The following is a 57,671-nucleotide window of genomic DNA, read 5'->3' as shown; positions in this document are numbered from 1 at the left end:
GAAGCCGAATATTGTTTTGCCAACGGGATCGACGAAGTGTTCTACGCCGTCGCTATGGCACCCGGCAAACTGCATCAGGCACTGGCCCTGCGCCGCAAGGGCTGTCGCCTGAGCATCCTGACTGACAGCGTCGTTGCTGCGCAGCACATCGTTGCGTTCGGGCAGGAGCACGACGAGCGTTTCGAGGTGTGGATCGAGATCGACTGCGACGGCCATCGCTCCGGTCTGGCGGCCGATGACGAGACACTGGTAGCGGTGGCGCGGTTGCTGATCGAAGGCGGCATGCAATTGCGTGGCGTAATGACCCATGCCGGGTCCAGCTACGATCTGGATACGCCCGAAGCATTAGAGGCGATGGCCGAACAGGAGCGCTCTCTGTGCGTCAGTGCCGCCGGACGCATCCGTAACGCCGGACTACCCTGCCCCGAGGTCAGTATCGGTTCCACGCCCACAGCCCTCTCGGCGCAGAGCCTGGAAGGCGTGACCGAGGTCAGGGCCGGGGTTTACGTGTTTTTCGATCTGGTGATGCACAACATCGGCGTCTGCGCGGCCGACGAACTCGCACTGAGCGTACTGACCACGGTTATCGGTCACCAGCAGGACAAGGGCTGGATCATCGTGGACGCGGGCTGGATGGCCATGAGCCGTGACCGCGGCACACAGCGTCAGCGCCAGGATTTCGGCTACGGCCAGGTCTGCACCGAAAGCGGCGACTGGATCGAAGGCGCGCGCGTGACCGGCGCCAATCAGGAACACGGCATTATTACCCTGGCGGCCGAGGACTGCGGCGACATCACTGAGCGTTTCCCGATCGGCAGCCGGCTGCGCATCCTGCCAAACCACGCGTGCGCCACCGGCGCGCAATTTCCTGACTATCACACGCTGGATGCCGAAGGCAGCGTGCACACCTGGAGTCGCTTGCATGGCTGGTGATCTCGAGCTGATCCATACCCCTCATGCCGCCGCTCCGGGCGGACATTATTCACAGGCCGTGCGGCATCAGGACACGCTGTACGTCTCGGGGCAATTGCCGATACGCGCCGACGGCAGCCACAGCGTCGACGAGCCGATCGAGGTCCAGGCGACCATCGCGCTGGACAACCTGCTGGCGATTATCACGGCTGCCGAATGCAGCATCGAGGACCTGATCAAGGTTACGGTCTACGTGGCAGGCGTCAAACACTGGCCCGCCTTCGACCGGATCTACGCCAGCTATCTGGGCCTGCATCGCCCAGCCCGCGCCGTGGTTCCCGTTCCGGAACTGCACCATGGCTATCTGATCGAGATCGAAGCGCTGGTACGCGTGCCAAAAACAACTCCATGCGCTTAGCGGCCCGCATACAGCAGATTATTCTTCGCAGCCTTCAAGATCGGCGCTTTTTATCCAGATTGCTTTGTTAGCTTATTGATATGAAACGGATTGGCCTTCACGGGCCGTCTGCTGCCGCCGATCTTTTCTCGCTCCAGGGAGCCCGCTGGATGACCATACATTCCCCGAACAGCCATCGCGTCGATCCGCACACGGCGCAGCAGTTTTACATCGATGGCCGCTGGCGCGCTCCCGCGGTTGCGGCGACGCTGCCGGTGATCAATCCGGCCACCGAAGAGGTTGTCGCACACGTCGCCAGCGGTACAGCGGCCGACGTGGATCGCGCCGTGGCAGCGGCACGAGCGGCCTTTGCCGGTTGGTCCGGCACTCCGGCAGACATGCGGGCTCAGGTGATTGGCCGCATCCATGAACTGATCATCGAGCGCAAGGAAGACCTGGCGCAGGCGCTGTCCCTGGAAATGGGCGCCTCCATCAGTTCGGCGCGGGCGATGCAGGTGCCGCTGGCGGCCGAGCACGTTCGGGTTGCGCGGGATTTGCTGGGCACCTATGCGTTCCAGACCGTCGAAGGCAGCACGGCGATTCAGCGTGAGCCCATCGGGGTCTGCGGCCTTATTACGCCGTGGAACTGGCCGCTGTATCAGATCACCGCCAAGGTTGCTCCGGCCATTGCCGCAGGTTGTACCGTGGTACTCAAGCCCAGCGAACTGTCGCCCTTGAGCGCATTGCTGTTCGCGCAACTGGTACACGACGCGGGTCTGCCTGCCGGGGTGTTCAATCTGGTGAATGGCAGCGGCCCGGAAGTCGGCGGCGCGATGGCGGCGCACCCTGACATCGACATGATTTCCATCACCGGCTCCAATCGCGCAGGTGCCCTGGTCGCCCAAGCGGCCGCGCCGACAGTGAAACGTGTCACGCAGGAACTGGGGGGCAAATCCCCCAACGTGCTGTTGCCCGACGCCGATGTTGCCAAGGCCGTGCCGCTGGGCGTCATGGCGGCGTTCCGCAACGTCGGCCAGTCGTGCAGCGCACCGACGCGCATGATCGTGCCGAAAAATCGTCTGGCGGAAGTCGAAGCGCTGGCCATCGAAACCGCCAACGCGATCATTGTCGGCGATCCACAGTCGGACATCACAGTGCTGGGCCCGATTGCCAATGAGGCCCAGTTTCATCGCGTGCAGGCGATGATCGAAGCGGGGCTTGGCGAAGGCGCAAAGCTGATCTGCGGCGGTCCGGGTCGTGTCGAGGGTTTCGAGAAAGGCTTCTATGCCCGCCCTACCGTGTTCTCCAACGTGAACACTTCGATGCGCATCGCTCAGGAAGAAATTTTCGGCCCGGTGCTGTGCCTGATCGCCTACGAGACAGTGGATGAAGCGGTGGCCATCGCCAACGACACGGTCTATGGGCTGGGCGCGCATGTGCAAAGCCAGGACCTGCAGCAGGCTCGAGCCGTGGCCTCCCGGATCCGCGCCGGTCAAGTGCTCCTCAACTACCCGGCCTGGAACCCGATGGCGCCGTTCGGCGGCTACAAACGCTCCGGCAACGGGCGCGAGTACGGGGTGCAAGGGTTTGAGGAGTATCTGGAGACGAAGGCAATTGTCGGGTTTGGCGCGGAGTAAGCCCGCCAGCGGACGTTTCAGCCGGAATCGCCTTCACACTGATCGTGCCCATGCTCTGCGCTCGTCGCTACACAAGTCCTTATGCAGGAATGATCGTGCCCATCGGAGCGATGGGCACGATCAGTGTTTGACAGACTTGTGTATAACAATGAGCGCTCTGCGTGGGTATGCCGCCCGGGACGCACAGATGTTTCAGTGCCCGGCACAATCCTGCGGCCCAAAAAAATGCCAGGCACATGGCCTGGCATTGATACCCGCAACAGCAACCGTCAGAACGGCAGCTTCATGCCTGGCGGCAGTTGCATGCCGGCGGTCATGGAGGCGGTCTTTTCCTGGCTGGCCTGTTCGATCTTGCGCACGGCGTCGTTGACGGCGGCGGCGATCAGGTCTTCCAGCACTTCCTTGTCTTCCTGCATCAGGCTGTCATCCAGATTGATGCGCTTGACGTCATGACGACCGGTCATCACGACGCTCACCAAGCCTGCGCCCGATTGACCGGTGACTTCCGCGTTGGCCAGTTCTTCCTGCATCTTGGCCATTTTTTCCTGCATTTGCTGGGCCTGCTTCATCAGGCCAGCCATGCCACCTTTCATCATGGGATATCTCCTCGAATATGGATGGTTCGTTTGCGCAGCGCGCGAAGCGCCGTGCCGTCAGTTATTGAGTCTGCGCTGCCGGAGCATCCACAGGCTTGATCGTATCTTCTCGAATCATCGCGCCAAACTGCTGCAGCATCTGCTGAATGAACGGATCGGCATGAATCGAGGCCTCGGCCTGGCGCTGGCGCTCGGCACGCAAACGCGATGCGGCCTGGGCAGGGGTTTCCTGCTCGGGCTTGATCAGCTCGATAGACAGATTGATCGTGCGGCCCGTGAACTGGTTCAACGCGTCGTTCAGACGACGTTGCTGGGTCGAGTTGAACAGTGCGCTGTGCGCCGGGTCGAGGTGCAGCAACCAGTGATCACCCTCCTTGCCCATCAGCGTACAGTTGGCGGCGATGCTGCCGGTCATGCCGGAGATTGGCAAGCCGGGAAACATCTCCAGCCATTCCAGCGCAAGGCCCGTGGCGGGCATGGCGGCAGGCGTCGGCTCGGGTTCGACCGGTTCGGCGTCACCGACGCTCTCATGCGCCAGCTCGTCCAGGTAAGCGTAGGACGCAGGGTCGATGTCCACATCCGGCTCGACATAGTCATCGTCCGGTGGCGGCTCGTCGTCGCGGTCCATGGGGGCTGACAGATACGCCACATCCGGAATGGCTTCGAGCATGGCTGGCGTGACAGCCTGCTCGGCAACCGGCTGGGGTTCTTCGGCAGGCTGTTCCTGCACCTGTTGTTCCTCGACCTGCGGCGCGTCCGGTACGGGACTTGCGGGCGCAGGCGTCGGCATGGGCGTCAGATCAGGCTGTTCGCCGAGGGTTTCCAGAACGGGTTCGGCAACCGGCGCTTCGGCGGGCTCGGCGACAGGCTCAGGTATTACATCGGCAACGGGCGTTTTCGGTTCGTTCCAGGGCAGATCGATTTCTTCGGCAGGCGCTGGCGGCGCGGGTTGAGCCTGTTCAGGCTCAGGCTTCACCGGCGCAGCTTTGACCGGAGCCGGTTCAGGCGCGGGCACCGTCGCTTCAAAGGCGGGATCGGGCGCTGCCATCACAGGCGGTTGGGAAGCCACCGATGCAACAGGTGTCGCATCGGCCACTGCCCTTTGGGAATCAGCCGTGGCCTGGCTGATCCCCACCGGCTTTAGCGGCTGCCTCGGCGCGTTCTCGCTATCGGCCGGCCGGAACGCCAGCATGCGCAGCAGCACCATCTCGAAACCGCCACGCGGGTCGGGCGCCAGAGGCAGGTCACGTCGGCCGATCAGGCCCATCTGATAATAGAATTGCACGTCTTCGGCCGGCAGCGCCTGCGCCAGAGCGAGGACGCGATCACGGTCGCCGTGACCGTTGTCGACACCCTCGGGCAGCGCCTGGGCAATCGCCACGCGGTGCAGCACGTTAAGAATTTCCGAGAGCACACCGTTCCAGTCAGGCCCCTGCTCGGCCAGATGGCGCACGGCTTCAAGCACGCCACGTGCATCGCCTTCCAGCAACGCGGTCAGCACATCGAACACCTGACCATGGTCCAGCGTGCCAAGCATGGCGCGCACATCGGTAGCCATGACCTTGCCTTCACCGAAGGCAATCGCCTGATCGGTCAGGCTCATGGCGTCGCGCATCGAACCATCGGCGGCGCGGCCCAGCAACCACAGCGCGTCGTCTTCGAACGGCACGTTCTCGACACCCAGCACGTGGGTCAAATGCTCGACCACACGTTCCGGCGTCATGTTCTTCAGAGAAAACTGCAGGCAGCGCGACAGAATGGTCGCCGGCAGCTTTTGCGGATCGGTCGTCGCCAGGATGAACTTGACGTAGGGCGGCGGTTCTTCAAGCGTCTTGAGCAAGGCGTTGAACGAGTGGCTGGACAGCATGTGCACTTCGTCGATCAGGTAGACCTTGAAGCGTCCGCGACTCGGCGCGTACTGCACGTTGTCGAGCAACTCACGCGTGTCTTCGACCTTGGTACGGCTGGCGGCGTCGATCTCGATCAGGTCGACGAAACGACCCTCATCGATCTCCTTGCACACCGAACAGACGCCGCAAGGCGTTGAGGTAATGCCGGTTTCGCAGTTCAGGCATTTGGCAATGATGCGCGCGATGGTGGTCTTGCCCACACCGCGCGTGCCGGTGAACAGATAGGCGTGGTGCAGGCGCTGGCTGTCGAGCGCGTTGATCAGGGCCTTCAACACATGTGTCTGGCCGACCATTTCGCGGAACGAGCGCGGACGCCATTTACGTGCAAGAACCTGATAACTCATTGAAAACCGTCGCGACTGGTAAGCGGAAGACCGCCAATGCTAGCCGAGCAGGGACAAAATTGCATCCGGTGTCCTGCTTATTGTGGCCTGACGGCCGAATTTGCCCGTTCGTGAACATGTTTTCATCAATAGAGGCTGTTCGCGCTGTAGCAATAGCGTCATATTCCATCGCTACGCTCGCCTGAAATCTTTGGTAACACATAATTCAGACAGGTATTCGCGATGACCGACAGACCCGACGACGAGTCCACCCTCCACCCCAGCCGTCGTCGCTTTCTGGGCGGCATGGCAGCATTGGGCGCAGGCGTTACGCTCAGCAGTTACGTCACCGCCGGTGAAAAGCCACCTGCCGCAGCCGAGAAGCACCTGACCGGCGCAGCACTGGACAAGGCCCTGCACGACAACGTCAAGACAGTCGTGGTGATCTACGCGGAAAACCGCAGTTTCAACAACCTGTTCGGCAACTTTCCAGGCGTTGAAAAGCCGCTGTCTTCCCTCAAGGCCGCTGATTATGAACAACGTGACCGCGATGGCAGTCTGCTGAGCAAACTGCCGCCCGCCTGGGGCGGCGTGCTGCAGGTCGGTCCGCAGAGCGTCGATGGCGTGACCTACCCGGCTGGCGTGCAGTTTCAGGAAAACCTGCCCAACGCGCCCTTCCCGCTCAAGGGTCCGAACAATGAAGACCTGCCGCTGAGCCTGGTCACCCGTGACCTGTGGCATGTGTTCTATCAAAACCAGATGCAGATCAACGAAGGCAAGAACGACCGTTTTGTGGCCTGGGCCGATTCCGGCGGACTGACCATGGGCCAATATGCGCAAACACAATACTCACTGCGACTGTGGGACGTGGCGAAAGAATTCGTGCTGTGCGACAACTTTTTTCAGGGTGCTTTCGGCGGCTCGTTCCTCAACCACCAGTACCTGATTTCAGCGACGGCCCCGATCTATCCCGATGCCGCCAACTCGCCCGCCAAATCGCAGATCGCCACGCTGCAAAGCGACAACCCGGAAGACCCGCGCCTCAAGCCGCTGGACAAGTCCCCCGCCAGCGCCATGGAAGGACCGCCGCAATTTGGCCCCAGCGCGATCACCCCGGATAACTATGCGGTCAACACCCTGGCCCCGCCCTACTGGCCGACCTGGCTGCGCGACCCGCAGAACCCCGACTATTCCAAGCCGGATCTGGCCAACGTGCTGGTGCCGCAGAATCATGAGCACATCGGCGACAAGCTGTCGAAGAAGGACATCGACTGGGCGTGGTACGCAGGCGCCTGGCAGGTCACGCTGGATGAATTCAAGGATTCCACCGGTATCCCGAAGATCCCCAACTTTCAATACCATCACCAGCCGTTCAACTACTTCGTAAAGCAAGGCCCGCAGAACCCTGTCGAGCGTAAACGCCGGTTGCGTGATGGTGGCCTGGGTGACGAAGCGAGCACCAATCGTTTTCTGGCCGATGCCCAAGCAGGCAAGCTGCCTGCCGTTACCTTCTATAAGCCTCAGGGCAACCTGAACATGCACGCAGGCTATGCCGACGTGGCGTCGGGCGACCGACACATAGACCGTGTGGTCAAGGTGCTGCGTAACAGTCCGCAATGGGAAAATATGGTGATCGTGATCACCATGGATGAGAACGGCGGCTGGTGGGACCACGTGGCACCGCCCAAGGGCGACCGTTTCGGCCCCGGTACACGGATCCCGGCGCTGGTCATCTCACCGTTTGCCCGCAAAGGCTCGGTCGACCACACCGTCTACGACACCGCGTCGATCCTGCGCCTGATCACTCGCGTTCACGGCCTGGAAAAGCTCGACGGCCTCAAGCGTCGCGACGACGCAATGGTCGCCCGGGGCCAGCAGCCCATGGGCGATCTCACCAACGCCTTGCAATTCAGCAACCATCACAAAGCCTGAATCGGCTGTCAGGCCTGAGCCTTGTCCATTTCCAGAGCGGTCCGCTTCGACGCTCTGGACTCGGGCAGGGACGCCACGTACACCGTGCGTGACGGGAAGGCAAAACGCACATCCATGTCGGCAAACGCTTCCATGATTTCTAGATTGATCGTCTGCTGCACGTCCATATAGACGTTGTAGCTGGGGTCGAGCACGATGTAGACCGTCTCGAACTCCAGCGACGTCTCGCCAAAGCTGCGGAAATGCGAACGGTCGAAACGCGCGTTCTTCAGGCGGCGAATGATCTCTTCGACCTTCTTCGGTACTTCACGCACCTGGTCAACGGAACAATCGTACGTCAGCCTGAAATCGAAGACGATGCGCCGTTCCTGCAGCCGCTTGTAGTTCTGAATGGTGCTGCCGATCATGTCGGCATTGGCCATGACGATCTGCTCACCGCCCAGACTGCGAATACGCGTGGTCTTCAGGCCAACATGCTCGACAGTGCCTGAAAGCGAACCCACGACAATGAAGTCGCCAATCTCGAACGGTTTATCCACCGCGATGGCCAGCGAGGCGAAGACGTCGCCAAGAATGTTCTGCACCGCCAGCGCCACGGCGATACCGCCCACGCCGAGACTGGCCACAAACGCCGTGATGTTGACCCCGACGTTGGACAGCATCGCCATCAGCACCGTGGCCCACAACAGCACCTTCGCGCCCCAGAGGCTCAAGGTCGCCAGCGCACTGCCTTGAAAGGTGCTGGTGGTGCTGTGACGCGCGAAGTAGCGATACAGCGCCAGCGCAATCGCCCGATTCGCCCACAGCCCGACCTGCAACGCCGCGACCACAAACCACAGGCTACTGACACGTCCGAGCCAGCGCTCCGGCAGGTCGAGCATGCCGACCCCGATCAGCAGTGACGCCAGCAATATCAGCGTATTGCTGGTGCCGGATAACACCTCGACGGCGATGTAACTCAAATGCGCATTGGGCGCGGAGGATCGTGTGCGGATCTTGCGCAACACAAAGCCGATTGCACCGCGAACCAGAATGAAGCTCAGCGTCGAAGCGACGATAGCCAGAATCCAGTTCGCCAGTGATATCCCCAGAAATTGCGAGTCTGTAAAAAAGACGATGATGTCATGTTCCATTCGGTCCCCCGGCTGCATTGCTGCGAGACGCCCGACCGAAAAGCCTTTGACACCCGCAGCGACCTGATATGCCCCTTGCCGTAACACGGTTTCAAGCGACGCGTAGAGGATTAGGTGGCATTGGTGCCAAGGCGTTCAGTGCAATTTTCTGTACATTCATCCAACCATCTACATTGGCGGAAAATTTGCAGAGAAATAGGCAAACTTGAACTAAGGATCTGCTGAAACCTGCCGATACGCCTCGCTCAGGCGTCCTGTAAGGAGCAGCCTAGAGCGCTTACGGCATATAATTGGGCACTCATCGCACTCATGCACTGAAAGCGTGAACATCACCATTAACAGCCCGAATTGTCGAACAAAAAGACAATACTTCAACTAATCGCAAGACACTAGTTACTGCCTTACATATTCAGAGCTGAACCACTCAGCCTTTCACGCACACCCGGAATGGACTCGATCATGCTTTCGGTATCGACAGCACTTTCCAGCTTTTTGCATACGCATCAGGTGGAGAACGCAACCTTTCACTTCAACCAGCCACCTTCCGCCGAACTGCTCGACTCCGTCAGCCGCTGGTTCGACCAGCCCAAGAGCAAATCCCGCAAGCGCATCAGCGGACCGCTACTGGCCGGCGACACCCGGCTGTTTGCCAAGTCTCAACTGCTCGAAAGCCTGAAATCCCGCTTGCGCGTGACGCTCGGGCGACAGACCGCAGATGGCCGTTATGATTGGGCGGTGGAAGAACTGCACAACACCCTGGCCGCCAGTCAGCGCGGGATACCCTCGCCCTCCATCATCGGCTTCGGCTACATCCGCCGCGGTCTGGGCCTTGTACAGGAAACCCTGCTGCTGACCGAACTGCTGGACGGCTATTGCGACGGCCAGGACTGGCTTGAGCAACATCCGCAACGCGTTCAGTGGTTCGTGGAACATGCACTTGAGCTGCTGCAACGCAGCAATGCCAAGGGCATCTACCACATGGACTTCTCCGCGCTGAACATCATGCTCGACGAGAACAACGCCGAACCGATGAAAGTCATCGACATGGAAAACTGCTTTGTCGGGCCGACACCCTACTCTGCCGAAACGCTGGCCTTTCAAACGGGCTTTCTCTATCGACGCGGCTTGTACAAGTTCATTACCGAAGCGGACTACGACAGCCTGGTTTATCGAATGACCCAGTGTGATGACGTCGAGATGAGCCGCTTCGAAGCGCTTTATGACGTCTGCAAACACGAGAACATAGGCCGCAAGGAACGCCGCCGGATATTTCTTGAGGGTGGGCTGTAGGAAGACAGATGCACTGAGCGTTGGCGTCGATTATCCAGGGAAAGGATATCGATGCCTGATGCGACGACATGACTGAACGGAAGATCCAGATCGAGTGCTTGGACAGAGGCTGGGTATGTTGCTGCGTCGAGGACCGACAGAAGTTCGTTAAGGTGGTGCCCCCACCAGCCACACCCCGGCACACAATGTTCCCGCTGTGGCTGCTTCCTTCCGGATCTGACCAGGTTCACGGGTAATCGTTGCGGGGGGACCGATGGGGTCACCATAACGACGCTCACCAGTTGGCGAGCCGCGCCATTGTACCGGTCTGGAGCAAGTTTACAACCACTGGCTTGGATAAAAATTTCGATCAGGCTCAAGTACTTGTGTGCCGGGGCCGGGACGAACTCCGGGCGCTGGAAGAGAGGCAGAATGATCCTGTACCCTGCCCTTCCGATCATCATCAGCCGACAGGTTGCCCATGCAGACTCGATTGGTCAGCTACGAAGAACTTACACCGACTCAATGCCGACAGCTCGAAACGCTCCAGATCGCGCCGGAACAGATCCAGTTCTCGGGCGATATCCACGCTGCGCTCAATACCCTGCTGGTCAATCCCAGCGCTGACATCGCAGGCTTCGTGTTTTTGGTTGATGAAGTGCCCAAGGGCTTTTTCATGCTCAAGCGTGGGGATTGCCTGCCGCATTGGGCATTGGAGGACGCGACCGCGACCTTGCACGCATTGCAGATTGATCGTAGAGAACAGGGCAAAGGGCTGGGCAAGGTGTGCCTGAAGGCGTTGCCAGCAGCGTTGAGCCTGAAGTGGCCGGACATCCAGCAACTGATGCTGTCGGTGGATGCCGACAATGCAGCGGCTATCGGTTTGTATGTCGGGCAAGGCTGGATTGATACCGGCGAAGCCTATCGCGGACGGATAGGCTTTGAGCGACGGCTGGTGTTGAAGCTTTAAAGCTGGCGCACGCTCTCGTGGGAGACGGCTTGCCGGCGATGAACGATGAAGCGGATCAGCTGATACACCGCGCCAATGCCATCGCGGGCAAGCGCGCTCCTAAGGTCCGCGTTTACTGAGCCTGCAACACCTCGTCCGCCTTGCCACCGGCATCCTGAATCACCAGATGGATGAAGTGCAGTTTGGCGATGACTGCAGGGGGCAGCACGAACGGGTAGAAATCAGGCTGACCCATGCTGCGTGACAGTTCGTTAAGCATGCTGGCCAGTTCGATCCAGGCGTTGACGAACGACAGGAATGCCGGGCCGCCAGGGTGTTGTGGGTCGAACAGCGTTTCCAGCGGGAACGGCTTATAATCGAGCTCCATATCGCGGGCGCTCATGCCGAAGCCCAGCGCCGTGTCGACCGCGTCCATCATGTGCAGGTAATGCGCCCAGGTTTCGGCCCAGTCTTCCCACGGGTGCATGGTGGCGTACGCGCTGACGAAGCTTTCCTGCCAATTGTCAGGCGCGCCGTTCTTGTAGTGGTGATCCAGCGCGTCGGCATAGCTGGCTCGCTCGTCACCAAAAAGGTTGCGGTAACTTTCCTGCCAATAGGTGTTGGCGATCAGCCGGTCCCAGTAGTAGTGGCCGACTTCGTGGCGGAAATGGCCGAGCAAGGTGCGATAGGGTTCGTGCATCTGCACGCGCATGGCTTCGCGGTGTGCGTCGTCGGCTTCTTCGATGTTCAGCGTGATCAGGCCGTTGGCATGACCGGTGGTTGGCAGATTGCCTTCCAGATCGACGCCTACAAAGTCGAAGGCCAGACCGGCTTCTTCATCGACTGTCTTGGGAATGACCTGCAGCCCCAGCGAAATCAGCTGTGCGACCAGACGCCGCTTGGCAGTCTCGACCTTACGCCAGCGCTCGCCGTTTTCCGGTACTGAAAGGTCTGGAATGGTACGGTTCAGGCTGCAGGCAACGCAGAACTCACCCATGTTGTGGGCCGGAAACAGCCAGTTGCAGGCCGCTGGCGTGTCGAGGTTGGCACACCGCCGATAAACGCCTGCATCCGGCTCATCGCTCAGACGCCACGTAGTAGGCTCGGCCCCAGGCTCCAGCGCCGCAATACGCCCCTGCTCAGGCAGATAGCCCAGCGCTGCCGAGCACGCCAAGCATTGGGTATTGGGGAAAAACACCGACTGTCCGCACTGGCACTGCCAGACTTTACTGTTGCGTTTGGTCTCACCGACGAAAGGCGCGGTGATACGTGAACTCAATTGCTCGAAAAAGCGATACATGGCGATCTCCCGTGGGCCTTGCATGGACTAGATCATGTAGGGGCTTCAGGGGTTCAAAATATTATTCGGGTCAGTGAATAAAGGCGAAAGACGCAGGTTTTCGCGTCCGCATCGATCACTCCCACGCGCCTGCGCTCATCGCTATACACAAGTCGGGAAGACGCGCAAAACGGGGGCCAAAACGAAAGTGACTGACTGAATGCATACCCCGTGGGAGGCTCCACCACGTCTTCGACGGAGCGCTGTCGCGTAGCAAACTCAGTGGGAGCGGACTTGTCCGCGAATGCAGCGTTTCAGCCACTGCATACGCGTCGGATGTACCGGCCTTTTCGCGGACAAGTCCGCTCCCACAAATCGCGTTTCTTCAGTGGTTCAGGTTGTTTGATAAGAGGCGGCTTGCCGGCGATGGCGTCAGTTCAGTCACTGATAGGTCGCTTCAGAAAAAGGATCGCCGGCAAGCCGCCTCCCACAGTAGCGATGGGCAGGATCATAGAGCCGGCCCCTCAATCCACCGACACACCCAGCTCGGTCAGGCGCGCCAGCAATGCATCCTCATCCAGAACGGTGAGGCCCAGCTCATTGGCCTTGGTCAGCTTCGACCCCGCCCCCGGCCCTGCGACGACGGTGTGGGTCTTCGCCGACACTGACCCGGACACCTTGGCGCCCAGGCTTTCGAGCTTCTCCTTGGCGACGTCCCGGCTCATGCGTTCCAGCGTACCGGTCAGCACCCAGGTCTGCCCGGCCAGCGGCAAGCCTTCCACGGCTTTTTTCTCGCTACGCCAGTGCATGCCGAACTCTTTGAGCTGCGCCTCGATGGCACGTGCACGCTCGGCGTTGGCGGTGTCGTCAAAGAAATCGCGTACGGCCTTGGCCTGCTTTTCGGGCAGCGCCTGGCGCATGTCCAGCCAGTCCGCGCCGATGATCGCGTCCAGCGTGCCGAACTTCTCGGCCAGCTTCAGCGCAGCACCCGGACCTACCGAAGGCACGTGCAGCTTGTCGATCAGTCCATCCAGGGTGGTGCTGGCGGCAAATTCGGCGCCCAGCTCACCCTGATCCTGCAGTTGCAGGCCGCACTCGCCCAGCAGCGCGTCGATCACGTTGCGGTTGTGCTCGTCCTCGAAGAAGCTGTGGATCTCGTAAGCGACTTCCATGCCGATGTCCGGCAGGTAAGTCAGCACCTCCGGCAAGGCCTTTTTGACCCGCTCCAGCGACGCCAGCGAACGACCCAGCACCTTGGCCGTTTCCTCGCCGACATCCGGGATGCCCAGCGCGTAGATGAAGCGCGACAGCGTCGGCTGACGGCTGTCGGCAATTGCCTTGAGCAGTTTTTCGCTGGAGATTTTCGCAAAACCCTCCAGGTCGATGATCTGCTCGTACTCAAGCTTGTACAGATCGGCGGGCGAGCCGATGAGTTTTTCGTCCACCAGTTGCTCGATGGTCTTGTCACCCAGACCTTCGATGTCCATGGCACGACGCGACACGTAATGGATGATGGCCTGCTTGAGCTGCGCGCCGCAGGCCAGACGACCGACGCAGCGGTAAACCGCGCCTTCGCTGACGGTTTCCTTGCCCTTGCTGCGCTTGACCAGCTGGGTGCGTTCGACATGCGAGCCACACACCGGGCAGGTCTTCGGAACTTCGACAGGCTTGGCAGTCTTAGGACGACGCTCCATGACCACCTGCACGACTTGCGGAATCACATCACCGGCCCGGCGAATGATCACCGTGTCGCCGATCATCAGACCCAGGCGCGCCACTTCGTCCATGTTATGCAGGGTCGCATTGGCAACCGTCACACCGGCGACCTTGACCGGCTTGAGGCGCGCAACCGGCGTCACTGCGCCAGTGCGTCCGACCTGGAATTCAACGTCCAGCAGTTCGGTCAGCTCTTCCATGGCCGGGAATTTGTGGGCAATCGCCCAGCGCGGTTCGCGGGCACGGAAACCCAGTTCACGCTGATCGGCGAGCTTGTTGACCTTGAACACCACGCCGTCGATCTCGTAGCTCAGCGACAGACGTCGCTCGCCGATGTCGTGGTAATAGGCCAGACACTCTTCGATGCCGTTGGCGAGCTTGAGCTCGCGACTGACCGGCACGCCCCATTCCTTGAGCTGATTGAGTACGCCGACATGGGTGTCGGCCACTTCGGCGGAAATCTGCCCCAGACCGTAACCGCAGAATTCCAGCGGGCGGTTGGCAGTAATCTTGGAGTCCAGCTGACGCAGGCTGCCCGCTGCGGCGTTGCGCGGATTGGCGAAGGTCTTGCCGCCGATTTCCAGCTGGCTGGCGTTGAGCCGTTCGAAACCGGCCTTGGACATGAACACTTCGCCCCGCACCTCCAGCACTTCAGGCCAGCCAGTGCCATGCAGCTTGAGCGGGATGTTGCGCACGGTGCGCACGTTGACGCTGATGTCTTCGCCGGTCGCCCCATCGCCCCGCGTCGCGCCACGGACCAGCGCGCCGTCTCGGTACAGCAGGCTGACCGCCAGACCGTCGAGCTTGGGTTCGCAGCTGTACTGAACCTTGCGGCTACCTTCGGGCAGGTCCAGGCCTTCGGTCACCCGACGGTCGAACTCGTGCATGTCGTTTTCTTCGAAGGCGTTGCCCAGGCTGAGCATCGGCATTTCATGACGCACCTGGGTGAACGCCGACAGGGCCGCGCTGCCGACACGCTGCGTGGGCGAATCAGGCGTGACCAGATGCGGGTTCTCGGCTTCCAGCGCTTTTAGCTCGTGGAACAGGCGGTCGTACTCGACATCGGGAATGCTGGGCTCATCCAGAACGTGGTAGCGGTAGTTATGCTGATCCAGCTCTGCGCGCAGTTCCAGGATTCGGGTTTCGACGGCCTTCATACGGTGTTCTCTCAAAAAGCAAAAGAGCAGCCTGGGCTGCTCGATCGGGTGGTTCTGTTGTACCGGTCTCCAGCCCTTGCCGAACGCAGCGAATGCGGTTCAACGAGGGCTGGCACAGCAGACTCAGCCGCGACGCTGAGTCAGGGCGCGGCGTTCGAATTCGACGATGCGCTGGCGGTAGTGCTCGATGGTCTGCGCGGTCATTACGCTGCGCTGGTCATCTTTCAGCTCGCCGTCCAGCTCATGAGCGAGCTTGCGTGCTGCCGCGACCATGACGTCGAACGCCTGCTTCGGATGACGAGGACCCGGCAGACCCAGGAAGAAGCTCACGGCACGGGTGCTGAAATGGTCGATGTCGTCCAGATCGAAAACGCCCGGCTTGACCGCATTGGCCATGGAGAACAGCACCTCGCCGTTGCCCGCCATGCTTTCGTGACGATGGAAGATGTCCATCTCGCCGAAACGCAGGCCGCTTTCCAGAATGTTCTGCAACAAGGCCGGACCCTTGAAGCCGCTTTCGCTGCGCGAGATAACGCTGATGACCAGTACTTCCTCGACCGGAGGCAGGTCCTTTTCTTCAGTGATGATGTGTGTCGGCTTGTCGTCCGGGAAGTCGTCGTCACGGCCGGTGAACAGGCTCGGACCGCCCATGTCCAGATTCAGATCGCCCTGTTGCGGCTCGCCCTTGCGTTTCTTGTCGCTGTTGCTGCGCTTGGCCTCGCGAGCGTTCTCACGAACGTTGTCTCGCGGGCTGGCGCTCATCGACGGCAGGTCGTGCTCGTCCAGTTGCGGCTCTTTATGCGTATCCAGCACACGGGGCGGCCCCAGCACTTCGGCCGAGCTCGGTTCCTCGTCGTCCGGAAGGTTGGAAAAGCTCCGGTCCAGCCTGAATTTCAGTTTTCCCTTGCCGCCGCGCATACGGCGCCAGCCATCGAAGAGAATACCGGCAATGACAATTATGCCGATGACGATCAGCCACTCGCGCAGACCGATTTCCATGTAATCCAGTGCCTCTAATGAAGAATTCTGAAAATAAGGGCCTAAACCCCTTTAATACGTGGTGCCAAGTCTATGTTCTGACTGGCATTTTGCCCACGGAAAAATAAAAAGTAGCCGCTAAACTAGCACGACCAAAGGTAACTTTACACCGTCTGTTACACCTCTTTGGTGCGCAAATTGATATCTACCGCACGACCGTCACACTTTCAGGCATCCACAAACCGTTTTCCCCGGAAAATCACAGGTCCCGACCTAGGCATCCACCAGCGCCATGGCCTCTTCCACATCCACCGCAACCAGCCGCGAACAGCCTGGCTCATGCATGGTGACACCCATCAGTTGATCAGCCATTTCCATGGCGATCTTGTTGTGGGTGATATAGATGAATTGTACGGTTTGTGACATTTCCTTCACGAGCCGGGCATATCGACCGACGTTGGCATCGTCCAGTGGTGCATCGACCTCGTCGAGCATGCAGAACGGTGCCGGATTGAGTTTGAAAATGGCAAAAACCAATGCCAGTGCAGTTAGTGCCTTTTCCCCGCCGGACAGCAAATGAATGGTGCTGTTCTTCTTGCCGGGGGGACGCGCCATGATTGTTACCCCTGTATCGAGTAAATCTTCGCCCGTCAGTTCCAAATAAGCGGAGCCGCCACCGAAAACTTTTGGGAAAAGTGCCTGAATTCCGCTATTTATCTGATCGAAGGTCTCTTTGAAGCGATTTCGCGTCTCCTTGTCGATCTTGCGGATCACGTTCTCGAGCGTCTCCAGCGCCTCCACCAGATCGGCGTCCTGGGCATCCAGATAGCGCTTGCGCTCGGACTGCTGCTGGTACTCGTCGATGGCCGCCAGGTTGATCGCGCCGAGGCGCTGAATACGGCCGGCAAGACTTTCCAGTTGCAGCTCGGCGGCCTGTTCGCTGGCTTCCGGGGTCAGCGTGGCGAGGACGCCGTGCAGGTCGTAGCCGTCTTCATGCAACTGGTCCTGCAAGGCCTTGCGACGTACTGTCAGGGCCTGCCATTCCAGGCGCTGCTGTTCGAGCTGACCCCGCAGCAACTGCGATTGCTGTTCAGCCTGGGTGCGGCGCTTCTCGGCGTCACGCAGTTCGCGGTCAGCGTCTTCCAGCGCGTTCTTGGCGATGCGCATCTCGTCATCGACCACCATGCGCCGCTCAAGCAATTCTTCCAGCTTAAGCCGCAGTTCTTCCAGCGGCGCCTCACCCTCTTCCAGGTTGAGGCTCAATTGCTCGCGCTTTTCCGTCAAGCGCTCTGACTGCATCTGCAGACGTTCAAGCGCCTGACGTGTCGAGTCATGTTGCGCCTTGAGTGACCCCAGACGCACCGCCAGTTGATGGCTGCGGTCCTTGTGCAGGCGGGCTTCCTGACGCACACGGTCAAGCCGCTCGCGCAGGCTGTAACGCTGGGCCTGCAGCACTTCGCGCTGTTCGGTATCCAGCGCCATGGCGTCGAGCGCGTCCTGCAGTTCCAGACGTGACTCACCCAGATGCTCATGTTCAAGTGCGCGCTGCTCGCCCAGCTCGGCCAGCTCTTCATCCAGACGGGTACGGCGCAGAGTCAGCTGTTCGACCTTGGCCCTGGCTGCCGACAGCTGCGCCTTGAGCTCGCTCTGCTGACGCGTCTCGTCCTGCACGCGACGGCGCAGTTGCTCTCTTGATTCTTCCTGTTGCGATTGCTGCTCGCGCAGGCTCAACAGTTGTTCTTCCAAAGCAGCCAGCGTCGCTTCGCGTTCGTCACGCTCCAGACCGAGCTGCTGCAATTCCTGACCGCGGGCCAGCACGCCGCTCTGCGCTTCGCTGGCACGTCTTACCCGCAGGAAGTGACGTCCGACCCAGTAGCCGTCGCGACTGATCAGGCTCTGCCCCGCCGCCAGTTGACCACGCCGGGCGAGCGCCTCGTCCAGGTCGTTGACCGGGATCACCTGCCCCAGCCAGGCCGACAGGTCGATATCGCTTTCAACTTTGTCGAGCAGACTGCCTGCGACGCGCTGGGTATCGGCCCCAGCGCTCAGCAGGCGCAGATCGCCCTGCTGGAAGTTCGCCACGTCCAGCCCGTCGAAGTCATCGACCAGTACGGCCTGCAAATCAGCGCCAAGCACCGTTTCGACGGCCATTTCCCAACCGGCGTCTACCTTGAGGCTTTCCGCCAGACGCGGGCGCTGATCCAGGTGCTGATCGCGCAGCCATTCGGCGGTGCCGGTGTCAGGGTCGAGGGCGGCCTGTTGCAGGGCTTCCAGCGAAGCCAGTCGGCCATTGAGGCGCTGCAACTCGCCTTGCGCCTGCTGCTGGTCCTGATTGGCGCGCTGCAAGGCTTCGCGCAATTGTTCAAGACGCTCGACTGCCTGCTCTTCGCCCATGTGCAGTTCTTCGAGGGTCATGTCACGGGTGGCGAGGTCTTCGCTCAGTTCCAGAATCGCCGCGTCTTCAGGGTCGGCAGCCAGCAACTGACGCTCTTCGCCCAGACGCCGCTGGCGCTCGGCCAGCCGCTCCATGCTCTGCTCCAACTGCTGGATGCGCGATTGCTGAACCTGAGCCTGACGCTGCGGCTCGGCGGACTGCTGATTGAACACATCCCACTTTTCCTGCCAGCCGTGCATGGCGGCTTCGGCGTCTTCCAGGGCGATGGCCGATTCTTCGGCGGCCGCGCTGGTCATCTCCTGCTCGGGCTCGAGCATCTCCAGCTCTTCGCTGAGCGTGGCCAGCAGCGTGGTGTCGTGCCCCAGGTGCGATTCGGTTTCCTGGCGGGCGCGCTCGGCTTCGCGCAAGTCGTCCTGCAACTGACGCAAACGCTGCTGGCCGTGCTGAATGCTTTGCTCGACGCGGGCGATGTCGCCGCCCACCGAATAGAAGCGCCCCTGCACCAGATTGAAGCGTTCGGAGAGGTCGTGATGGCCGTCACGCAATCGTTCGATGCTGGCATCGGCACTGCGCTGATCAGCGACCAGTGCTTCAAAGCCGACTTCCTGACCACCGATCACGGCTTCGCGCTGACCCACCTGTTCGTTCAACGCCTGCCAACGCAACGCCGACAACTGCGCCTTGAGTTGGCGTTCTTCGGTCTTGTATTCCTGATACTTCTCGGCCGCCTGGGCCTGACGATGCAAACGCTCGAGCTGGCGCTCCAGCTCTTCGCGCAGGTCGGTCAGGCGCGCCAGGTTCTCGTGGGTACGGCGGATGCGGTTCTCGGTTTCACGGCGGCGTTCCTTGTACTTGGAAATGCCCGCCGCTTCCTCGATAAAGTTGCGCAGATCCTCGGGCTTGGCTTCGATCAGCTTGGAGATCATGCCCTGCTCGATGATCGAGTAGCTGCGTGGCCCCAGGCCAGTCCCAAGGAAGATGTCGGTGATGTCACGACGACGGCATTTGGTGCCGTTGAGGTAATAGCTGTTCTGGCTGTCGCGGGTCACTTTGCGGCGAATGGAAATTTCCGCATAGGCAGCGTATTCGCCCACCAGTGTGCCGTCGGAGTTGTCGAACACCAGCTCGATGCTGGCCTGACTGACCGGCTTGCGACTGGTCGAACCGTTGAAGATGACGTCGGTCATCGACTCGCCGCGCAGGTTCTTGGCCGAACTTTCGCCCATGACCCAGCGCACGGCGTCGATGATGTTGGATTTTCCGCAACCATTGGGGCCGACAACGGCCGCCATGTTGCTGGGGAAGTTCACCGTGGTGGGGTCGACGAAGGATTTGAACCCCGCCAGCTTGATGCACTTCAGACGCATGGGGTCAGCCTGCCGTCAATGCAGCGAGCACCAGCTGACAACTGCGCTGGCCATAGTTGATGAGCACCACACGAATCTGCGCCAGATCGCGCGCAACGACGGCTTCAAGCAATTGCCCGAACAGTTCGAGGTAATCGCTCATCTCCGCCTTGCGCTGCTCGAGGGCCAGGAAATAGCTGCGACTCATGGACGGCTGCAGATTCTCGATGGTTTCCTCCAGATACGGGTTATTGGCGAATGGATACGCCGCGCGCATGACATTGAAACTTTCTTCGACGAATGCCTTCACGTCCTGGCTCTCCAGGCTGGCCCGAAGACGCTCCTGGATGGCCACAAACGGCGCAAGGTCCGCCTCGGTCTTCCAGTGCTCGGCCACGGCATTGGCCTGCAGAATGTACAGCTCACTCATCAGCGTGCACAGACTGGTGACATTGTGGGCATTGAGCACCGTGACCTGCGCACCACGACGCGGCAGGATTGCCACCAGATGGCGGCGCTCCAGAATCAGCAATGCTTCGCGCACGGAACCACGGCTGACGTTCAACGCCTGCGTGACCTTTTGCTCCTGAATCCGCTCTCCAGGCTTGAGTTCACCGCGGATGATCCGTTCTGCAAGGTGATGGGCTATCTGCTCAGCGAGGCTGTCCGGTGCCTTGAACGTCATGAGTATCCTTCAAAAACCAGTTCTTCGTACAAGAGGCGGAGTGTATCGCAACCCAAGGGCATGGCGCAGGGCCACATTCCTCGAATCTGGCACGAAACACGCAAAACCTCGACCATTGCCTGACAGGCAATTCAACAGGTGTGACGTTTTTGATCGGCAGAGGTGCCGAAAACCTGATTTCCTGACCCGAAAGTCAGAAACAAATTGACCCAATAAACAAAGCTGATAGATTCATCGACATGTCCGATGGAAGCCAATTGAGGGCATTACGCCGTGATTCAGTTCCTTTTGAACCAAGAGCTAAAGACCGAGCGAACCCTCGATCCGAACATGACCGTGCTGACCTACCTGCGCGAGCAGGCACACAAGCCCGGCACCAAGGAAGGGTGCGCCAGCGGTGACTGCGGCGCCTGCACCGTTGTGGTGGGAGAGCTGCAAACCGACGTAACGGGCGAGCAACAGCTGCGCTATCGCAGCCTCAATTCATGCCTGACGTTCGTGGCTTCGCTGCACGGCAAGCAGTTGATCAGCGTAGAGGACCTCAAACACCAGGGCCGCCTGCACAGCGTGCAGCAGGCCATGGTCGAGTGCCACGGCTCGCAATGCGGCTTCTGCACACCGGGTTTCGTGATGTCGCTGTTTGCCCTGCAGAAGAACAGCGATCAGGCCGATGCGCATCAGGCCCACGAAGCACTGGCTGGCAACCTGTGTCGTTGCACGGGTTATCGCCCGATTCTGGCCGCTGCCGAACAGGCGTGCGGGCAGCGTGAGCCCGATCAGTTCGACCAGCGTCAGGCGCAGACCATCGAGCGCTTGCGCGCCATCACCCCGCAGCAGACCGGCGAGCTGAACGACGGTGAAAAACGCTGTCTGATCCCGCTGACCGTAGCCGACCTCGCGGACCTGTACGACGCAAACCCTCAGGCTCGCCTGTTGGCGGGCGGCACCGACCTGGCACTGGAAGTTACCCAGTTTCACAAGCCACTGCCGGTGATGATCTACGTGGGGCACATCGAGGCGATGAAGCGCGTCGAGCGTTTCGAAGATCGCCTGGAAATCGGTGCCGCCACGCCGCTGACCGATTGTTATGCCGCGCTGGAAGCCGAGTACCCCGACTTCGGCGAACTGCTGCAACGCTTCGCGTCGTTGCAGATTCGCAATCAGGGCACGCTGGGGGGCAATATCGGCAACGCTTCACCCATCGGCGACGCCCCGCCACTGCTGATCGCCCTTGGCGCGCAGATCGTGCTGCGCAAAGGCGACACCCAGCGCACGCTGGCGCTGGAAGATTACTTCATCGATTACAAGGTCACGGCGCGCCAGGAAAGCGAGTTCATTGAAAAAATCATCGTGCCGACTGCCAATGCCCGTCAGGTGTTCAAGGCCTATAAAGTCTCCAAGCGGCTGGACGACGATATCTCCGCCGTCTGCGCCGCGTTCCGCCTGCAGATCAGCGACGGTGTCATCGAAGAGGCGCGTGTTGCATTCGGCGGCATGGCTGCGATTCCGAAACGTGCATCAGCCTGCGAGCAGGCATTGATGGGTCAGCGCTGGAACAGCGAAACCGTTGAGCACGCCTGCGCTGCGCTGGGTGACGATTTCACGCCGCTGTCGGACTTTCGCGCCAGCAAGGAATACCGTCTGCTGAGCGCCCGCAACCTGCTGCGCAAGTGCTTCATCGAGTTGCAGACGCCTCATACACCAACGCGGGTGACTCACTATGTCTGATCACGCCCCGCAAAAGACTCAGGCCGAAATGGCCGATCTCTTTCAACAGGGAATCACCACCGGCGCAGGGCGCAGCGTCAAACATGACAGCGCCGACAAACATGTGTCCGGCGAGGCCGTTTACATCGACGACCGGCTGGAATTCCCCAATCAGTTGCACGTCTATGCGCGGCTTTCGGATCGTGCGCATGCACGCATCATCAGCATCGACACTGCGCCGTGTCATGCCATTGAAGGCGTGCGGATCGTCATCACTCATGAGGACATCCCCGGCCTGAAAGACATCGGTCCGCTGCTGCCTGGCGATCCGCTGCTGGCCATCGACAAGGTCGAGTTCGTCGGTCAGCCGGTGCTGGCCGTGGCTGCACGTGATCTGGACACCGCCCGCAAGGCCGCGATGGCCGCCGTGATCGAGTACGAAGACCTCGAACCGGTACTGGATGTGGTGCAGGCCCTGCGCCAGAAGCATTTTGTGCTCGACAGCCACACCCACAAGCGCGGCGATTCGGCGACCGCGCTGCAAGGCGCGACCCACCGCCTGCAAGGCAGCCTGCACATCGGTGGGCAGGAGCATTTCTATCTGGAGACACAGATCGCCTCGGTGATGCCCACCGAAGATGGCGGCATGATCGTCTACAGCTCGACCCAGAACCCTACCGAAATCCAGAAACTGGTCGCCGAAGTGCTGGACGTTCCGATGAACCGGATCGTGGTCGACATGCGGCGTATGGGCGGCGGCTTTGGCGGCAAGGAAACTCAGGCGGCCAGCCCTGCGTGCCTGTGCGCCGTGGTGGCGCGCCTCACCGGCCAGCCGACCAAGATGCGCCTGCAACGTGTCGAAGACATGATCATGACCGGCAAGCGCCACCCGTTCTACATCGAGTACGACGTGGGTTTCGATGACAACGGTCGCCTCCAGGGCATCGAGCTGGATCTGGCTGGCAACTGCGGTTATTCGCCTGACTTGTCGGCCTCCATCGTCGACCGCGCCATGTTTCACGCCGACAACGCCTATTACCTGGGCGAAGCGACGATCAACGGCCATCGCTGCAAGACCCACACGGCGTCCAACACTGCCTATCGTGGCTTCGGCGGCCCACAAGGCATGGTCGCCATTGAGGAGGTCATGGATTGCATCGCCCGCTACCTGGGCAAGGACCCGCTGGCGGTGCGCAAGGCCAACTATTACGGCAAGACCGAGCGCAACGTCACCCACTATTACCAGACGGTCGAGCACAACCTGCTGGAAGAAATGACCGCCGATCTTGAGCAGAGCTGCGAGTACGCCGAGCGCCGTGAAGCGATTCGCGCGTTCAACGCCAGCAGCCCGATTCTGAAGAAAGGCCTGGCGCTGACCCCGGTCAAGTTCGGCATTTCGTTTACCGCCAGCTTTCTCAATCAGGCCGGTGCGTTGATCCACATCTACACCGACGGCAGCATTCACCTGAACCACGGCGGCACCGAGATGGGCCAGGGCCTCAACGTCAAGGTCGCGCAGGTGGTGGCCGAGGTGTTTCAGGTGGATATCGAGCGCATCCAGATTACTGCCACCAATACCGACAAGGTGCCCAATACCTCGCCCACTGCTGCGTCCAGCGGCACCGACCTCAACGGCAAGGCCGCGCAGAACGCGGCTGAAATCCTCAGGCAGCGACTGGTCGAGTTTGCCGCGAAACATTTCAAGATCGAGGAAAGCCAGGTCGAGTTTCGCAATGGCCATGTGCGGGCTGGCGAGACGCTGCTGTCGTTCGCAGAGCTGGCTCAATTGGCGTGGATGGGTCAGGTTTCGCTGTCCAGCACCGGCTATTACAAGACACCGAAGATTTTCTATGACCGCAGCCAGGCGCGGGGGCGGCCGTTCTACTACTTCGCCTTTGGCGCGGCTTGCGCGGAAGTGATCGTCGACACGCTGACGGGCGAATACAAGATGCTGCGCACCGACATCCTGCATGACGTCGGCGCCTCGCTGAACCCGGCCATCGACATCGGTCAGGTCGAAGGCGGCTACATTCAGGGAGCGGGCTGGCTGACCACCGAAGAGCTGGTGTGGAACGCCAAGGGCAAACTGCTGACCACAGGACCCGCCTCGTACAAGATTCCCGCCGTGGCCGACATGCCACTGGACCTGCGGGTCAAACTGGTGGAAAACCGCAAGAACCCTGAAGACACGGTATTCCACTCCAAGGCCGTGGGCGAACCGCCGTTCATGCTGGGCATTGCCGCGTGGTGCGCGATCAAGGACGCTGTGGCCAGTCTGGGCGACTACCGCCACCAACCCCGCATCGACGCGCCCGCCACGCCAGAGAAAGTGTTGTGGGGCTGCGAGCAGATGCGCGAGCTGGGGAAAACCGCATGCCTGTGATCCCTACTGATCGTTCCTCACGCTCCGTGGTGCAGCCATGAATAACTGGATAAGCGCCCTCGCCGAACTGCAGACCCGTGGCGAGCCTGGGATTCTGGTGACGATCATCGAGGAGTTGGGTTCGACGCCGCGCAATGCCGGTTCGAAGATGGTGGTCAGTGCCGAGCGGATTCACGACACCATCGGTGGCGGGCATCTGGAATACAAGGCCATGGAGATCGCCCGCGAAATGCTCGCCAGCGGCACACGGCAGACCCGGCTGGAGCGCTTCAACCTGGGCGCGAGCCTGGGCCAATGCTGCGGCGGCGTGAACGTGCTGCTGTTCGAGCCCATGGGCGAGCCGGTCGCGCAGATTGCCGTATTCGGCGCCGGGCATGTGGGCCGCGCGCTGGTGCCGCTGCTGGCCAGCCTGCCCTGCCGCGTACGCTGGATCGATTCCCGCGAGAACGAATTCCCGGAATCGATGCCTGATGGCGTCGTAAAGATCATCAACGACGAACCGGTCGATGAAGTCGCGAATCTGCCTGCAGGCAGTTACTGCATCGTCATGACCCACAACCATCAGCTCGACCTTGAATTGACCGCCGCCATCCTCAAGCGTGGCGATTTCGGCTACTTCGGCCTGATCGGTTCGCGCACCAAGCGGGTCAAGTTCGAATACCGGCTGCGTGAACGCGGTTTCGAACCCGGCCTGCTGCAACGCATGCGCTGCCCGATGGGGCTCGCTGAAGTGAAAGGCAAGCTGCCCATTGAAATCGCCGTGTCCATCGCCGCCGAGGTCATCGCCACCTACAACGCAGACTTCGGCCAGCAAAGCGCCAACACCCAACCTATCGCCAAACTGCTGCCCGCCTCGCGTCGCAGCAGGTCGTCATGAGATGCCCATGAGTTCAGTTACGTCCCGTAAAGCCTATCGCGCCGCCATCATCCACAGCATCGCCGACCCTGCCGAAGTCGGGTCTGACGCGTCCTTCGAGTATTTTGCAGACGGCCTGATGCAGATCGAAAACGGCAGGATCACTGCCATCGGCCACGCCAAGGATTTACTGGCAACGCTGGATGACGGTGTCGAGCTGATCGAATACCCGGACGCCCTCATCACCCCAGGATTCATCGACACCCACATCCACCTGCCGCAGACCGGCATGATCGGTGCGTATGGCGAGCAACTGCTGGACTGGCTCAACACTTACACCTTCCCCTGCGAGCGCCAGTTCGCCGATCCTGAGCATTCGGCGCAGGTCGCGGATATCTTCATCAAAGAACTGCTGCGCAACGGCACCACGACGGCGCTGGTATTCGGCAGCGTGCACAAGGAGTCGGTCGAGGCGTTCTTCAGCGCCGCGCAACAGCTCAACCTGCGCATGATTGCGGGCAAGGTGATGATGGACCGCAACGCGCCGGACTATCTGGTGGACACCCCCGAGTCAGGCTACGCCGACAGCAAGGCGCTGATCGAGCGCTGGCATGGGCAAGGTCGTTTGAGCTACGCCGTTACCCCGCGCTTCGCCCCGACCAGCAGCCCCGAGCAACTGGCGCTGGCGGGCAAACTGCTGCAGGAATACCCCGGCCTGTACATGCAGACCCACATCAGTGAAAACCTGCAGGAAGTCGAATGGGTCAAGGCGCTGTTCCCGGAGCGCAAGCACTACCTGGACGTCTACGACCACTTCAACCTGCTGAGCGAACGCTCGGTGTTTGCCCACGGCGTGCACCTGTGCGACGCGCAGTGCGCGCGACTGGCAGAAACCGGCTCGGCCATCGCCTTCTGCCCTACCTCGAACCTGTTTCTGGGCAGCGGCCTGTTCAACCTGCCGATGACCGAGAAGCACAAGGTCAACGTGGGTCTGGGCACCGATGTCGGGGGCGGCACCAGCTTTTCGATCCTGCAGACGCTGAACGAGGCGTACAAGGTCATGCAGATGCAGGGCGCACGGTTGAGTCCGCTCAAGTCGCTGTACCTCGCCACACTCGGTGGTGCACGGGCGCTGCGCCTGGAGGACAAGGTCGGCAGCTTCAAGGTCGGCAACGAAGCGGATTTCGTGGTGCTGGACTACAACGCCACGCCGCTGCTGTCCTACCGCTTGAAGCAGGCGAAGGACATTGAAGAGATTCTGTTCGTGCTGATGACCCTCGGCGATGACAGGACCGTCAAGGAAACCTGGTCGGCGGGTGAACGGGTGCATGTGCGGGGGTGAATGCAACCTGTGGGAGGCCCCACCACGTCTTCGACGTAGCGCTGTCGCGCAGCAAACTAGGTGGGAGCGGACTTGTCCGCGAATGCAGTATTTCAGCCACCGCATATGCGTCGGATGTACTGGCCTTTTCGCGGACAAGTCCGCTCCCACAAAATCCAGTTTCTTCAGTGGTTTACAGGTTGTTTGATAAGAGGCGGCTTGCCGGCGAAGCGTTTTTTCAGGCCACGCGGCTGTGACTGGCCTGACGCCATCGCCGGCAAGCCGCCTCCCACACTATAGAGTTCATTCAGCGAGGCAGGCTTTGCCCACCGGAGTTTGAACGCCTGTCAGGCCAGCCCCAACCCTTCCACTGCCACCGGCACCACCAGAATCCCCGCCCGCAAACCGTTCTTCACCTTCGGGTTCGGGAAGATGATCCGCGCGCCCTCTTCCTGCACCACCCAGCGTGAATCACTCACGTCTTCCGCAAGCACAAAGCCTTTTTTCAGCGGCGAGAAGTTCTCCACGTCATCGGCCAGATGAAACTTGAAAGCGTCGCTGCGCTTGATCACTTCCCGCGCCACGCTGAACAGTTGCAGGCCGTCGAGCGATTCATCCGGCTCCGGTTCGGTGCCTTCGATCAGTTGCTCCAGGCTTTCGCGCAAGGGACCAAGGTTGACCTGCTGGTTCTGACCGAACGGCCGGGCCTTGCCCAGTTCCAGGGTGAAGGCTTCGACACCCAGCTGATCGTAGGTGTAGGCGCTGAACACGATCGACGGCTTGTTCTGCAACAGCACCGCGCTCATGCCTGCGGCGCGCAATCGGGCCAGTTCGCGGCGTGAATGCTTGCGGCCTTCTTTCCAGGGATACAGCGCAAACTGCTCGATCTTCGAACCACGGATCGCGGTGTGCAGGTCGTAATGCAGGCGGTAGCGGTCCGGCAGCTTGAAGAAGCTGGCCGCCAGCCGCTCGAGCTCACAGGCCCGCAAGGCCTCGGAACCGCCGCTTTGTTCGTGACGGCCGTTGAACAGCCGGTTGACGTCCTGCTCGACGAAGCGTGTGCCGCGGCGCATGGCCTCGGGGTTGCCGAACAGGAACAGAATACGTGCGCGTGGTTTCAGGTCGCCACGCGCAATGCTGCGGATCAGTTGATCCAGCAGCTCGATGGGGGCTGTCTCGTTGCCGTGGATACCGGCTGACAGCAGCAGGTCAGTGCCGTTGTCACGAGCCTCGGGCGGGCGAACTTCCAGCGCCCCCTCGCCCAGCCAGCGCATGCGCACGCCTTCGACGGTCAGTTGAGTCTTTTCCGCCGGCTCACGTCCGGCCAGGGTCAAATCAAGCAGTTTGCCGAGAGCGAGCATGGCGCTTCCTTACGGGTTGTTTCAGTGGTTGCAGTCAGGACCGTGCACATGGCCGTCTTCTTCGGCGCCCATGTCGGCCGGCTCCATTTCCAACTGCAGGCTGACCAGATTGGTGGCCAATGGACGCAGCAGCAGGTTGGCGTATTCGGCGTCGCCTTCTTCGACGTCAACGCCGATCAGCAGCTGGCCACGGCCGTCCTGCTGAATCCACAATTCCTTGCCCTGCCAGATGACGGCAACGCGGGTGCAGGAGGTTTCCAGCTGGGTGCCATCGGTGTCTTCGAGGATTAACTGCAGGGCGTCGCTCATGTTCGGAATGCTCTTGAAAGGGAAAATCATGCGTCGGGCCATGGCTCGGCGCGCAGGTTTCAAACGAGTTGAAAAGGATAAACGGCACCCAGTTTAAGGATTTGCGTCAGTTCATCCAATGCCGTTCGGCATTCGGTCAGCAATCGGGGATCGGCCAGATCGTTTTCGCTCATGCGGTCACGGTAGTGCCTGTCGACCCATTGCTTCAGGGTTTCGTACAGCGGCGCGGTCATGATCACGCCGGGATTGACGGCCGCCAGCTCGGTTTCATTGAGCGCCACCCGCAAGCGCAGGCAGGCCGGACCACCGCCGTTCTGCATGCTCTGCTTTAGGTCGAACACCTTCACTTCGGCCACCGGACTGTCATCCATGATCAGGCGTTGCAGGTAGTTCCAGACGCTGCTGTTGGCCTGACATTCCTGCGGCACGATCAGCAGCATCGAGCCGTCAGGGCGCGACAGCAACTGACTGTTGAACAGGTAAGAGCGCACCGCATCGGACACCGAGACCTCGGCACGTGGCACGCAGATCGCCGTTAACTGGCCGCCAACCCGCGCAAGTTTCTCGCGCAGTTCGTCCAGCATCGAGTCAGTGTGGAGGAATGCGTCCTCGTGGTAGAACAGCACCTCGCCATTACCCACTGCAATCACGTCATTGTGGAACACGCCCTGATCGATCACCGACGGATTCTGCTGGCCGTAGACCACACCTTCATCGCTCAGACCGTGCAGACGGGCAACGGCTTTCGAGGCTTCCAGTGTCTGCCGGGCCGGGTATTTCTGTGGCGCGGGATAGCGGGTGTCAAAGGCGCTGCGCCCGAACACGAAAAACTCCACACCCGCCTCGCCATAGTCCCGGCAAAACCGCGTGTGGTTCGCCGCGCCCTCGTCACCGAACTGGGCGACGGCAGGCAAGGCAGCGTGATGGGCGAAGTGCCGAGAATCGGCGAACATCGCGCCCAGTACGCGGCTGGTGGTCGGATGCTCGATGCTGCGGTGGTACTTGCAATTGAGGTTGGCGGCAGTGAAGTGCACAAGGCGGTCGGCTGTATCGGCACTCGGGCTGACAGTCGCGGCATTGGCGACCCACATGCTCGACGCCGAGCAACTGGCGACCAGCAACGGCATGTCCTGCCGTGCGGCCTTCTCGATCACCTGTTCGTCGGAGCCAGTGAAACCCAGTTGACGCAGGCCCGCCACGTCAGGCCGTTCCTGCGGTGCGAGCACACCCTGGGTGAACCCCAAATCCATGAGCGCCTTCATCTTGGCCAGCCCCTGCAAGGCTGCTTCACGCGGGTTCGAGCATTGCTGGCTGTTGCTCTGGGACGCGACGTTACCGTAGGACAACCCGCCGTAGTTGTGGGTAGGCCCGACCAGACCGTCAAAATTCACTTCACAGGATTTCATCGGCAAGGCTCCGTGGATCTGTTTTTATAAGCAATCGTTCGCGCACTGTCAGCTCAGCCTGATGCCCGGAGTCAGCGTGGTCGGCAGCGTCAGGCTGCCGGTTTCAAGGGATGCCACAGGATACGCGCAGTAATCGGCGGCGTAATAGGCGCTGGCGCGATGATTGCCCGACGCACCCACACCACCGAATGGCGCGCTGCTGGCTGCACCGGTCAACTGCTTGTTCCAGTTGACGATACCGGCGCGGCTTTCCAGCCAGAACTGCTGATAGCGCGCTTCGGAGTCCGACAGCAGACCGGCTGCAAGGCCGTAGTGCGTGTCGTTGGCTTCGGCAATGGCCGCATCGAAATCGGCGTAGCGAATCACCTGCAACAGTGGGCCGAACAACTCTTCGTCGGAACGCTCGCTGACTGCCGTCACATCGATGATGCCGGGGGTCAGCAAGGCAGACTGGGCCAGCGGCTGACGCATTTCAAGCAGCGACACGGCGCCCTTGGCCAGCAGGATGCGCTGGGCGTCCAGGAGGCCAAGCGCGGCGTCCAGCGAAATCACCGAGCCCATGAACGGGGCAGGCTGCTGATCGAACGAGCCGACTTCGATGGTTTCGCTGACAGCCACCAGACGGGCCAGAAAGGCGTCGCCCCATTCGCCCTGCGGCACCAGCAGCCTGCGTGCACAGGTGCAACGCTGACCGGCGGAAATGAACGCCGACTGGATCACGGTGTACACCGCAGCGTCCACGTCCTGGACCTCATCGACCACCAGCGGATTGTTGCCGCCCATCTCCAGAGCGAGAATCTTGTCCGGACGGCCTGCAAACTGCTGATGCAACGCATTGCCAGTGCGACTGGAACCGGTGAAGAACAGCCCGTCGATACCCGGATTGGCGGCCAGCGCGATGCCGGTTTCACGATCACCCTGCAGCAGGTTGAGCACACCGGCTGGCAGCCCGGCTTCGATCCAGCATTTGACGGTCAGCTCGGCGACTTTCGGGGTCAGTTCACTGGGCTTGAACAGCACGGTATTACCGGCCAGCAGCGCAGGCACGATGTGACCGTTGGGCAAGTGGCCGGGGAAATTGTAAGGACCGAATACGGCAACCACACCGTGCGGCTTGTGGCGCAGCACCGCAGTGGCGTCGCCCAGCGGGCCGCTTTTTTCGCCGGTGCGCTCGCGATAGCTCTGTACCGAAATCGCGACCTTGTTGACCATGGTGGTTACTTCGGTAGCCGACTCCCACAGCGGCTTGCCGGTTTCTTCACCGATACAGCGCGCCAGATCGTCAGCGTGATGTTTCAGACGTGCAGCGAAGGCTTCAAGCACGTCGATACGCTCCTGCAGTGAACGCCGCGCCCAGCCCGGAAAGGCCTGTCGCGCAGCCTGCACCGCCAGATCGACCTGCCCGGCCGTCGCGCCCTGACCGGCCCAGAGCACCTGCTGGGTCACCGGGTTCAGCGACGTGATGGTCTCACCCTGCCCGGCCTGCCAGGCACCTGCGATATACAACGTACTCATCAGACTCCCTCCCGCGCCGCCGACAGCGGCACAGCCCGCACGTTGTCGCCAGCACTCATGCGCAGGCGTTTGGCGGTCATCGGATCGACCACCAGGGTGCCTGCGGCAAAGCGCGCCGGTCCGACCGTGATGCGGCATTCCTCGCGCTTGCGGTTGTAGATCAGAAATTGTGGCGCATCGTCGCCCGGCGTGCCGATGGCCAGCACCAGCGCCTGACTGTCGTGTACCGCCCGGATCTTGCCGGTTTCGCATTCGATAGCCGGCCCGGCGTCGAAGATGTCGACGTAGCCCTGATAACTGAAGCCTTCAGCCTTGAGCATGGTCAACGCGGGCTCGGTGTCAGCGTGTACACGGCCGATTACGTTGCGGGCATCTTCGGACAGAAAACAGGTGTACAGTGGAAACTTGGGCATCAGTTCGGCGATGAACGCCTTGTTGCCGACACCGGTCAGGTAATCGGCCTGGCTGAATTCCATCTTGAAGAAGTGTCGGCCCAGGCTTTCCCAGAACGGCGAACGTCCGTTCTCGTCGGACATGCCGCGCATTTCGGCGATGATCTTGTTGCCGAACAATTTCGGAAACTCGGCAATGAACAGCATGCGCGCCTTGGACAGCAGGCGGCCGTTGAGGCCATTGCGGGCGTCGCTGCGCAGGAAAAGGGAACACAGTTCCGAGTTGCCGGTCAGGTCGTTGGCCAGAAACAGCGTCGGAATCTCGCGATAGATGTTCAGTTCCTGCGACGCGCTGACGGTCAGGCCGACCCGGTAGTTGTACCAGGGCTCACGCAGGCCGACGGCACCGGCAATGGCCGAGATACCCACCACGCGTCCTTCATCGTCTTCGAGCACGAACAGGTAGTCCGCGTCGCCCCGCTCGGCTTCGCCGCGAAAGGTCTTTTCAGCCCAGCCAACACGATGCGCCAGGCGCTGCTCGTTGGCTGGCAGGGTCGTCAGACCGGCACCGGTGCTGCGCGCCAATTCGATCAGCGCGGGCAGATCACTGCTGCGTACGGGACGAACGATCATGTTATCTCCTCAGCGGCTCTCAAGAGCCTCGAAACTCGCTTAACAGCTTTCGCAGGTCTGACTCAGACCGCCACGATCCGCACACTGGCACCTTCACCGACACCCAGCGCTTCGGCGGCCTGCAGGCTCAGCACCACCGGACGACCAGGCGCCCAGTCCAGCTCCAGCAGCACGACGCGGTAATCCTGCAGCAGACCATTAGCGACCAGATACGGACGTCCGCCCCGGCCGACATCACTGGCATTGCCGCTGTTGGCGCCCGCTTCGATCTTCACCGGCACCAGACGGCTCTGGGCAATCGAACGAATGCCGGAGACCCGTGCGTGCAGGGTCGGACCGCCGTCGAAAATGTCGATGTAGTGATCGGTTTCGAAGCCTTCGCGCATCAGGATGTCGAAGGTGATCTGCGCACGCGGGTGCACCTGTCCCATGGCTTCCTGCGCTTCATCGGGCAGCAGCGGCACGTAGATCGGGTAATGCGGCATCAGCTCGGCGAGAAAGGTGCGGCTTTTCAGCCCGCACAGACGCTCGGCGGCGGCATAGTTGAGGTCGAAGAAGTTACGACCGATGGCGTCCCAGAACGGCGAATCGCCATTCTCGTCGCTGTAGCCGACAATCTCGGTCACCACCGAATCGGCAAAGCGCTCGGGATGACTGGCGACGAACAGCAGGCGGCCTCGGGAGTTGAGCTCCGACCACGGCGTGCCGACCAGTTCAGGCACGACGTAGAAGCTGGTCAGCAGGCTGTTGCCGGTCAGGTCGTGGCACTGCGAGAGCACGTGAATCTTGTTGTGGATTTTCAACTCGCGAGACGCGTGTACAAAGGTCTCGTTACGAAAGCTGTAGAACGGCTCGGAATAGCCCGCCGAGGCGACGATGCCCGAACAGCCCACCAGTTGTCCGCTCTCGCTGTCTTCCAGCACGAAGAAGTAGGTCTCTTCGCCGTTGAAGCTGACTTCTGCAGCGAACGAGGCCTCCGAGGAGCCGATCTTGTCGCTCAGGCGGCCAGCATCGTCGGGCAAGGACGTGACACCAATCGGGCTGTCGGCGGCGAGGCGTTGAACCTCGGCCAGATCAGCCATTTGCGCGGGGCGCATCACCAGCATGGTGCCACTCCTTGTAGATCCACATGCCGGAACGACCGGCGCTAAAAAAAGCACCACGCGGCGTCTTGCCCGCAGGGTGCCCGAAAAGAGGCCGGTGCCCGCCCTGGCGGGCACCGGCAGGTAACGCGTTGACTCAGGACGTCAGTTTGGCGACGGCGCGCTCGAAGCGGTTCAGGCCTTCGTCAATGTCGGCGTCTTCGATCACCAGACTTGGCGCGAAACGAATCACGTCAGGGCCGGCCTGCAGAATCATCAGGTCCTGGGCTTCGGCCGCATTGAAGAAGTCCTTGGCCTTCCCTTTCCAGGCATCGGCCAGCACGCAGCCGATCAACAGACCGAGGCCGCGCACTTCGGTGAACACACCGTATTGCTGACCGATCTTTTCCAGACGGGTCTTGAACCGCTCGTGCTTGGCCTTGACGCCCGCCAGCACTTCAGGGGTGTTGACGACGTCGATCACCGCCTCACCCACTGCGCAGGCCAGCGGGTTGCCACCATACGTGGTGCCATGTACGCCGACGGCCAGGTGTTTGGCGAGTCTGTCGGTGGTCAGCATGGCCGCCAGCGGGAAGCCGCCGCCAATGCTCTTGGCGCTGGAAAGAATGTCCGGAGTCACGCCGTAATGCATGTAGGCGAACAGATGGCCGCTACGACCCATGCCGCTCTGAACCTCGTCAAATACCAGCAGGGCCTTGTGCTCGTCACACAGTTTGCGCGCGCCTTGCAGGTATTCCAGCTCGCCGGGCAGCACACCGCCCTCGCCCTGAATCGGCTCCAGCACTACCGCGCAGGTCTTGTCGGAGACCGCCGCTTTCAGCGCCTCAAGGTCGTTGTAAGGCACGTGGCTGATGCCGGTGATCTTCGGGCCGAAACCGTCGGAGTATTTCGGCTGACCGCCGACGCTCACGGTGAACAGAGTGCGACCGTGAAAGCTGTTCACGGCGGCGATGATTTCGTACTTCTCAGGCCCGTACAGGTCATGTGCCACACGACGGGCCAGCTTGAAGGCGGCTTCGTTGGCTTCGGCGCCGGAGTTACAGAAGAACACGCGATCGGCGAAGGTCGCGTCCACCAGCTTTTTGGCCAGACGCAAGGTCGGCTCGTTGGTGAAGACGTTCGACACATGCCACAGATTATTGGCCTGCTCGGTCAAGGCACCGACCAGCGCCGGGTGGCAGTGGCCCAGAACGTTGACGGCGATCCCGCCCGAAAAATCCACCAGCTCACGGCCCGCCTGGTCCCAGACTCGGGAGCCCGCGCCACGTACGGGAATGAACCCGGCCGGCGCGTAATTGGGGACCATTACCTGGTCGAAATCGGCGCGTTGCACCGCAGCATGCTCAACGGACATCGGAGTCTCCTGATGAGGAACGCCTGCCTGAAACTGGCGAGCGATAGAAAGATTGTAAGGACAGATTCGGCTTCGACCTTGCCGCCAGGCGACAACTTGTTACAGCGCAAAACCGTGTTTTTTCAAGGTTTTCGGCAATGCGACATATTGCGTCACAAAGGCGCAGTTTAAACCGATTGGGGGGCGGGTGTCTGGCCCGGCGCTGTCGGCGCGCGCAGATTGATGCGCCGCCGTGACAGAGGTGTTTCAGCCGCGCTCGGCCGGCACCGGCGACAGCTCGAACGGGCTGCTGCTGCGTCGCTGGTTGCGGTCTTCACGGGGCGTGGCGCCGAAGAAGTTGCGGTAAGCGCTGGAGAAGTGCGGCCCGGAGGAGAAACCGCAGGACAGGCCGATCTGGATGATCGATTTGCTGGTCTGCATCAGCATCTGGCGCGCCTTGTTCAGGCGCAGTTCCAGGTAGTACTGGCTGGGGACGCGATTGAGGTACTGCTTGAAGATGCGCTCCAGCTGACGACGCGATACGCAGACATGCTGGGCAATCTCATCGGTGGTCAGCGGCTCTTCGATGTTGGCTTCCATCAGCAGCACCGCCTGGGTGAGCTTCGGATGGCTGGAACCCAGCCGGTTCTGCAACGGGATGCGCTGACGCTCACCGCCCTCGCGAATGCGCTCCACCACCAGTTCTTCGGAAACCGCACCCGCCAGTTCAGCGCCATGATCCCGGGACAGCACTGCCAGCAAGAGATCGAGCACCGACATGCCGCCGCAGGCCGTCAGGCGGTCGCGGTCCCAGTCGAACAAGTGGCTGGTGGCGATGACTTTCGGGAAGCGCTCGCTGAAATCGTCCTGCCAGCGCCAGTGCACAGCGGCGCGATAGCCGTCGAGCAACCCGAGTTGCGCCAACGGGTAAACGCCCGCCGACAGACCGCCAATCGAACAGCCGGCACGCACCAGTTGCTTGAGGGCACTGCCGAGCACCGATGCCACAGGAGCAGGTGGCTCGTCCGCCAGCAGAAACAGCTTGTCCAGCCCGTCCAGACGCCCGGCCCAAGGCTCGCCCGGCAATTGCCAGCCGCCGGTAGCGGCGGGATCGGCAGGTTCGGCCTGCAGAAACGACAGTTCGTAGACCACTTCAGGGTGCACGCGCTGGGCCATGCGCAAGGCTTCCTCGGCAAGCGCCAGGGTCAGGGCTTTGGTGCCAGGCCAGACAAGGAAACCTATTCGATGGGCAGTCATTGGGACATCCGATACGTATCGCCGCAAAAGCCAAGCCCATGAACAGGCTCGATCTGGAATCTCCAGGTCATGTCGCGTGTCGCGCAGCATGCCCTGTTCTGTTGCAAAAAGGCACCGCCGAAGCGGTGCCACTCATCACTTCAAGCTGCCGGACAGAAACTGCTGCAGGCGCTCGGTCTGCGGATTGGCCAGCACTTCACGCGGGTCGCCACGTTCCAGCACCACGCCCTGATGCAGAAAGACCAACTGGTTGGAGACTTCACGGGCAAAGCCCATTTCGTGGGTCACCACCACCATGGTCCGGCCTTCCTGCGCCAGACCCTGCATGACCTTGAGCACATCGCCGACCAGCTCAGGATCGAGTGCCGACGTCGGCTCATCGAACAGCATCACCTCAGGCTCCATCGCCAGCGCGCGGGCAATCGCCACGCGCTGCTGCTCGCCACCGGACATGTGCCCCGGATAGGCATCCTTGCGGTGCCCGACGCCAACCTTGGCCAGGTAATACTCGGCCTTTTCCAGCGCTTCCTTCTTCGGAACGCCCAGCACATGCACCGGCGCCTCGATGATGTTCTGCAGCGCAGTCATGTGCGACCACAGATTGAAATGCTGGAACACCATGGACAGGCGCGAGCGCATGCGCTGCAACTGCTTGCCGTCAGCAGCCTTCAGTCCGCCGTCCTTGTTCGGGACCAGCTTCAGCTCTTCACCGTTGAGCAGAATCTTGCCCGCATGAGGCTGTTCGAGCAGGTTGATGCAACGCAGAAACGTGCTTTTGCCCGAGCCGCTGGAGCCGATGATGCTGATCACATCGCCAGCGCTGGCCGTCAGGGAAACGCCCTTGATCACTTCATGGCTGCCATACCGCTTGTGCAGGCCCTGGACTTCCAGTTTGTTCATGCTTTGGTTTCTCACGGAACGATCAATCACTGAGCAGGCGTCCCTGGCGCAGCGCCGTGCGCCCCGCCACTTTGGCCAGCCAGAAACCGGGTTGAGCGTAGCGAAGCCGCTCGATGGCAAACAGCACACCGGCAGTATTCGCGCAAAGGGTGCTGACCTGATCGGACAGCGGATCGATAACTTCGAACAGCGGCTCGCCGGGCTCGACCCACTCACCAGGGGCGCGCAGGAACGTAACCACACCGGGATGCGGCGCGTAGAGCAATTCAGTGCCTTCGAACGGCATGCCTTCGCAGGCGTCGTGTGCGGGCTGAGGCCAGTCGCCACTGATAAAACCCTGCTCGGCCAGAAACGCCAGAATACCTTCGGCATGGGCTTCGGCTTCGGGCCTGCCGGTGTCGGCCTGACCGCCCAACTCGATGGTGGTCGCCAGACAGGCCAGCGGGATCTGCGCCTGCGGGAAGATTCGCGACAGTCGCAGCCATGGCAACGAACAGGCTTCATCGAATGAGCTGCCGCCCGAGTCCTCGGCCAGCAACCCGACCTTGACGTTCAGGTGCGCCGACAACGAACGCCACTGCGGCCAGTGCTGGGGCAGCGCGTACATGTGCAGCGCGGCATCGGCGTCGCAGTGCAGATCGAGCACCACGTCGGCGACGCAGGCGTGCTTGAGCAGAATCCGCTGCATGCCCTGCAGCTCGCATTGCGGCGCAGGCAGACGCTCGAGCACTGCGCTCATGGCCTGACGAATCAACTGAGTATTGGCGCGCGGATCGTCGCCCAATTGCCCTTCCAGCAACTCGGCAACCGGTTCGCTCAATTCAGTGAAGTCGCGATTGAAGTTCTTGCCGCTGCCGAACTCGAAACGCCCTTGATGCGCGCCTTGCAGCAGTTGACCGAGGCCCAGCGGGTTGGCGACCGGCACCAGTTCGATGATGCCTTTCAGCGCGCCCTGCTGCTCAAGCTCGGTAAGGCGTTTCTTCAACTCCCACGCAGTGCGCATGCCCGGCAGTTCATCGGCGTGCAGGCTGGCCTGAATATAGGCCTTGCGCTCGCCGGAACCGAAACTGAAGACGCTCAACTGGCGCTGGGTGCCGAGGGTGCTCCACGGCAATACATGATCGACTCTTTGCATTTCAGACCTTCCGTGGGGCCATGTAGCCCAGCCAGCGACGTTCGGCCATCTTGAACAGTCGCACCAGAATGAATGTCAGGCACAGATAGAAAACGCCTGCGGTGATGTACGCCTCGAAAGGCAGGTAGAACTGGGCGTTGACCGTACGGGCCGCGCCGGTGATATCGATGAGGGTCACGATGGACGCCAGACTGGTGGTCTGCAGCATCATGATCACTTCGTTGCTGTACTGCGGCAGCGCCCGGCGCAGGGCCGAAGGCAGCAGGATGCGACGGTACATTTTCGAGCGCGACATGCCCATCGCCCGCGCCGCTTCGATTTCCCCGGCAGGCGTTGCCTTGAGGCTGCCTGCGATGATTTCCGCGGTGTAGGCGCTGGTATTCACGGCGAAGGCCAGACAGGCGCAAAACGTTGCGCTGGACAGCCATGGCCACAGCACGCTTTCACGCACGGCTTCAAACTGGGCCAGTCCGTAATAGATCAGGAAGAGTTGCACCAGCATCGGCGTGCCGCGAATCACGTAGGTGTACAACCAGGCTGGCATGTTCACCCATGGGTTTTTCGAGACCCGCATCAACCCCAGAGGCAGCGCTGCAAGCAGACCGAAACCCAGGGAAATCGCCAGCAGCTTGAGGGTCACCAACAGGCCGCCGAAGTACAGCGGCAGGCTTTCCCAGATGACGTTGTAGTCGAAAATCATAGGTCAGCCGCCCTGACGCCCACGGAGTAGCGTTTTTCCAGATAACGCAGGGCCAGCAGCGAAACACTGGTAATCACCAGATACATCGCCGCGACCGCGAGAAAGAAAGTGAAGGGTTCGCGAGTGGCATCCGCCGCCTGCTTGGCCTTGAACATCATGTCCTGCAGACCGACCACGGAAATCAGCGCGGTGGCCTTGGTCAGGACCAGCCAGTTATTGGTGAAACCGGGAATCGCCAGACGGATCATCTGCGGCACCAGGATGCGGAAAAACACCTTGCCGCTGCTCATGCCATACGCCATGCCCGCCTCGGCCTGCCCCTTGGGGATGGCCATGAACGCGCCACGGAAGGTCTCGGACAGGTAGGCGCCAAAGATGAAGCCCAGGGTGCAGATGCCGGCCGCGAACGGGTCGAGATCGATGTAATCCTCAAAACCCAGCATCGGTGCGACACGATTGAGCAGGTCCTGACCGCCATAGAAGATCAGCAGAATCAAAACCAGATCGGGGATACCGCGAATCACGGTGCTGTACAGATCGCCCAACCAGGCCAGCCAGCGCACCGGCGACAGACGAAGCGCCACGCCGATCAGACCGAGAACGATCGCCAGGGCCATCGATGACAGCGCCAACTGCAACGTCAGCCAGGCACCTTCGAGGATCACAGCCCCGTAGCCTTTCAACATCATGTGCGGTCCTCAAGCGTGGAATAAAAAATGGCGCAAGCCAGCGAGTCTGTTTGCGCCATTTCGGTCAGTACCTTGCGGCGGTTTTATTTGCCGTAAATGTCGAAATCGAAGTACTTGTCCTGGATTGCCTTGTACTTGCCATTGGCACGGATTGCAGCGATGGCAGCGTTGAGACGGTCAAGGTTGGCCTTGTCGCCCTTGCGCACAGCGATGCCGATGCCGTCACCGAAGTATTTCGGGTCGGTGAACGACGGGCCGACGAATGCGTAACCCTTGCCAGCGTCGGTCTTCAGGAAACCGTCCTGCAGCAGGGTGGCATCAGCCACGGTGCCGTCCAGACGGCCGGCGCCGATGTCCAGGTAGATTTCGTTCTGCGAACCGTATGGCGTTACTTCGACACCCAGAGGCGCCAGCGTTTCACGGGCGAAACGCTCGTGGATCGAACCACGCTGCACGCCGATCTTCTTGCCCTTGAGCTCAGCCAGGTTGTCGCTGACCGTGGTGCCTTCCTTCATGACCAGACGGGCCGGGGAATTGTAGTACTTGCCGGTGAAGTCCACAGACTTCTTGCGGTCTTCGGTGATGGACATCGAAGACAGGATCGCGTCGATCTTGCGGACTTTCAGCGCAGGGATCAGGCCGTCGAATTCCTGTTCGACCCACGTGCACTTGGCTTTCATTTCTTCACACAGCGCATTGCCGATGTCGTAGTCGAAACCGACGATGCTGCCGTCCGGTGCCTTGGAGGCGAACGGAGGGTACGCGGCTTCAATACCGATTTTCAGCGGCTTTTCGTCAGCGAATGTCGGCTGGGCAAGCACGGACAACGCCAGCGCGCCAATAAGCATGAGCTTTTTCATTTACAGAACTCCATCGGTAAAGCACGACAAGTGGCAGAGTGGGCAGCGCCCATTATGCGAAAGGACCATCCAGAGAGAGCGACATCAGGCATCCGATACCGTGTTTCGGTTCACCGGCCTCTGACGAGTGAGGGGCATTTTAACGACAGGCTCGAAGTCGATATTTCTTCAATGCGACAACAAGTTACAGAAGCGCCTGAAAAGCACCTTGACCCTGTTGACGAAGCTGAAATCAGGTGATCCAGCGGATCATATCCAACCGATCAATACAGCAAAAAGCGCGCCCATTATTGGCAAAGCCTTCTAATCCGGCAAGCCCAGCGTGTGATCGGCCTGGAGAATCGTCTTCAGGCACTGCTTAATCCTACAAATAACGGGACGAGTGTCCCACAAGGAAGCAGGCGGGAGAAACAGCGGGTAGACGCGTAACAGGTCGATATATCCCGGCTGGAAAATCAGAAGCTGATCGTGCAGATGCTCAGCGACCGCATGCAGCCGGGACGCAGAGCGTCCTGAGAGGCATTCCCACGCAGAGCGTAGGAACGATCATCATCGTATTCCTCCAGGAGGACTTGTGTATAACGCCGAGCGCGGAGCGTGAGGAACGATCAGTGGGGCATCAGACAGTGATGATCGTGCGGTTGACGCAGGTGTGGCGGACGCAGAGCGTCCCGAGAGGCATTCCCACGCCGGAGCGTGGGAATGATCAGTGGGGTATCAGGCAGCGCTCATGGTCTTGTGGGTTTCGATCAAGTGCTGGACAACACCTGGATCGGCCAGGGTGGAGATGTCGCCCAAGGCGTCGTACTCGCCGGTCGCGATCTTGCGCAGGATGCGGCGCATGATCTTGCCCGAGCGGGTTTTCGGCAGGCCCGGCGCCCACTGGATGAAGTCAGGCGAAGCAATCGGACCGATCTCCTTGCGCACCCAGTTGCGCAGTTCGATGCGCAGCGCTTCATCTGCCGTTTCACCGGCGTTGAGCGTGACGTACACGTAGATGCCCTGCCCTTTCAGATCATGCGGCACACCGACCACCGCCGCTTCGGCGACTTTCGGGTGCGCGACCATCGCGCTTTCGATCTCGGCAGTCCCCATGCGGTGGCCGGAAACGTTGAGCACGTCGTCCACGCGACCGGTGATCCAGTAATAACCGTCTTCGTCGCGACGCGCCCCGTCACCGGTGAAGTACATGCCACGGAACGTCTTGAAGTAGGTGTCGACGAAGCGGTCATGATCGCCATACAGAGAACGCGACTGACCCGGCCAGGAATCGAGAATCACCAGATTGCCTTCGGCCGCGCCTTCGATCAGGTTGCCCAGGTTGTCCACCAGCGCCGGAATCACGCCGAAGAACGGACGTGTTGCCGAACCCGGTTTTAGCGCGGTCGCACCCGGCAGCGGGCTGATCAGGATGCCGCCGGTTTCGGTCTGCCACCAGGTGTCGACGATCGGGCAGTTTTTCTTGCCCACAGTGTCGTAGTACCAGCCCCAGGCCTCAGGGTTGATCGGCTCGCCGACCGAACCCAGCAGACGCAGGCTGGAACCGTCAGCGCCCTCAACCGAACGCGTACCCTCGGCCATCATGGCGCGAATGGCGGTCGGTGCGGTGTAGAGGATGTTGACCTTGTGCTTGTCGATGATTTTCGACACGCGGGTGATGTCCGGGTAGTTCGGCACACCTTCGAACAGCAGCGTGGTCGCGCCGTTGGCCAGCGGGCCGTAGACGATGTAGCTGTGGCCGGTGACCCATCCCACGTCCGCCGTGCACCAGTAGATCTCGCCCGGCTTGTAGTCGAACACGCGTTCGTGAGTCAGTGCCGCGTAGAGCAAATAACCGGCGGTGGTGTGCAGCACGCCCTTGGGCTTGCCGGTGGAACCGGAGGTGTAAAGGATGAACAGGGATTCTTCAGCGCCCATTTCCTTAGGCGCGCAAGTGCTCGATGCCACTTCCAGCAACGCGTGGTACCAGATGTCGCGGTGGCGGTTCCACTCGATCTCGCCGCCGGTACGCTTGCAGACAATGACTTTCTGCACGCTGCTGGTTTCAGGGTTGGTCAGCGCACGGTCGACGTTGGCCTTGAGCGGGGTTTTCTTGCCGCCACGCAGACCTTCGTCAGCAGTGATGACGACCTTGGAACTGCAATCGATGATGCGGCCGGCCAGCGCTTCCGGTGAGAAGCCGCCGAACACCACCGAGTGGATCGCTCCGATCCGGGCGCACGCCAGCATGGCGACCACAGCCTCGGGGATCATGGGCATATAGATAGTCACGACGTCACCACGGTGCACGTCCTGACCGCGCAGGGCGTTGGCGAACTTGCAGACTTCGGCGTGCAGTTCGCGGTAGGTGATTTCACGGTGTTCGGAAGGATCGTCACCTTCCCAGATGATCGCAATGCTGTCGCCGCGCTCTTCCAGATGACGGTCCAGGCAGTTGTAGGCCACGTTCAGCGTGCCGTCCGCGAACCATTTGATGTCGACGCGGTGATCGTCGAAGGAAGTCTGTTTGACGTTCGTGAAGGGTTTGATCCAGTCGAGGCGCTTGGCCTGCTCACGCCAGAAACCATCGGGATTGACCACCGACTGCTGGTACATGGCCTTGTAGGTTGCCTCATCCGTCAGCGTGTTCGCTGCGACTTCTGGGCGGACGGGGTACAGGGAAGCTGCACTCATCTTGGTTACCTCGGTGGATAGTTGTTGTTTTATGAGTCCGTTGTATCCCGACCTACCTTACAGGACCATTCGACGTTGGTCTTACCGGCCGGGGCCGCTTTGTCCGCGCCTGCACACACGGCATGACCGCATGCGCCATAAAAGGATTGTTACCGTTTCGATAAAAAGGCTTATCAAAAGCCTTTATATATGTCGAGCGGCGAGAAGCCTAGAATCACTTCCGCCAACACGGCAAACATCGACAGCCCCCACACAGGCACGGTTCAAATCAATCGTAATGCTTCCTGAATTCGATTATTCGTCAGGCGCATTCGCTCGCACTCAAGAAGGTAAACAGCAATGAAAGCTTCATTCGCGATTCTGGCACTTTGCGGTCTCAGTACATTGGCCATGGCCGAAGAATCGCAAACCAAGGTCGCCGCGCAACAGGCACGCGTCGAGGAATATAAATACGGCACTCACCTGGATATCGCCAGGGTCATTTCCACCAGCCAGATCCCCAACGTCTGCCAGGTCGTCCCGGCCCGCATGGTCTACGAAGATTCGCAGGGCAAGCAGCACATCATGAGTTATCAGGTAATGGGTAACGGCTGCAGCAACGGCTGACACTGGCTTGATTGGCGCGACGCCTCGCAGCTTATTGTGCAGATAACGATGCGAGGCGCCTCCTGAAACGCTTACATCAGGCGCACGGCTTTCAAACAACAAGCGTGCTATTCACTGTGTTTGCCCACTTCATATTCACGCAACTTGTTGGCAATGGTTGTATGTGAAACACCCAGTCTTTTACCTAATTGCCGACTGCTGGGATAGTGCGCGTAAAGTTGCTCGAGCACCGACTTCTCGAAACGCCCGACAATGGCTTCAAGTCCCCCATCCAGAGAAACATCGGTCAGTGTCTGCCGCACGCCGTAATCGGGCAGCCGGATATGTTCGGCCTGCACCTGGGTGCCGTCGCACAACGAAACAGCCTGAAACAACACATTCTCCAGCTGCCGCACATTGCCGGGCCAATGATACTGGCTGAGTCGTTTCATGGCGGCAGGTGCAATTCCCGGCAAAGCGCAACCAATCTGGCGACTGGCCTGATCGAGAAAGTGCTCGACCAGAGGCGTCAGGCCATCCAGGCATTCGCGCAGCGGCGGAATGTGGAGGGTCAGCACGTTGAGCCGGTGGTAAAGGTCCTGCCGAAAAACACCCTGGGCGCAGAGTTCGGACAGATCGACTTGCGTCGAGCACATCACACGCACATCCAGGTACATGTCTTCATCGCTGCCCACACGGCGAAAGCAGCCATCCTGAATGAAGCGCAGCAACTTGGCCTGCATACGGGCGCTCAGTTCGCCGACGCCATCGAGAAACAGCGTGCCGCCCGCCGTCAGTTCCAGCAGACCCAGCCGCCCTTCCACGCGCGCGCCTTCGAACGCACCGGGGTCGTAGCCGAACAATTCGGTCTCGGCCATGGATTCGGACAGTCCCGCGCAATTCAGCGCCATCAACGGCGACTGGCCGCGTGGGCTCGACAGATGACAGGCGCGGGCCAGCAGCTCCTTGCCGGTTCCGGTCTCGCCTTCGATCAACAGCGGCGCATCCAGCGGCGCCATGCGGCGCGCCTCACGTACCACCGCGGCCATGACCTTAGAACTCTGAAAGATACTGTCAAAGCCACGCAGTTCCTGCTTGCGCACGTGATAGATACGCTCGCCTACCCGGTCCGCCCGGTGCAGCGTCAACACGGCGCCCGCCATCGCCTCGCTGTCATCATGCTCCGACTGCAACGGCGCGATGTCCGCCAGAAACACATCACCGCGCACCTTGATGCGCAATCCATTGATCCGCGACTTGTTGGCGCGCACCAGCGCGGGCAGGTCGAAATCCTCGGCATAGCGCGACAGCGGAATGCCTGGCACCTCATCGACCCGCACGCCCAGCAACTGGGCCGCTGCCCGGTTCGCGGCCACAATGGCACCGACCATGTCGATGGACAGCACCGGAAATTCCAGCGCGCCCAACAAGGCATTCAGCTCCATGTGGCGTCGTTCGCTGGGCATCAATCCGACGCGTTTGACGCCGAATACCCCGGTAATCGCCTCGAACCGGGGACGCAAGGCCTGAAACTGCATGTTGATCAGGTTCGGGCAGTGCAGGTAAATGGCGTCGCCATGCTCACCGCCCACCTCGCCTCTGGCCACGTTGACCCCGTAGGCAACCAGCAGGTCGAGAATGTCGCGAAGAATGCCGATGCGATTCTGACAATGGACCTTGATGCGCATGGATGCTCGTTCCTCGGGGCGTGTTTTTTGTCGTAGCACGAAGTCTACCGTCAAGAATACGTGACAGCCCAGCGCAATGAAGGGCTCTCAGGACCACGACTCGCTTGACCGACAAAGCATTCGTAAAGTTTTCGTTACGCTTGAGCATGCAAATTACCGAGGCCGCACGAAGCAGCCCGCTGACCTTGCGCAAGATTTGCGCTATTTCTGGGTCATTGCGCTTCGCACAGAAGCAGCCTCATAACAACAACAGCGCTCTTCAGGAGACCAGCATGGCCCAGACGCACTACGTAGCGCGTGAGCCCGACGCAGAGGGTTTCATCGATTACCCGGCCGCCGAACACGCGGTATGGAACACGCTGATCACTCGCCAGATGAAAGTCATCGAAGGCCGTGCCTGTCAGGAATATCTGGACGGCATCGAGCAGCTTGGCCTGCCCCACGACCGGATTCCGCAACTGGGCGAAATCAACAAGGTGCTGGGAGCGACTACCGGCTGGCAGGTCGAACGCGTGCCCGCACTGATTCCGTTCCAGACCTTTTTCGAACTGCTGGCCAGCAAGCGCTTCCCGGTCGCGACGTTCATTCGCACTGAAGAAGAACTGGACTACCTGCAGGAACCCGACATCTTTCACGAGATCTTCGGTCACTGCCCGCTGCTGACCAATCCCTGGTTCGCTGAATTCACCCACACCTACGGCAAGCTTGGCCTGAGCGCGACCAAGGAACAGCGGGTATATCTGGCCCGCCTGTACTGGATGACAATCGAGTTCGGCCTGGTGGACACGCCACAGGGACGCAAAATCTACGGTGGCGGCATCCTGTCTTCACCCAAGGAAGCGGTGTACAGCCTGTCATCGGAGCCCGAGCATCAGCCGTTCGACCCGCTCGAAGCGATGCGCACGCCTTATCGCATCGACATCCTGCAACCGGTGTACTTTGTTCTGCCCGACCTCAAGCGCCTGTTCGATCTGGCGCAGGAAGACATCATGGGGCTGGTCGAACGCGGTATGCAGATGGGTCTGCATGCGCCAAAATTTCCGCCCAAACCTAAAAACCACGCGGCCTGACCGCCTGATCGGCAGCCACGCGTCATAAGGATCCTGTTCATGACTACACTCAACCAAGCCCACTGCGAAGCCTGCCGTGCCGACGCGCCACAAGTCAGCGAAGCCGAGCTGCCGGAACTGCTCAGGCAGATTCCGGACTGGAACATCGAAGTGCGCGACAGCGTCATGCAGCTGGAAAAAGTCTTCCTGTTCAAGAATTTCAAATTTGCTCTGGCCTTTACCAACGCTGTCGGTGAAATCGCCGAAGCTGAAGGTCATCATCCGGGCCTGCTGACCGAATGGGGCAAAGTGACCGTGACCTGGTGGAGCCACTCGATCAAAGGGCTGCACCGCAATGACTTCATCATGGCTGCCCGCACCGACGAGGTGGGCAAAGACGCCGAGGGACGCAAATAATGCATTTCAAGGACATCCAGCGTGTACCGGGCGATCCGATTCTGGGTCTGATCGAGGCGTACGCCAATGATGCGAACCCCGACAAGTTCGACCTGGGCGTGGGTGTCTACAAGGATTCACAAGGCCAGACGCCGGTGCCGCGCGCAGTGAAAGCCGCAGAACAGCGGCTGATCGACCGGCAGATGACCAAAACCTACATCGGCAGCCACGGTGATCCGCGCTTCGGCACGCTGATCAGCGAACTGGTGCTGGGCGGCGATTCGCCGCTCATCAAGGCAAAGCGTGCAGGCGCTACCCAGACACCGGGCGGTACCGGCGCGTTGCGTCTGGCGGCAGACTTCATCGCGCAGTGCCTGCCCGGCAAGGGTATCTGGCTGAGCGACCCGACGTGGCCGCTGCATGAAACGATCTTCAACAAGGTTGGCCTGAAGGTGGATCATTACCCGTACGTGGGTAGCGATAACCGGCTGAACGTCGATGGCATGCTCGACGCCCTGCGTCAGGTTCCGCAGGGCGATGTGGTACTGCTGCATGCCTGCTGCCACAACCCGACCGGTTTTGACCTGTCTCACGATGACTGGCGTGAAGTGCTGAAGATCGTTCAGAACCGCGAGCTGTTGCCCTTGATCGACTTCGCTTATCAGGGCTTCGGTGACGGGCTTGAAGAAGACGCCTGGGCGGTTCGTCTGTTCGCCGAGGCACTGCCGGAACTGCTGATCACCAGTTCGTGCTCGAAGAACTTTGGCCTGTACCGCGAGCGCACCGGCGCGTTGATCGTCTGCACCGACGAGACGCAAAAGCTGCTGGATGTGCGCAGCCAGCTGGCAAGCATCGCGCGTAATCTCTGGTCGAACCCACCCGATCACGGTGCTGCTGTGGTAGCCGAGATTCTGGGCGATCCCAAGCTTAAAAGCCTGTGGTCCGACGAGGTTGAAGAGATGCGTCAGCGCGTGGCGCAACTGCGCAGCGGGCTGGTCGAGGCTCTGACGCCGCTGGGGCTGGGCGAGCGTTTTGCTCACATCGCACAGCAGCGCGGAATGTTTTCCTATACCGGCATCACCGGCGAACAGGTCACCAGACTGCGTGAGGAGCAAAGCGTGTACATGGTCAATGACGGACGAGCCAACATGGCCGGTATCGATGCCAGCCGTCTGGATCAGCTGGCGCAGGCGATTGCGGCGGTGTGTAAAGGGTAAAGGGTAAAGGGCGCCTCTCGCTTCTGATCTTCAAACACCGGACCACAATTTGTCGTTCGCTGGGACACTGCGTTGAACCGGCAGCCTATTGGTTGCGGCCCCAATACCGGCAGTGAGCCATCCCATAAAGGCCTATTGCCAGCCAACTCGCCCAAGACAGTAAAATCCTTTTTTTGTTTCGCCACTCAGTCAATCAGTTGAAAAAAATATCGGGATTGTCATTTTCAGTGGGGTATCCTGCGCATGCTTTTTTAAAGCACGGTTCTATCTGCAACCCCTTGCGAGGAGCGATGACGATGCATGAAATCCCTAACTTCCCACCAGGCCAACAGGAACCAAAGCAGTCGACTCTGGCTCAACAGGAGCTTGGTCAACCTGCCGCAATGAAAGCTGCACCCTCGGCTCAAGAAAGCCAAAAAGCCCGAAGCAAAGACTGAAGGCGATTGTTTTCAGGCGTATCGAAAAACGGTTCTGCCGATTTTCAATACGCCTGGAAAACCAGCGAGAGGCACACGGACACACCCATGAGCGATTTCACCGAAACACAGGCCAGCGCACTGATCGGCACTGCTGAAAAAATGATCGAGATCTGGTCGCGCCTGAGCCCGGAAAAGCAGCAAGCCCTGCTGGCCCGCTTCGGCACCCAGGAAAACGCCTTGGCTGCACTGGTGACCACGCATCTGGTTGCACCTTCCGGCGCCTGATCTGCCCTTCAATTTAGAAGCACATCCCCCCTGCCCTACAGATTTATTGCAATCTGTTACCAGCATCGTCCGATGCGCCGTATGATGATCACATCGAGAGCTTGCTAAGGATTTTCCGCGCACGCTTTTCAATTGCACCGTTTGAACGCCACACGTCCACTTCATGATCAGAATGAAACCTCTCTCCATGCCCGAGACAAACACTGCTGCACCGCAAACCCCGATGGCTATCACGCTGACGGTGGTTTCCATCGTCATGTTCACCTTCATTGGCTACCTGAACATCGGCATCCCGCTGGCGGTTTTGCCCGGTTATGTCCACAGCGACCTGGGTTTTGGCGCAGTGATAGCCGGTCTCGTCATCAGTGTGCAGTACCTCGCCACCGTCATCAGTCGCCCTTGGGCGAGCCGAATCATCGATAACCTGGGCAGCAAGAAAGCCGTGCAGATAGGCCTGGCCGGGTGCGGCGTGAGTGGTGTGTTCATGCTGGTGCCCGTCTGGCTGCAGGCGTGGCCGATGGCGAGTCTGGTGGTACTGCTGATCGGTCGGGTGATTCTGGGCAGCGCGGAAAGTCTGGTGGGTTCGGGCTCGATTGGCTGGGGCATCGGCCGGGTCGGCGCACAGAACACCGCCAAGGTAATTTCCTGGAACGGCATCGCCAGTTATGGCGCGCTGGCTGTCGGTGCGCCACTCGGCGTCTGGATGGTGAAAGAGCTGGGCCTGTGGACAGTCGGTGTGAGCATCATGCTGTTGTGCGCGACAGGGCTGCTGTTGACCTGGAAGAAACCCGGTGCACCCATCGTGCACGGCGAACGCCTGCCGTTCATGCATGTGCTGGGGCGCGTCTTTCCCCATGGCATGGGCCTGGCACTGGGCGGGATCGGCTTCGGCACCATCGCGACCTTCATTACCCTGTACTACGCCAGCAATCACTGGCCAAACGCCGCACTGTGCCTGACCCTGTTCGGTGCCAGCTTTATCACGGCACGTTTGCTGTTCGGCAATCTGATCAATCGGCTGGGCGGTTTTCGCGTGGCGATTGCGTGCCTGTCGGTCGAAACGCTGGGCCTATTGTTTCTGTGGATGGCACCCACACCTGGCCTGGCGCTGGCCGGTGCAGCATTGACGGGGTTCGGCTTTTCGCTGGTGTTTCCGGCGCTGGGCGTCGAGGCGGTCAATCTGGTGCCAGCGTCCAGCCGTGGCGCGGCGGTGGGTGCCTATTCGCTGTTCATTGATCTGTCGCTGGGCATCACCGGGCCGCTGGCCGGGGCAATTGCCGCCGGTTTCGGCTTTGTTTCGATCTTCCTGTTCGCCGCGCTCGCGTCGCTGAGCGGGCTGGGCCTGAGCATTTACATGTATCGTCAGGCACAGGCCCTGAGGCAGCGACAGGCAGATTGATTGCGCTTCAGCTGGCCTTGGGCTTCTTCTTGCCCAGCAGGTGCGAGAACACGGCCTGCAGATCATCCGAACTCGCGTCTTCGTCCAGGTTGAGTTTGCTGTCGATGTGGTCCATGTGGTGCATCATCAACTCGACCGCCAGCGCCGCATCCCGCGCCTCGATCGCATCGATCAACTGGTTGTGCTCGTCGTAGGAACAGTGCGTGCGGTTGCCGGTTTCGTACTGGGCAATGATCAGTGACGTCTGGGAAACCAGGCTGCGCTGGAAGCTGATCAGCGGCGCATTTCGGGCCGCAACGGCCAGTTGCAGGTGGAACTCGCCGGACAGACGAATGCCCGCACCTCGATCCCCACGGGAAAAGCTGTCGCGCTCATCGCTCACCATCTGGCGCAACTGCGCGAGCTGCGCGGCCGTGGCGTACTCGACAGCCAGCTCGGTGATGGCCTTTTCCACCATGCGCCGGGCGAAGAACACCTGACGGGCTTCCTCGACGCTGGGACTGGCGACCACGGCACCACGATTGGGGCGCAGCAGCACGACGCCTTCATGACCCAGACGCGACAAGGCGCGGCGGATGATGGTGCGACTCACACCGAAAATCTCGCCCAGTGCCTCTTCGCTCAGTCGTGTGCCCGGCGCCAGACGCTGCTCAAGGATGGCGTCGAAGATGTGCGCGTAGACGATGTCGTCCTGAGTCAGGCTGTTTCCAGCCCTGGCAGGTCGCGTCGGTTTCTTGAGAGGCAGGGACTGATCGTTCATGGGCACTCGGGCGCGGATGGATGACGGCGTCGCAACGCGCGCATTGTACACAGGGCAAAACCGGAAAGGCGTGCTCACGTCTGGCGACCTGAACGGCGCGCAGAAAAAAGCCCGTAGTGTGCACGGGCAAGCGAGTATCAGCTGCCCCGGTACGTCGAGTAGCTGTAGGGCGAGATTAACAGCGGCACATGGAAGTGGGCCTGACCTGCGTCAATGCCGAAGCGCAACACCACCACATCGAGAAAGGCCGGCTCGTTGAGCACCACGCCTCTTGCCCGGTAGTAATCGCCCGCGTGGAAATGCAGCTGGTAAACGCCGGATCGATACTCATCGTCCTGCAGCAACGGTGCGTCGCAGCGACCGTCGCTATTGGTGACGGCGCTGGCAACCTTGAGCATCTGTTCACCTTCAATGCGGTACAGCTCGATGACGATGGACGCACCGGGACAGCCATGCGCGGCATCCAGAACGTGTGTGGTCAATTTTCCCAAGGCGCTGCTCCTTGTAGTGATCGTTGCGACGATACCGCACCAACAAGGTGCTCGTCGGGGCGCTGGTGTCAGCGATTAAGACACTTTTCGAAAATCCTGTACACGCTCGGCCCGAAACCATAGAGCTTTGAACGCGCCAATCCGGCCGAATTGCTTTGAAATCAGTAAAGCGAAGGAAATCAATAAGGTTTTTCTGATTAAGCTGACCAGTCAGGCAGGTTTCTTGCTTGTTTCTTGCTTGTAGAGATCCTGCAGATTTTCGCACCGTAGTCATCGCGGTTGATGACAGGGAGCGAGGTTACAATTTCAAAAATAAATTGTATACAATCCTTGCACTGCGGGCGCCCTGCCTTTACCCGCACCCGACCTGATTTCACGCCTATCGCCAATAAGGAAGCCAGCAGTGAGCGCCGACTACCCCCGCGACCTGATCGGATATGGAAACAACCCCCCTCACCCTCGCTGGCCGGGCAATGCGCGTATCGCGCTGTCGTTCGTGCTGAACTACGAGGAAGGCGGCGAGCGCAATATCCTGCATGGCGACAAGGAATCCGAAGCGTTTCTCTCCGAAATGGTCGCTGCGCAACCGCTGCAGGGCCAGCGCAACATGAGCATGGAATCGCTCTACGAATATGGCAGCCGCGCGGGCGTGTGGCGCATTCTCAAGCTGTTCAAACAATTCGATATCCCGTTGACGATCTTTGCCGTGGCGATGGCCGCGCAGCGTCACCCGGACGTGATCCGCGCCATGGTCGCCGACGGCCACGAGATCTGCAGCCACGGCTATCGCTGGATCGATTACCAGAACATGGACGAGGCTCAGGAGCGCGAACACATGCGCCAGGCGATCAGTCTCCTCACCGAAATCAGCGGCGAGCGTCCACTGGGCTGGTACACCGGGCGCACCGGCCCGAACACCCGGCGGCTGGTGATGGAGGAAGGCGGCTTTCTCTACGACTGCGACACCTACGACGACGACCTGCCCTACTGGGAACCGAACAACCCGACCGGCAAACCGCATCTGGTCATCCCTTACACGCTGGACACCAACGACATGCGCTTCACCCAGGTGCAGGGTTTCAACAACGGTGAACAGTTCTTCCAGTACCTCAAGGATGCGTTCGACGTGCTGTATGCCGAAGGTGAAGAGGCACCGAAAATGCTCTCCATCGGTCTGCACTGCCGCCTGATCGGCCGCCCTGCCCGCCTTGCCGCACTCAAACGGTTCATCGAATACGTCAAAGGCCATGAGCAGGTGTGGCTCACGCGCCGCGTCGACATCGCCCGTCACTGGCACGCCGAGCACCCGTTCAAGGCAGAGGCGACGCAATGACCGACTTTTCAGGTTTTGCCCCGTCGACAATGGGCCGCGACGCGTTCATCGCCGCCTTCGGCGATATCTACGAACATTCCCCCTGGGTCGCGCAGCAGGCTTACGACCAAGGGACGCTGGCGGCGCTGGATCAGATTGAAACCCTGCATAAGCGCATGAGCGACATCCTGCTTGGCGCCACGCAGGCGCAACAACTGGCACTGATCAACGCTCACCCGGACCTGGCCGGCAAGGCCGCCGTTCAGGGCAAATTGACCGAGGCCAGCAGCAATGAACAGGCAGGCGCAGGCATCCACCTCTGCACGCCGGAAGAGTTTCAGCGCTTCACCGAGTTGAATGAGGCTTACAAGGCCCGCTTCGGCTTTCCGTTCATCATGGCGGTCAAGGGCAGCGACAGGCACAAGATACTGGCGGCGTTCGAACAACGTCTCCACCACTCGCCGGAGGCCGAGTTCGCTTGCGCCCTGGCCGAGATCAATAAAATCGCACTGTTCCGTTTGCAGGCGCTTCAGGCGCCGCGCTCATCCAACGTTTAGAAGGCAGACAAGAAGCATGAAAGTTTACGCCGCACCGTTCGAGAAGTTCGTGAACCTGGCTGACGCGCGTCTGGGCACGAAGGTTCTGTCCGTGACCGACGACTGGTTCGCCGATGCCAACCGCCTCTTCCAGCCGACGCCTGCGGTCTGGAAGGAAGGCGTGTTCGACGACAACGGCAAGTGGATGGACGGCTGGGAATCGCGCCGCAAACGTTTCGAAGGTTACGACAGCGCGGTCATTCGCCTGGGCGTGGCGGGCACCATCAAGGGCGTGGACATCGATACCTCGTTCTTCACCGGCAACTTCCCGCCGTCCGCCTCGCTGGAAGCCTGCTTTCTGGCCTCGGGTGAGCCGGACGAAAACACGGCATGGACCGAAGTGCTGCCGTCAGTGGAGCTGAAAGGCAACAGTCATCACTACCACGAAATCAGCCACGACCAGCCGTTCAGCCACTTGCGCTTCAACATCTACCCGGACGGCGGCGTTGCACGCCTGCGCGTGCATGGCGTGCCGCATCGCGACTGGACCACAGTGGGTGATGGCGAGCAGATCGATCTGGTGGCAGCGCTCAATGGCGGTCGTTCGATTGCCTGCTCGGACGAGCACTACGGCAGCATGAGCAACATTCTCAATCCGGGCCGTGGCGTGAACATGGGTGACGGCTGGGAAACCGCCCGCCGCCGCACGCCGGGCAATGACTGGGTGATCGTGGCGCTGGGGCATCCGGGCGAAGTCGAGAAAGTCATCGTCGACACCCTGCACTTCAAAGGCAACTACCCGGACAGCTGCTCGATCCAGGGTGCGTTCGTGAAAGGCGGAACCGATAGCCAGATCGAAACCCAGAGCCTGTTCTGGCGCGAACTGCTGCCCAGCCAGAAACTGACCATGCACGCCGAGCACGAGTTTGCCGAGCAGGTCAAAGCCATCGGACCGATCACCCACATCCGCCTGAACGTGTTCCCGGATGGCGGCGTCAGCCGGTTGCGGTTGCTGGGCAAAGTGTCGCGGTAAGCTTCAGCGTTGAGAGAGTGCCCGACTGAATGCATACCTCGTGGGAGGCGGTTGCAGCAAGACGTGTGCACCTGGCGTGTGCATTCAGGCGGTGACGCTCTGCGTCACATTATGAAGCGGTGTTATCACGCAGAGCGTGGAAACGGTCATCACATTGAGAACAGAAGAACCCGCATGCGCAAACTGATAATCGAGCCGTTGACCAAGGAAGCCTTCGCGCCGTTCGGTGACGTGATCGAGACCGATGGCAGCGATCACTTCATGATCAACAACGGTTCGACCATGCGCTTTCATCGTCTGGCGGAGGTTGAGACCGCGCAGCCGGACGACAAGGCGATCATCAGCATCTTCCGCGCCGAGGCGCTGCCGATGCCGTTGACCATCACCATGCTGGAGCGTCATCCGCAGGGCAGTCAGGCGTTCATACCGCTGCTCGGCAACCCTTTTCTGATCGTGGTCGCGCCACTTGGCGATGCACCTGAATCAGAGCTGACCCGTGCCTTCGTCTCCAACGGCAGGCAGGGTATCAATTACCATCGCGGCGTCTGGCACCATCCGGTGCTGACGATCGAAAAGCGGGATGATTTCCTGGTGGTTGATCGCAGTGGAACCGGCAATAACTGCGATGAGCATTACTTTGCAGAGCACCAGTTGCTGGTGCTCGATCCCGACTCCCAGGAAGGGCCTGAGCACCCGTGAAGTGGTGACAGGTATTTAGGTAAGCACCGTGGCTGCACATTTGATGGAATGGCTGAATCTGGGCATACGCTGGATTCACATGATTGTGGGCGTTGCCTGGATCGGCGCATCGTTCTACTTCGTCTGGCTGGAAAACAACCTCAACCGCAAGAACCCGCGCGACGGGCTTTCGGGTGATCTGTGGGCCATCCATGGTGGCGGCATCTATCACCTGGAAAAATACAAGCTCGCCCCGACGACCATGCCGGAGAACCTGCACTGGTTCAAATGGGAAGCCTATTCGACCTGGCTGTCGGGCGTGGCCCTGTTGTGCGTGGTGTTTTATGCCAACCCGACGTTGTACCTGCTGGCACCGGGCAGCAGCCTGTCGGGCGCGGAAGGCGTGCACATCGGGCTGGGTTCGTTGTTCGTCGGCTGGTTCATCTACAGTTTTCTGTGCGACTCGGCGCTGGGCAAACGCCCTGCCCTGCTGGGCCTGATCCTGTTCATTCTGCTGGTCGCGGCAGCCTACGGGTTCAGCAAGGTGTTCAGCGGCCGCGGCGCGTACCTGCATGTCGGGGCGATCATGGGCACCATCATGGTCGGCAACGTATTCCGCATCATCATGCCGGCGCAACGTGCGCTGGTCGCCGCCATCGCCGAAAACCGCACGCCGGACCCGAGCCTGCCGGCCAAGGGGCTGCTGCGCTCACGGCACAATAATTACTTCACCCTGCCCGTGCTGTTCATCATGATCAGCAATCACTTCCCGAGCACTTACGGCAGCGAATACAACTGGCTGATCCTGGCGGGCATCGCCCTGCTGGCGGTGCTGGTACGCCATTATTTCAATACCCGCCATGACAGCCATCGCTTCGCCTGGACACTGCCGGTGGCCGCGCTGGGCATGCTTTGCCTGGCGTACGTCACCGGCCCCGCGCAACCGCCGCAGGCGACGAAGATTGTCTACCAACCGTTGCCCGGAACGGCCGTGGGTGGGCATCGCGCCGATGAGAAGCCGCCGGAACCGGTCGCAGCACCTGCCCAGCCGGAACCAGCCAAGGTTGCGGGTGCAGGTTTCAGTCAGGTCCACGACGTGATCCGGCAACGCTGCACTGTCTGCCACTCGGCCAGCCCCACCAGCCAGTTGTTCAGCGTCGCACCTGCCGGGGTGATGTTCGATACGCCGCAGCAGATTCAGCAGCAGGCGCAACGAATCAAGGCCCAGGCCGTCAGCTCACCAATCATGCCGCTGGGCAACATCACGCAGATGACCCAACAGGAGCGCGACCTGGTCGGCGCCTGGATCGATCAGGGTGCGAAGCTGGATTGATTCACTCGGGCGGCCCTCTGCGCGACGGCCGCCCCGTTTTCGCTCCAGCCGCCCTGCGCTGGAGCACTTGAGCGGGATGGCGCGAGCCAGTATCCTCCGCCGCCGCTGCAAAACAGACCGATAATGGCCTGCTTTATCCAAGTCGATTGCACATCCCTGCCAGCAGGCTGTGCATTCCAGCGTCTGGAATTCCAGAAAACGACCAAAACCGACATTAATGTGGCGGTTTTCGTATTACGTCGGCTTTTTTTCGGCGATTGGCGCAGCTCTTGCTAACTAGTGGAAGTTGACCAAACAGACAAATTATTACACCCCCGGACAAGGTGCCATTCAGAGCGCCGGTCTGCTCGATCATGATCTTACTCAAGGGATACACCGAATGAATCGCACACTTTCCAGCGTGTTACTGGCCAGCAGTCTGCTGGCCGCTGCACCCGCCATGGCCGGGGATATCTTTCAGTGGCAGAGCAACAGCCTGACCTATCTGAATGGACGGGACTTTACCGTCAACCCTGAGATACAACAGACCTTCACCTTTGAACATGCGGACAGCTGGAAATACGGCGACAACTTTCTATTCGTCGACAAGATCTTCTACAACGGCAAGAAAGATGCGAACGCGGGCGATAACACCTACTACGGCGAGATCTCTCCGCGCCTGTCGATGGGCAAGATCTTCGGACAGAAGTTCGAGTTCGGACCTATCACCGATGTGCTGCTGGCAGCCACTTACGAGTTCGGTGAAGGCGATAACGAGTCCTACCTGATCGGTCCTGCGTTCGACCTGAAGATCCCGGGCTTCGATTATTTCCAGCTCAACTTCTACCAGCGCCACACCGAAGGCAATCGTCCGGGCGATGGCGTATGGCAGATCACGCCGGTGTGGTCGTACACCATTCCAGTGGGCAAATCGGATGTGTTGATCGACGGCTTCATGGACTGGGTGGTCGATAATGACGAGACGTCGCGCGGCACTTACCACTCCAACCTGCACTTCAACCCACAGATCAAATACGACCTGGGCAAGGCACTCAACTACCCGGAGCGGCAGTTGTACGTCGGTATCGAGTATGACTACTGGACCAACAAATACGGCATCAAGGACACCGGCTCGTTCGACACCGACCAGAACACCGCGAGCCTGCTGGTGAAAGTGTTCTTCTGATAGCCCGCCGGGACGCAGAGCGTCCTGAGAGGCATTCCCACGCGGAGCATGGGAACGATCAATCGTTATACATAAGTCCGCCTCGACACTGATCGTGCCTACGCTCTGCGCTCTGCGCTCGGCGTTATACACAAGTCCGCCTCAACACTGATCGTGCCCATCGCTCCGCGTGGGCATG

At 60.5% G+C, this 57,671-nt stretch carries 47 protein-coding genes and 1 other RNA gene (1 of these 48 running past the window's edge); 22 read left to right on the top strand and 26 right to left on the bottom strand.

Going from position 1 to position 57,671, the window contains the following annotated elements:
* From QRN20_RS09080 to QRN20_RS09070, 3 genes are all read left to right on the top strand, one after another.
* On the top strand, positions 1-933 hold the 3' portion of the coding sequence (locus QRN20_RS09080) for a DSD1 family PLP-dependent enzyme (protein WP_163028993.1). 204 nt of this gene lie to the left of the window's left edge; only the last 933 of its 1,137 coding nucleotides appear in the window; its start codon lies beyond the left edge, outside the window; it ends in the stop codon at positions 931-933.
* Complete coding sequence (locus QRN20_RS09075; RefSeq protein WP_122518376.1) at positions 923-1,330, top strand: RidA family protein; 408 nt, start codon at positions 923-925, stop codon at positions 1,328-1,330. The genes QRN20_RS09080 and QRN20_RS09075 overlap by 11 nt, the downstream gene beginning before the upstream one ends.
* A gap of 149 nt (positions 1,331-1,479) precedes the next feature.
* The gene (locus tag QRN20_RS09070; protein WP_285360210.1) at positions 1,480-2,946 is read left to right on the top strand and encodes an aldehyde dehydrogenase family protein; all 1,467 of its coding nucleotides are present in this window, start codon (positions 1,480-1,482) and stop codon (positions 2,944-2,946) included.
* A 269-nt stretch (positions 2,947-3,215) separates the two neighbouring features.
* On the opposite strand, the gene QRN20_RS09065 is transcribed toward QRN20_RS09070, so the two are convergent.
* Together QRN20_RS09065 and dnaX are read right to left on the bottom strand one after the other, a co-directional pair.
* Positions 3,216-3,542 carry a YbaB/EbfC family nucleoid-associated protein gene (locus tag QRN20_RS09065; protein WP_004886053.1) on the bottom strand — a complete coding sequence of 109 codons (327 nt, stop codon included), beginning with the start codon at positions 3,540-3,542 and terminating at the stop codon, positions 3,216-3,218.
* 61 nt (positions 3,543-3,603) lie between these two features.
* Positions 3,604-5,796 (bottom strand): DNA polymerase III subunit gamma/tau, encoded by a 2,193-nt coding sequence (gene dnaX, locus QRN20_RS09060; protein WP_217670572.1) that lies wholly within the window; start codon positions 5,794-5,796, stop codon positions 3,604-3,606.
* Positions 5,797-6,018: 222 nt separating this feature from the next.
* Here dnaX and QRN20_RS09055 point away from each other — a divergent pair, with 222 nt between their 5' ends.
* A complete protein-coding gene (locus tag QRN20_RS09055) occupies positions 6,019-7,707 on the top strand; it encodes an acid phosphatase (protein ID WP_122606446.1) in 1,689 nt (562 codons plus the stop codon).
* 8 nt (positions 7,708-7,715) lie between these two features.
* On the opposite strand, the gene QRN20_RS09050 is transcribed toward QRN20_RS09055, so the two are convergent.
* On the bottom strand, positions 7,716-8,840 hold the full coding sequence (locus QRN20_RS09050; protein WP_025996929.1) for a mechanosensitive ion channel family protein: 1,125 nt from the start codon (positions 8,838-8,840) through the stop codon (positions 7,716-7,718).
* Positions 8,841-9,299: 459 nt separating this feature from the next.
* On the opposite strand from QRN20_RS09050, the gene QRN20_RS09045 reads away from it, so the two are divergent.
* The gene (locus tag QRN20_RS09045) at positions 9,300-10,130 is read left to right on the top strand and encodes a lipopolysaccharide kinase InaA family protein (RefSeq protein WP_096768285.1); all 831 of its coding nucleotides are present in this window, start codon (positions 9,300-9,302) and stop codon (positions 10,128-10,130) included.
* Positions 10,131-10,289: 159 nt separating this feature from the next.
* Here QRN20_RS09045 and ffs read toward each other — a convergent pair.
* Positions 10,290-10,386, bottom strand: an RNA gene (gene ffs, locus QRN20_RS09040) — signal recognition particle sRNA small type.
* Between the two features lie 204 nt (positions 10,387-10,590).
* Here ffs and QRN20_RS09035 point away from each other — a divergent pair.
* On the top strand, positions 10,591-11,079 hold the full coding sequence (locus QRN20_RS09035) for a GNAT family N-acetyltransferase (protein ID WP_122582513.1): 489 nt from the start codon (positions 10,591-10,593) through the stop codon (positions 11,077-11,079).
* Between the two features lie 112 nt (positions 11,080-11,191).
* On the opposite strand, the gene QRN20_RS09030 is transcribed toward QRN20_RS09035, so the two are convergent.
* The 5 genes from QRN20_RS09030 to QRN20_RS09010 all read right to left on the bottom strand — a co-directional run bounded on the left by QRN20_RS09030 (position 11,192) and on the right by QRN20_RS09010 (position 20,614).
* On the bottom strand, positions 11,192-12,358 hold the full coding sequence (locus tag QRN20_RS09030; RefSeq protein WP_122606541.1) for a zinc-binding metallopeptidase family protein: 1,167 nt from the start codon (positions 12,356-12,358) through the stop codon (positions 11,192-11,194).
* A gap of 503 nt (positions 12,359-12,861) precedes the next feature.
* A complete protein-coding gene (gene ligA, locus QRN20_RS09025; protein ID WP_058431084.1) occupies positions 12,862-15,210 on the bottom strand; it encodes an NAD-dependent DNA ligase LigA in 2,349 nt (782 codons plus the stop codon).
* Positions 15,211-15,333: 123 nt separating this feature from the next.
* Positions 15,334-16,209 carry a cell division protein ZipA gene (gene zipA, locus QRN20_RS09020; protein WP_004886082.1) on the bottom strand — a complete coding sequence of 292 codons (876 nt, stop codon included), beginning with the start codon at positions 16,207-16,209 and terminating at the stop codon, positions 15,334-15,336.
* Positions 16,210-16,461: 252 nt separating this feature from the next.
* Positions 16,462-19,950, bottom strand: a complete 3,489-nt coding sequence (smc, locus tag QRN20_RS09015) for a chromosome segregation protein SMC (RefSeq protein ID WP_285360205.1) — start codon at positions 19,948-19,950, stop codon at positions 16,462-16,464.
* Positions 19,951-19,954: 4 nt separating this feature from the next.
* Positions 19,955-20,614 (bottom strand): GntR family transcriptional regulator, encoded by a 660-nt coding sequence (locus tag QRN20_RS09010; protein ID WP_057410986.1) that lies wholly within the window; start codon positions 20,612-20,614, stop codon positions 19,955-19,957.
* A gap of 273 nt (positions 20,615-20,887) precedes the next feature.
* On the opposite strand from QRN20_RS09010, the gene xdhA reads away from it, so the two are divergent.
* Genes xdhA through guaD form a run of 4 tightly spaced genes read left to right on the top strand, consistent with a single transcriptional unit; the run spans position 20,888 to position 26,902 of the window.
* Positions 20,888-22,342, top strand: coding sequence for a xanthine dehydrogenase small subunit (gene xdhA / locus QRN20_RS09005; RefSeq protein ID WP_122606444.1), 1,455 nt, complete (start codon positions 20,888-20,890; stop codon positions 22,340-22,342).
* Complete coding sequence (gene xdhB, locus QRN20_RS09000; protein ID WP_122410234.1) at positions 22,335-24,704, top strand: xanthine dehydrogenase molybdopterin binding subunit; 2,370 nt, start codon at positions 22,335-22,337, stop codon at positions 24,702-24,704. Before xdhA ends, xdhB begins: the two co-directional genes overlap by 8 nt.
* Positions 24,705-24,741: 37 nt before the next feature.
* Complete coding sequence (gene xdhC / locus QRN20_RS08995; RefSeq protein WP_285360202.1) at positions 24,742-25,581, top strand: xanthine dehydrogenase accessory protein XdhC; 840 nt, start codon at positions 24,742-24,744, stop codon at positions 25,579-25,581.
* A 7-nt stretch (positions 25,582-25,588) separates the two neighbouring features.
* Complete coding sequence (gene guaD, locus QRN20_RS08990; RefSeq protein ID WP_285360201.1) at positions 25,589-26,902, top strand: guanine deaminase; 1,314 nt, start codon at positions 25,589-25,591, stop codon at positions 26,900-26,902.
* Positions 26,903-27,228: 326 nt separating this feature from the next.
* On the opposite strand, the gene astE is transcribed toward guaD, so the two are convergent.
* The 14 genes from astE to acs all read right to left on the bottom strand — a co-directional run bounded on the left by astE (position 27,229) and on the right by acs (position 43,147).
* Entirely contained in the window at positions 27,229-28,242 is a 1,014-nt protein-coding gene (gene astE, locus QRN20_RS08985) for a succinylglutamate desuccinylase (RefSeq protein ID WP_029244292.1), read from the bottom strand.
* A 21-nt stretch (positions 28,243-28,263) separates the two neighbouring features.
* Positions 28,264-28,551 carry a topoisomerase II gene (locus QRN20_RS08980; RefSeq protein WP_122409208.1) on the bottom strand — a complete coding sequence of 96 codons (288 nt, stop codon included), beginning with the start codon at positions 28,549-28,551 and terminating at the stop codon, positions 28,264-28,266.
* A gap of 59 nt (positions 28,552-28,610) precedes the next feature.
* Positions 28,611-29,957, bottom strand: coding sequence for an N-succinylarginine dihydrolase (astB, locus tag QRN20_RS08975; protein WP_122606442.1), 1,347 nt, complete (start codon positions 29,955-29,957; stop codon positions 28,611-28,613).
* A gap of 48 nt (positions 29,958-30,005) precedes the next feature.
* Entirely contained in the window at positions 30,006-31,475 is a 1,470-nt protein-coding gene (astD, locus tag QRN20_RS08970) for a succinylglutamate-semialdehyde dehydrogenase (RefSeq protein WP_205929345.1), read from the bottom strand.
* Positions 31,472-32,497, bottom strand: a complete 1,026-nt coding sequence (gene astA, locus QRN20_RS08965; protein ID WP_029244295.1) for an arginine N-succinyltransferase — start codon at positions 32,495-32,497, stop codon at positions 31,472-31,474. The genes astD and astA overlap by 4 nt, the downstream gene beginning before the upstream one ends.
* A 62-nt stretch (positions 32,498-32,559) precedes the next feature.
* Positions 32,560-33,603 carry an arginine/ornithine succinyltransferase subunit alpha gene (gene aruF, locus QRN20_RS08960; RefSeq protein ID WP_122606438.1) on the bottom strand — a complete coding sequence of 348 codons (1,044 nt, stop codon included), beginning with the start codon at positions 33,601-33,603 and terminating at the stop codon, positions 32,560-32,562.
* Positions 33,604-33,736: 133 nt separating this feature from the next.
* The gene (locus tag QRN20_RS08955) at positions 33,737-34,954 is read right to left on the bottom strand and encodes an aspartate aminotransferase family protein (RefSeq protein ID WP_029244296.1); all 1,218 of its coding nucleotides are present in this window, start codon (positions 34,952-34,954) and stop codon (positions 33,737-33,739) included.
* 246 nt (positions 34,955-35,200) lie between these two features.
* Positions 35,201-36,190 carry a transcriptional regulator ArgR gene (gene argR / locus QRN20_RS08950; protein WP_025994313.1) on the bottom strand — a complete coding sequence of 330 codons (990 nt, stop codon included), beginning with the start codon at positions 36,188-36,190 and terminating at the stop codon, positions 35,201-35,203.
* A 135-nt stretch (positions 36,191-36,325) separates the two neighbouring features.
* On the bottom strand, positions 36,326-37,090 hold the full coding sequence (locus tag QRN20_RS08945) for an ABC transporter ATP-binding protein (RefSeq protein ID WP_122606434.1): 765 nt from the start codon (positions 37,088-37,090) through the stop codon (positions 36,326-36,328).
* Positions 37,091-37,112: 22 nt separating this feature from the next.
* Positions 37,113-38,225, bottom strand: coding sequence for a M14 family metallopeptidase (locus QRN20_RS08940; RefSeq protein WP_088235619.1), 1,113 nt, complete (start codon positions 38,223-38,225; stop codon positions 37,113-37,115).
* Between the two features lies 1 nt (position 38,226).
* Positions 38,227-38,925: an ABC transporter permease gene (locus tag QRN20_RS08935; RefSeq protein WP_004886146.1), complete on the bottom strand. Its 699-nt coding sequence runs from the start codon at positions 38,923-38,925 to the stop codon at positions 38,227-38,229.
* A complete protein-coding gene (locus QRN20_RS08930; RefSeq protein WP_004886147.1) occupies positions 38,922-39,611 on the bottom strand; it encodes an ABC transporter permease in 690 nt (229 codons plus the stop codon). The genes QRN20_RS08935 and QRN20_RS08930 overlap by 4 nt, the downstream gene beginning before the upstream one ends.
* Positions 39,612-39,697: 86 nt before the next feature.
* Complete coding sequence (gene aotJ, locus QRN20_RS08925) at positions 39,698-40,474, bottom strand: L-arginine-binding protein AotJ (RefSeq protein ID WP_004886149.1); 777 nt, start codon at positions 40,472-40,474, stop codon at positions 39,698-39,700.
* Between the two features lie 717 nt (positions 40,475-41,191).
* Complete coding sequence (gene acs / locus QRN20_RS08920) at positions 41,192-43,147, bottom strand: acetate--CoA ligase (protein ID WP_004888094.1); 1,956 nt, start codon at positions 43,145-43,147, stop codon at positions 41,192-41,194.
* Positions 43,148-43,486: 339 nt separating this feature from the next.
* Here acs and QRN20_RS08915 point away from each other — a divergent pair, with 339 nt between their 5' ends.
* Positions 43,487-43,753: a DUF2790 domain-containing protein gene (locus QRN20_RS08915; protein WP_004888097.1), complete on the top strand. Its 267-nt coding sequence runs from the start codon at positions 43,487-43,489 to the stop codon at positions 43,751-43,753.
* A 107-nt stretch (positions 43,754-43,860) separates the two neighbouring features.
* On the opposite strand, the gene QRN20_RS08910 is transcribed toward QRN20_RS08915, so the two are convergent.
* Positions 43,861-45,420 (bottom strand): sigma-54-dependent transcriptional regulator, encoded by a 1,560-nt coding sequence (locus QRN20_RS08910; RefSeq protein ID WP_122509812.1) that lies wholly within the window; start codon positions 45,418-45,420, stop codon positions 43,861-43,863.
* Positions 45,421-45,692: 272 nt separating this feature from the next.
* On the opposite strand from QRN20_RS08910, the gene phhA reads away from it, so the two are divergent.
* From phhA to QRN20_RS08885, 5 genes are all read left to right on the top strand, one after another.
* Positions 45,693-46,490: a phenylalanine 4-monooxygenase gene (phhA, locus tag QRN20_RS08905; RefSeq protein ID WP_029244300.1), complete on the top strand. Its 798-nt coding sequence runs from the start codon at positions 45,693-45,695 to the stop codon at positions 46,488-46,490.
* 39 nt (positions 46,491-46,529) lie between these two features.
* A complete protein-coding gene (locus QRN20_RS08900) occupies positions 46,530-46,886 on the top strand; it encodes a 4a-hydroxytetrahydrobiopterin dehydratase (RefSeq protein ID WP_122413050.1) in 357 nt (118 codons plus the stop codon).
* Positions 46,886-48,082 carry an amino acid aminotransferase gene (locus tag QRN20_RS08895; RefSeq protein ID WP_122413049.1) on the top strand — a complete coding sequence of 399 codons (1,197 nt, stop codon included), beginning with the start codon at positions 46,886-46,888 and terminating at the stop codon, positions 48,080-48,082. Before QRN20_RS08900 ends, QRN20_RS08895 begins: the two co-directional genes overlap by 1 nt.
* A gap of 524 nt (positions 48,083-48,606) precedes the next feature.
* Positions 48,607-48,786, top strand: a complete 180-nt coding sequence (locus QRN20_RS08890) for a hypothetical protein (RefSeq protein ID WP_025994304.1) — start codon at positions 48,607-48,609, stop codon at positions 48,784-48,786.
* A 187-nt stretch (positions 48,787-48,973) separates the two neighbouring features.
* A complete protein-coding gene (locus QRN20_RS08885; RefSeq protein ID WP_122440062.1) occupies positions 48,974-50,185 on the top strand; it encodes an MFS transporter in 1,212 nt (403 codons plus the stop codon).
* A 7-nt stretch (positions 50,186-50,192) separates the two neighbouring features.
* Here the strand turns inward: QRN20_RS08885 and QRN20_RS08880 are convergent, their stop codons facing one another.
* Both QRN20_RS08880 and uraH read right to left on the bottom strand, forming a co-directional pair.
* Positions 50,193-50,945: a GntR family transcriptional regulator gene (locus QRN20_RS08880; protein WP_122569640.1), complete on the bottom strand. Its 753-nt coding sequence runs from the start codon at positions 50,943-50,945 to the stop codon at positions 50,193-50,195.
* A 137-nt stretch (positions 50,946-51,082) separates the two neighbouring features.
* On the bottom strand, positions 51,083-51,436 hold the full coding sequence (uraH, locus tag QRN20_RS08875; RefSeq protein ID WP_122409085.1) for a hydroxyisourate hydrolase: 354 nt from the start codon (positions 51,434-51,436) through the stop codon (positions 51,083-51,085).
* A gap of 403 nt (positions 51,437-51,839) precedes the next feature.
* Between uraH and puuE the strand changes: the two genes are divergently transcribed.
* The 6 genes from puuE (at position 51,840) to QRN20_RS08845 (ending at position 57,493) form a co-directional block, all read left to right on the top strand.
* On the top strand, positions 51,840-52,769 hold the full coding sequence (gene puuE, locus QRN20_RS08870) for an allantoinase PuuE (RefSeq protein WP_058432804.1): 930 nt from the start codon (positions 51,840-51,842) through the stop codon (positions 52,767-52,769).
* Positions 52,766-53,305, top strand: coding sequence for a 2-oxo-4-hydroxy-4-carboxy-5-ureidoimidazoline decarboxylase (gene uraD, locus QRN20_RS08865; protein ID WP_122569638.1), 540 nt, complete (start codon positions 52,766-52,768; stop codon positions 53,303-53,305). Before puuE ends, uraD begins: the two co-directional genes overlap by 4 nt.
* Positions 53,306-53,321: 16 nt before the next feature.
* Positions 53,322-54,317 (top strand): allantoicase, encoded by a 996-nt coding sequence (alc, locus tag QRN20_RS08860; RefSeq protein ID WP_004888116.1) that lies wholly within the window; start codon positions 53,322-53,324, stop codon positions 54,315-54,317.
* A gap of 174 nt (positions 54,318-54,491) precedes the next feature.
* The gene (locus QRN20_RS08855; RefSeq protein WP_004888117.1) at positions 54,492-55,016 is read left to right on the top strand and encodes an ureidoglycolate lyase; all 525 of its coding nucleotides are present in this window, start codon (positions 54,492-54,494) and stop codon (positions 55,014-55,016) included.
* A 28-nt stretch (positions 55,017-55,044) separates the two neighbouring features.
* A complete protein-coding gene (locus QRN20_RS08850; protein ID WP_285360191.1) occupies positions 55,045-56,328 on the top strand; it encodes a urate hydroxylase PuuD in 1,284 nt (427 codons plus the stop codon).
* A 379-nt stretch (positions 56,329-56,707) separates the two neighbouring features.
* A complete protein-coding gene (locus tag QRN20_RS08845) occupies positions 56,708-57,493 on the top strand; it encodes an outer membrane protein OmpK (RefSeq protein ID WP_004888121.1) in 786 nt (261 codons plus the stop codon).
* Positions 57,494-57,671 lie beyond the last annotated feature (178 nt).

The organism is Pseudomonas sp. fls2-241-TYG-175, assembly GCF_030209155.1.
GTDB classification, from domain to species: Bacteria; Pseudomonadota; Gammaproteobacteria; order Pseudomonadales; family Pseudomonadaceae; genus Aquipseudomonas; species Aquipseudomonas viridiflava.
The sequence above is the reverse complement of the archived record's forward strand: the minus strand, read 5'-3'. Positions and strand labels throughout refer to the sequence as shown.

Bases quoted from the DNA above. Each gene is read 5' to 3' on its own strand.
- QRN20_RS09075 (WP_122518376.1), top strand. From the start codon at position 923: ATGGCTGGTGATCTCGAGCTGATCCATACCCCTCATGCCGCCGCTCCG.
- QRN20_RS09070 (WP_285360210.1), top strand. From the start codon at position 1,480: ATGACCATACATTCCCCGAACAGCCATCGCGTCGATCCGCACACGGCG.
- QRN20_RS09065 (WP_004886053.1), bottom strand. From the start codon at position 3,542: ATGATGAAAGGTGGCATGGCTGGCCTGATGAAGCAGGCCCAGCAAATG.
- dnaX (WP_217670572.1), bottom strand. From the start codon at position 5,796: ATGAGTTATCAGGTTCTTGCACGTAAATGGCGTCCGCGCTCGTTCCGC.
- QRN20_RS09055 (WP_122606446.1), top strand. From the start codon at position 6,019: ATGACCGACAGACCCGACGACGAGTCCACCCTCCACCCCAGCCGTCGT.
- QRN20_RS09050 (WP_025996929.1), bottom strand. From the start codon at position 8,840: ATGGAACATGACATCATCGTCTTTTTTACAGACTCGCAATTTCTGGGG.
- QRN20_RS09045 (WP_096768285.1), top strand. From the start codon at position 9,300: ATGCTTTCGGTATCGACAGCACTTTCCAGCTTTTTGCATACGCATCAG.
- QRN20_RS09035 (WP_122582513.1), top strand. From the start codon at position 10,591: ATGCAGACTCGATTGGTCAGCTACGAAGAACTTACACCGACTCAATGC.
- QRN20_RS09030 (WP_122606541.1), bottom strand. From the start codon at position 12,358: ATGTATCGCTTTTTCGAGCAATTGAGTTCACGTATCACCGCGCCTTTC.
- ligA (WP_058431084.1), bottom strand. From the start codon at position 15,210: ATGAAGGCCGTCGAAACCCGAATCCTGGAACTGCGCGCAGAGCTGGAT.
- zipA (WP_004886082.1), bottom strand. From the start codon at position 16,209: ATGGAAATCGGTCTGCGCGAGTGGCTGATCGTCATCGGCATAATTGTC.
- smc (WP_285360205.1), bottom strand. From the start codon at position 19,950: ATGCGTCTGAAGTGCATCAAGCTGGCGGGGTTCAAATCCTTCGTCGAC.
- QRN20_RS09010 (WP_057410986.1), bottom strand. From the start codon at position 20,614: ATGACGTTCAAGGCACCGGACAGCCTCGCTGAGCAGATAGCCCATCAC.
- xdhB (WP_122410234.1), top strand. From the start codon at position 22,335: ATGTCTGATCACGCCCCGCAAAAGACTCAGGCCGAAATGGCCGATCTC.
- xdhC (WP_285360202.1), top strand. From the start codon at position 24,742: ATGAATAACTGGATAAGCGCCCTCGCCGAACTGCAGACCCGTGGCGAG.
- guaD (WP_285360201.1), top strand. From the start codon at position 25,589: ATGAGTTCAGTTACGTCCCGTAAAGCCTATCGCGCCGCCATCATCCAC.
- astE (WP_029244292.1), bottom strand. From the start codon at position 28,242: ATGCTCGCTCTCGGCAAACTGCTTGATTTGACCCTGGCCGGACGTGAG.
- QRN20_RS08980 (WP_122409208.1), bottom strand. From the start codon at position 28,551: ATGAGCGACGCCCTGCAGTTAATCCTCGAAGACACCGATGGCACCCAG.
- astB (WP_122606442.1), bottom strand. From the start codon at position 29,957: ATGAAATCCTGTGAAGTGAATTTTGACGGTCTGGTCGGGCCTACCCAC.
- astA (WP_029244295.1), bottom strand. From the start codon at position 32,497: ATGATCGTTCGTCCCGTACGCAGCAGTGATCTGCCCGCGCTGATCGAA.
- aruF (WP_122606438.1), bottom strand. From the start codon at position 33,603: ATGCTGGTGATGCGCCCCGCGCAAATGGCTGATCTGGCCGAGGTTCAA.
- QRN20_RS08955 (WP_029244296.1), bottom strand. From the start codon at position 34,954: ATGTCCGTTGAGCATGCTGCGGTGCAACGCGCCGATTTCGACCAGGTA.
- argR (WP_025994313.1), bottom strand. From the start codon at position 36,190: ATGACTGCCCATCGAATAGGTTTCCTTGTCTGGCCTGGCACCAAAGCC.
- QRN20_RS08945 (WP_122606434.1), bottom strand. From the start codon at position 37,090: ATGAACAAACTGGAAGTCCAGGGCCTGCACAAGCGGTATGGCAGCCAT.
- QRN20_RS08940 (WP_088235619.1), bottom strand. From the start codon at position 38,225: ATGCAAAGAGTCGATCATGTATTGCCGTGGAGCACCCTCGGCACCCAG.
- QRN20_RS08935 (WP_004886146.1), bottom strand. From the start codon at position 38,925: ATGATTTTCGACTACAACGTCATCTGGGAAAGCCTGCCGCTGTACTTC.
- QRN20_RS08930 (WP_004886147.1), bottom strand. From the start codon at position 39,611: ATGTTGAAAGGCTACGGGGCTGTGATCCTCGAAGGTGCCTGGCTGACG.
- aotJ (WP_004886149.1), bottom strand. From the start codon at position 40,474: ATGAAAAAGCTCATGCTTATTGGCGCGCTGGCGTTGTCCGTGCTTGCC.
- acs (WP_004888094.1), bottom strand. From the start codon at position 43,147: ATGAGTGCAGCTTCCCTGTACCCCGTCCGCCCAGAAGTCGCAGCGAAC.
- QRN20_RS08915 (WP_004888097.1), top strand. From the start codon at position 43,487: ATGAAAGCTTCATTCGCGATTCTGGCACTTTGCGGTCTCAGTACATTG.
- QRN20_RS08910 (WP_122509812.1), bottom strand. From the start codon at position 45,420: ATGCGCATCAAGGTCCATTGTCAGAATCGCATCGGCATTCTTCGCGAC.
- phhA (WP_029244300.1), top strand. From the start codon at position 45,693: ATGGCCCAGACGCACTACGTAGCGCGTGAGCCCGACGCAGAGGGTTTC.
- QRN20_RS08900 (WP_122413050.1), top strand. From the start codon at position 46,530: ATGACTACACTCAACCAAGCCCACTGCGAAGCCTGCCGTGCCGACGCG.
- QRN20_RS08895 (WP_122413049.1), top strand. From the start codon at position 46,886: ATGCATTTCAAGGACATCCAGCGTGTACCGGGCGATCCGATTCTGGGT.
- QRN20_RS08890 (WP_025994304.1), top strand. From the start codon at position 48,607: ATGAGCGATTTCACCGAAACACAGGCCAGCGCACTGATCGGCACTGCT.
- QRN20_RS08885 (WP_122440062.1), top strand. From the start codon at position 48,974: ATGCCCGAGACAAACACTGCTGCACCGCAAACCCCGATGGCTATCACG.
- QRN20_RS08880 (WP_122569640.1), bottom strand. From the start codon at position 50,945: ATGAACGATCAGTCCCTGCCTCTCAAGAAACCGACGCGACCTGCCAGG.
- uraD (WP_122569638.1), top strand. From the start codon at position 52,766: ATGACCGACTTTTCAGGTTTTGCCCCGTCGACAATGGGCCGCGACGCG.
- alc (WP_004888116.1), top strand. From the start codon at position 53,322: ATGAAAGTTTACGCCGCACCGTTCGAGAAGTTCGTGAACCTGGCTGAC.
- QRN20_RS08855 (WP_004888117.1), top strand. From the start codon at position 54,492: ATGCGCAAACTGATAATCGAGCCGTTGACCAAGGAAGCCTTCGCGCCG.
- QRN20_RS08845 (WP_004888121.1), top strand. From the start codon at position 56,708: ATGAATCGCACACTTTCCAGCGTGTTACTGGCCAGCAGTCTGCTGGCC.